The sequence below is a fragment of the Bacteroides sp. OM05-12 genome, assembly GCF_003438995.1.
Taxonomy (GTDB): Bacteria; Bacteroidota; Bacteroidia; order Bacteroidales; family Bacteroidaceae; genus Bacteroides.
This window is the reverse complement of record NZ_QSUN01000001.1, coordinates 230,686-288,356: the sequence shown is the minus strand read 5'-3', so window position 1 is coordinate 288,356 and position 57,671 is coordinate 230,686. Positions and strand designations below refer to the sequence as shown.

51 protein-coding genes and 1 tRNA gene (2 of these 52 only partly in view) are annotated in these 57,671 nt (G+C 38.2%); 22 read left to right on the top strand and 30 right to left on the bottom strand.

Translation table 11 applies throughout. The features are described from left to right. A protein-coding gene (locus DXB63_RS01050; protein ID WP_122124687.1) for an MFS transporter crosses the window boundary here: on the bottom strand, window positions 1–926 show its 5' portion. The gene continues 250 nt to the left of window position 1, outside the view; 926 of the gene's 1,176 nt are visible here — the first part of the coding sequence; the start codon lies at window positions 924–926; its stop codon lies beyond the left edge, outside the window. A gap of 216 nt (window positions 927–1,142) precedes the next feature. On the opposite strand from DXB63_RS01050, the gene kduI reads away from it, so the two are divergent. The 3 genes from kduI to DXB63_RS01035 all read left to right on the top strand — a co-directional run bounded on the left by kduI (window position 1,143) and on the right by DXB63_RS01035 (window position 4,124). Then, window positions 1,143–1,985: a 5-dehydro-4-deoxy-D-glucuronate isomerase gene (kduI, locus tag DXB63_RS01045; RefSeq protein ID WP_122124509.1), complete on the top strand. Its 843-nt coding sequence runs from the start codon at window positions 1,143–1,145 to the stop codon at window positions 1,983–1,985. A 30-nt stretch (window positions 1,986–2,015) separates the two neighbouring features. Further along, on the top strand, window positions 2,016–2,810 hold the full coding sequence (locus DXB63_RS01040) for a gluconate 5-dehydrogenase (protein ID WP_122124508.1): 795 nt from the start codon (window positions 2,016–2,018) through the stop codon (window positions 2,808–2,810). 75 nt (window positions 2,811–2,885) lie between these two features. Continuing rightward, window positions 2,886–4,124 carry a DUF4861 domain-containing protein gene (locus DXB63_RS01035; protein WP_122124507.1) on the top strand — a complete coding sequence of 413 codons (1,239 nt, stop codon included), beginning with the start codon at window positions 2,886–2,888 and terminating at the stop codon, window positions 4,122–4,124. Between the two features lie 56 nt (window positions 4,125–4,180). Here DXB63_RS01035 and queG read toward each other — a convergent pair whose 3' ends face one another. The 3 genes from queG to DXB63_RS01020 all read right to left on the bottom strand — a co-directional run bounded on the left by queG (window position 4,181) and on the right by DXB63_RS01020 (window position 9,168). After that, window positions 4,181–5,110 carry a tRNA epoxyqueuosine(34) reductase QueG gene (queG, locus tag DXB63_RS01030; RefSeq protein WP_122124506.1) on the bottom strand — a complete coding sequence of 310 codons (930 nt, stop codon included), beginning with the start codon at window positions 5,108–5,110 and terminating at the stop codon, window positions 4,181–4,183. Between the two features lie 3 nt (window positions 5,111–5,113). Further along, window positions 5,114–5,722 carry a polysaccharide deacetylase family protein gene (locus tag DXB63_RS01025; RefSeq protein ID WP_122124505.1) on the bottom strand — a complete coding sequence of 203 codons (609 nt, stop codon included), beginning with the start codon at window positions 5,720–5,722 and terminating at the stop codon, window positions 5,114–5,116. Window positions 5,723–5,847: 125 nt separating this feature from the next. Then, window positions 5,848–9,168, bottom strand: coding sequence for a DUF2723 domain-containing protein (locus tag DXB63_RS01020; RefSeq protein WP_122124504.1), 3,321 nt, complete (start codon window positions 9,166–9,168; stop codon window positions 5,848–5,850). A 224-nt stretch (window positions 9,169–9,392) separates the two neighbouring features. Here DXB63_RS01020 and DXB63_RS01015 point away from each other — a divergent pair, with 224 nt between their 5' ends. The 7 genes from DXB63_RS01015 (at window position 9,393) to DXB63_RS00985 (ending at window position 21,960) form a co-directional block, all read left to right on the top strand. Then, the gene (locus DXB63_RS01015; RefSeq protein ID WP_122124503.1) at window positions 9,393–9,836 is read left to right on the top strand and encodes a hypothetical protein; all 444 of its coding nucleotides are present in this window, start codon (window positions 9,393–9,395) and stop codon (window positions 9,834–9,836) included. Next, a complete protein-coding gene (locus DXB63_RS01010) occupies window positions 9,829–10,029 on the top strand; it encodes a helix-turn-helix transcriptional regulator (RefSeq protein WP_122124502.1) in 201 nt (66 codons plus the stop codon). Before DXB63_RS01015 ends, DXB63_RS01010 begins: the two co-directional genes overlap by 8 nt. A 422-nt stretch (window positions 10,030–10,451) precedes the next feature. After that, on the top strand, window positions 10,452–11,360 hold the full coding sequence (locus tag DXB63_RS01005) for an AraC family transcriptional regulator (protein ID WP_158563608.1): 909 nt from the start codon (window positions 10,452–10,454) through the stop codon (window positions 11,358–11,360). Window positions 11,361–11,472: 112 nt separating this feature from the next. Further along, window positions 11,473–13,104: a T9SS type A sorting domain-containing protein gene (locus DXB63_RS01000; protein WP_122124500.1), complete on the top strand. Its 1,632-nt coding sequence runs from the start codon at window positions 11,473–11,475 to the stop codon at window positions 13,102–13,104. A gap of 24 nt (window positions 13,105–13,128) precedes the next feature. Then, entirely contained in the window at window positions 13,129–17,724 is a 4,596-nt protein-coding gene (locus tag DXB63_RS00995; RefSeq protein ID WP_158563607.1) for a T9SS type A sorting domain-containing protein, read from the top strand. Window positions 17,725–18,001: 277 nt separating this feature from the next. Further along, window positions 18,002–19,828 carry a hypothetical protein gene (locus tag DXB63_RS00990; RefSeq protein ID WP_147332241.1) on the top strand — a complete coding sequence of 609 codons (1,827 nt, stop codon included), beginning with the start codon at window positions 18,002–18,004 and terminating at the stop codon, window positions 19,826–19,828. 182 nt (window positions 19,829–20,010) lie between these two features. Further along, the gene (locus DXB63_RS00985; protein ID WP_158563606.1) at window positions 20,011–21,960 is read left to right on the top strand and encodes an Omp28-related outer membrane protein; all 1,950 of its coding nucleotides are present in this window, start codon (window positions 20,011–20,013) and stop codon (window positions 21,958–21,960) included. A 641-nt stretch (window positions 21,961–22,601) separates the two neighbouring features. Here DXB63_RS00985 and DXB63_RS00980 read toward each other — a convergent pair. The 3 genes from DXB63_RS00980 to DXB63_RS00970 are packed head-to-tail and all read right to left on the bottom strand — an operon-like array spanning window position 22,602 to window position 25,003. Further along, the gene (locus tag DXB63_RS00980) at window positions 22,602–23,024 is read right to left on the bottom strand and encodes a SufE family protein (protein WP_122124496.1); all 423 of its coding nucleotides are present in this window, start codon (window positions 23,022–23,024) and stop codon (window positions 22,602–22,604) included. Window positions 23,025–23,038: 14 nt separating this feature from the next. Continuing rightward, window positions 23,039–24,031, bottom strand: coding sequence for a M28 family peptidase (locus DXB63_RS00975; RefSeq protein ID WP_233522714.1), 993 nt, complete (start codon window positions 24,029–24,031; stop codon window positions 23,039–23,041). A 48-nt stretch (window positions 24,032–24,079) separates the two neighbouring features. Next, a complete protein-coding gene (locus DXB63_RS00970; protein WP_122124495.1) occupies window positions 24,080–25,003 on the bottom strand; it encodes an LD-carboxypeptidase in 924 nt (307 codons plus the stop codon). A gap of 151 nt (window positions 25,004–25,154) precedes the next feature. Here DXB63_RS00970 and DXB63_RS00965 point away from each other — a divergent pair, with 151 nt between their 5' ends. Both DXB63_RS00965 and DXB63_RS00960 read left to right on the top strand, forming a co-directional pair. Then, the gene (locus DXB63_RS00965; protein WP_122124494.1) at window positions 25,155–26,897 is read left to right on the top strand and encodes a tetratricopeptide repeat protein; all 1,743 of its coding nucleotides are present in this window, start codon (window positions 25,155–25,157) and stop codon (window positions 26,895–26,897) included. Between the two features lie 94 nt (window positions 26,898–26,991). Next, on the top strand, window positions 26,992–30,045 hold the full coding sequence (locus tag DXB63_RS00960; RefSeq protein WP_122124493.1) for a T9SS type A sorting domain-containing protein: 3,054 nt from the start codon (window positions 26,992–26,994) through the stop codon (window positions 30,043–30,045). A 685-nt stretch (window positions 30,046–30,730) separates the two neighbouring features. Here the strand turns inward: DXB63_RS00960 and DXB63_RS00955 are convergent. Together DXB63_RS00955 and DXB63_RS00950 are read right to left on the bottom strand one after the other, a co-directional pair. Further along, window positions 30,731–32,224, bottom strand: a complete 1,494-nt coding sequence (locus DXB63_RS00955; protein WP_122124492.1) for an acetyl-CoA hydrolase/transferase family protein — start codon at window positions 32,222–32,224, stop codon at window positions 30,731–30,733. A 30-nt stretch (window positions 32,225–32,254) separates the two neighbouring features. Beyond that, window positions 32,255–32,662 carry a hypothetical protein gene (locus DXB63_RS00950; protein ID WP_122124491.1) on the bottom strand — a complete coding sequence of 136 codons (408 nt, stop codon included), beginning with the start codon at window positions 32,660–32,662 and terminating at the stop codon, window positions 32,255–32,257. 317 nt (window positions 32,663–32,979) lie between these two features. Here DXB63_RS00950 and miaB point away from each other — a divergent pair, with 317 nt between their 5' ends. From miaB to DXB63_RS00900, 10 genes are all read left to right on the top strand, one after another. Beyond that, on the top strand, window positions 32,980–34,341 hold the full coding sequence (miaB, locus tag DXB63_RS00945) for a tRNA (N6-isopentenyl adenosine(37)-C2)-methylthiotransferase MiaB (protein ID WP_122124490.1): 1,362 nt from the start codon (window positions 32,980–32,982) through the stop codon (window positions 34,339–34,341). Between the two features lie 138 nt (window positions 34,342–34,479). Next, on the top strand, window positions 34,480–35,379 hold the full coding sequence (locus DXB63_RS00940; RefSeq protein ID WP_122124489.1) for a bifunctional 2-polyprenyl-6-hydroxyphenol methylase/3-demethylubiquinol 3-O-methyltransferase UbiG: 900 nt from the start codon (window positions 34,480–34,482) through the stop codon (window positions 35,377–35,379). Continuing rightward, entirely contained in the window at window positions 35,379–36,257 is an 879-nt protein-coding gene (locus tag DXB63_RS00935; protein ID WP_122124488.1) for an ABC transporter permease, read from the top strand. Before DXB63_RS00940 ends, DXB63_RS00935 begins: the two co-directional genes overlap by 1 nt. Window positions 36,258–36,283: 26 nt before the next feature. Further along, window positions 36,284–36,535: a DUF3098 domain-containing protein gene (locus tag DXB63_RS00930; RefSeq protein WP_122124487.1), complete on the top strand. Its 252-nt coding sequence runs from the start codon at window positions 36,284–36,286 to the stop codon at window positions 36,533–36,535. After that, window positions 36,522–37,322, top strand: a complete 801-nt coding sequence (locus DXB63_RS00925) for an undecaprenyl-diphosphate phosphatase (protein ID WP_122124486.1) — start codon at window positions 36,522–36,524, stop codon at window positions 37,320–37,322. Before DXB63_RS00930 ends, DXB63_RS00925 begins: the two co-directional genes overlap by 14 nt. Before the next feature lie 6 nt (window positions 37,323–37,328). Beyond that, window positions 37,329–38,030 (top strand): tRNA pseudouridine(55) synthase TruB, encoded by a 702-nt coding sequence (gene truB / locus DXB63_RS00920; protein ID WP_122124485.1) that lies wholly within the window; start codon window positions 37,329–37,331, stop codon window positions 38,028–38,030. Window positions 38,031–38,051: 21 nt separating this feature from the next. Further along, complete coding sequence (gene queA, locus DXB63_RS00915) at window positions 38,052–39,104, top strand: tRNA preQ1(34) S-adenosylmethionine ribosyltransferase-isomerase QueA (protein ID WP_122124484.1); 1,053 nt, start codon at window positions 38,052–38,054, stop codon at window positions 39,102–39,104. Between the two features lie 14 nt (window positions 39,105–39,118). After that, window positions 39,119–39,598 (top strand): 2-amino-4-hydroxy-6-hydroxymethyldihydropteridine diphosphokinase, encoded by a 480-nt coding sequence (folK, locus tag DXB63_RS00910; protein ID WP_122124483.1) that lies wholly within the window; start codon window positions 39,119–39,121, stop codon window positions 39,596–39,598. 207 nt (window positions 39,599–39,805) lie between these two features. Then, a complete protein-coding gene (gene metK / locus DXB63_RS00905; RefSeq protein ID WP_122124482.1) occupies window positions 39,806–41,098 on the top strand; it encodes a methionine adenosyltransferase in 1,293 nt (430 codons plus the stop codon). 640 nt (window positions 41,099–41,738) lie between these two features. Next, a complete protein-coding gene (locus DXB63_RS00900; RefSeq protein ID WP_122124481.1) occupies window positions 41,739–41,933 on the top strand; it encodes a hypothetical protein in 195 nt (64 codons plus the stop codon). A 575-nt stretch (window positions 41,934–42,508) separates the two neighbouring features. Here the strand turns inward: DXB63_RS00900 and DXB63_RS00895 are convergent. From DXB63_RS00895 to DXB63_RS00800, 21 genes are all read right to left on the bottom strand, one after another. Then, window positions 42,509–42,937, bottom strand: coding sequence for an HU family DNA-binding protein (locus DXB63_RS00895; protein ID WP_122124480.1), 429 nt, complete (start codon window positions 42,935–42,937; stop codon window positions 42,509–42,511). Window positions 42,938–43,114: 177 nt separating this feature from the next. Further along, the gene (locus tag DXB63_RS17840) at window positions 43,115–43,252 is read right to left on the bottom strand and encodes a hypothetical protein (protein ID WP_158563604.1); all 138 of its coding nucleotides are present in this window, start codon (window positions 43,250–43,252) and stop codon (window positions 43,115–43,117) included. Between the two features lie 97 nt (window positions 43,253–43,349). After that, window positions 43,350–43,817 (bottom strand): N-acetylmuramoyl-L-alanine amidase, encoded by a 468-nt coding sequence (locus tag DXB63_RS00890; RefSeq protein WP_199604130.1) that lies wholly within the window; start codon window positions 43,815–43,817, stop codon window positions 43,350–43,352. 17 nt (window positions 43,818–43,834) lie between these two features. Next, window positions 43,835–44,056, bottom strand: coding sequence for a DUF4248 domain-containing protein (locus DXB63_RS00885; RefSeq protein ID WP_122124479.1), 222 nt, complete (start codon window positions 44,054–44,056; stop codon window positions 43,835–43,837). A gap of 15 nt (window positions 44,057–44,071) precedes the next feature. Continuing rightward, window positions 44,072–44,305, bottom strand: coding sequence for an HU family DNA-binding protein (locus DXB63_RS00880; RefSeq protein WP_158563603.1), 234 nt, complete (start codon window positions 44,303–44,305; stop codon window positions 44,072–44,074). Window positions 44,306–44,984: 679 nt separating this feature from the next. Further along, complete coding sequence (locus tag DXB63_RS17770; RefSeq protein WP_147332240.1) at window positions 44,985–45,221, bottom strand: hypothetical protein; 237 nt, start codon at window positions 45,219–45,221, stop codon at window positions 44,985–44,987. A gap of 348 nt (window positions 45,222–45,569) precedes the next feature. Then, window positions 45,570–45,839: a hypothetical protein gene (locus DXB63_RS00870; RefSeq protein WP_122124476.1), complete on the bottom strand. Its 270-nt coding sequence runs from the start codon at window positions 45,837–45,839 to the stop codon at window positions 45,570–45,572. A gap of 3 nt (window positions 45,840–45,842) precedes the next feature. After that, a complete protein-coding gene (locus DXB63_RS00865) occupies window positions 45,843–46,031 on the bottom strand; it encodes a hypothetical protein (RefSeq protein WP_122124475.1) in 189 nt (62 codons plus the stop codon). A gap of 17 nt (window positions 46,032–46,048) precedes the next feature. Next, window positions 46,049–46,924 carry a DUF4373 domain-containing protein gene (locus tag DXB63_RS00860; protein ID WP_122124474.1) on the bottom strand — a complete coding sequence of 292 codons (876 nt, stop codon included), beginning with the start codon at window positions 46,922–46,924 and terminating at the stop codon, window positions 46,049–46,051. 4 nt (window positions 46,925–46,928) lie between these two features. Next, on the bottom strand, window positions 46,929–47,153 hold the full coding sequence (locus DXB63_RS00855; protein WP_122124473.1) for a helix-turn-helix domain-containing protein: 225 nt from the start codon (window positions 47,151–47,153) through the stop codon (window positions 46,929–46,931). Between the two features lie 18 nt (window positions 47,154–47,171). Further along, entirely contained in the window at window positions 47,172–48,431 is a 1,260-nt protein-coding gene (locus DXB63_RS00850) for a site-specific integrase (protein WP_122124472.1), read from the bottom strand. A 174-nt stretch (window positions 48,432–48,605) separates the two neighbouring features. Further along, window positions 48,606–48,676, bottom strand: a tRNA-Gln gene (locus DXB63_RS00845). Window positions 48,677–48,756: 80 nt separating this feature from the next. Further along, a complete protein-coding gene (tyrS, locus tag DXB63_RS00840; RefSeq protein ID WP_122124471.1) occupies window positions 48,757–50,049 on the bottom strand; it encodes a tyrosine--tRNA ligase in 1,293 nt (430 codons plus the stop codon). Between the two features lie 67 nt (window positions 50,050–50,116). Beyond that, window positions 50,117–50,740, bottom strand: coding sequence for a TatD family hydrolase (locus DXB63_RS00835; protein WP_122124470.1), 624 nt, complete (start codon window positions 50,738–50,740; stop codon window positions 50,117–50,119). 3 nt (window positions 50,741–50,743) lie between these two features. Further along, window positions 50,744–50,965 (bottom strand): membrane protein insertion efficiency factor YidD, encoded by a 222-nt coding sequence (gene yidD / locus DXB63_RS00830; RefSeq protein ID WP_122124469.1) that lies wholly within the window; start codon window positions 50,963–50,965, stop codon window positions 50,744–50,746. Further along, the gene (gene rnpA, locus DXB63_RS00825) at window positions 50,962–51,363 is read right to left on the bottom strand and encodes a ribonuclease P protein component (protein WP_122124468.1); all 402 of its coding nucleotides are present in this window, start codon (window positions 51,361–51,363) and stop codon (window positions 50,962–50,964) included. The genes yidD and rnpA overlap by 4 nt, the downstream gene beginning before the upstream one ends. Window positions 51,364–51,463: 100 nt before the next feature. Next, window positions 51,464–52,213, bottom strand: coding sequence for a uroporphyrinogen-III synthase (locus tag DXB63_RS00820; protein WP_122124467.1), 750 nt, complete (start codon window positions 52,211–52,213; stop codon window positions 51,464–51,466). 4 nt (window positions 52,214–52,217) lie between these two features. Continuing rightward, entirely contained in the window at window positions 52,218–53,072 is an 855-nt protein-coding gene (locus tag DXB63_RS00815; RefSeq protein WP_122124466.1) for a DUF4271 domain-containing protein, read from the bottom strand. After that, window positions 53,069–53,656 (bottom strand): TIGR00730 family Rossman fold protein, encoded by a 588-nt coding sequence (locus DXB63_RS00810; protein WP_122124465.1) that lies wholly within the window; start codon window positions 53,654–53,656, stop codon window positions 53,069–53,071. The genes DXB63_RS00815 and DXB63_RS00810 overlap by 4 nt, the downstream gene beginning before the upstream one ends. Before the next feature lie 155 nt (window positions 53,657–53,811). Then, entirely contained in the window at window positions 53,812–57,408 is a 3,597-nt protein-coding gene (locus DXB63_RS00805) for a triacylglycerol lipase (RefSeq protein WP_122124464.1), read from the bottom strand. Window positions 57,409–57,429: 21 nt separating this feature from the next. Beyond that, window positions 57,430–57,671, bottom strand: partial view of a hypothetical protein gene (locus DXB63_RS00800; RefSeq protein ID WP_122124463.1) — the final stretch only. The gene runs 304 nt beyond the window's last position; only the last 242 of its 546 coding nucleotides appear in the window; its start codon lies beyond the right edge, outside the window — the gene reads right to left on this strand; the stop codon is at window positions 57,430–57,432.

Sequence of the window (57,671 nt, the reverse complement as noted above, 5' to 3'; positions counted from 1 at the left end):
ACAACGATGCCCCAATATGAATCTTCTGCTAAATAAAACAGTAACCATGCCATAAAGATAAGTGCACACCCTATAAAATTAAACTTTCGTATGCCTACACGTTTTACATACTTCCCAACGAAAGAAGCGGTAATAGCACCTGCTATACCGCACAATCCAAGCATACCGACAACATTGCTTCCGGCATAAAAAGGTGCTTGTTCCATTTTAAATGCCAGACAAGACCATAAAGCCAAAAACGATCCGAACGCAAATGCCGCTCTGATTGAGGATACGCGCAACATCGGATAATCCCTGACCAATTGCAACAAAGATTTCATAAGTTGGCTGTATTTCCCTTTAAATGTAGGCTGGATATCAGGTAGTACGCGAATGATCACCAAACAGGAAACCAGCATTAGTCCCGCAGCAATGAAGTACATGGAACGCCATCCCCAATATTCACCGACAACTCCGCTCACCACCCGCGAAGCAAGAATTCCGGTCAGCAATCCCGACACAACAATCCCGACATTGCGTCCTTTCATGTCGGGTGTAGAGAATTGAGCTGCAATGGGAATAAAAATTTGCGGTATTACAGAACATATCCCCGTCAGCAACGAAGCAGCCAATACAATATATATCCCGGAAGCTACGGCAATTGTCAACAGAGAAAAAACAAGTATGGTAAAGTTGATTAGAATAATCTTTTTCCGTTGATAGAGATCACCAAGAGGTATAATAAATAATAACCCGGCGGCATACCCTATTTGTGTCATCATCGGGATAAGATTCGCTTTAAATTCCGATACCTGCAAATCACGGCTTATCACATTCAGCAATGGTTGGTTATAATAAAGATTGGCAACCGATATGCCTGCTATTATGGCAAGCGTCCAAAGAACAGAAGAAGGTAAGCCTGCGTTTTCTTTTAAAATATATTTCATCATCCGATTTAAAATAGCGATTTAAACTGCAAAGATAGAGAATTTTAGATAGCAAAAAATTGTTTTATAACGTAGTTAAAAGGTAATAAATCAATAATAACACAAAATTGAACAAATTTATCATCTAATTGGAACATTTTTAGGATGCAATCTAGTTTTCTTTTACTATTTTTGCATTGTGTACGTAAACGAACAATCAATTAAATACAAAAAGGTATGAAAACAAACTATGAAATTCGCTATGCTGCGCATCCGGAAGATGCAAAAAGCTATGACACTAAAAGAATCCGTAGAGATTTTCTGATTGAAAAGGTTTTCGCTGCAAACGAAGTGAATATGGTGTATTCTATGTATGACCGTATGATTGTGGGTGGCGCAATGCCTGTTGGCGAAGTTTTGAAATTGGAAGCTATTGATCCGTTAAAAGCGCCCTATTTCCTTACTCGCCGTGAAATGGGAATCTTTAATGTAGGAGGTCCCGGTGTTGTAAAATCCGGAAATGCGGTATTCGAACTAGATTATAAAGAAGCTCTTTACCTTGGTTCAGGTGACAGAGAAATTACTTTTGAAAGTAAAGATGCCAGTAATCCTGCTAAATTCTATTTCAACTCGACAACCGCTCATCGTAACTATCCGGATAAGAAAGTTACCAAGAAAGATGCCGTTGTGGCAGAAATGGGATCATTGGAAGGATCTAACCACCGTAATATCAATAAGATGCTGGTTAGCCAAGTATTGCCTACTTGTCAACTTCAAATGGGTATGACGGAATTACAACCGGGAAGTGTATGGAACACAATGCCTGCCCACGTTCATTCCCGTCGTATGGAAGCTTACTTCTACTTTGAAGTACCGGAAGATCAGGCTGTATGTCATTTTATGGGAGAGGTAGACGAAACTCGCCACATCTGGATGAAAGGTGACCAAGCCGTATTATCACCGGAATGGTCAATTCACTCGGCTGCCGCAACTCACAACTATACTTTCATCTGGGGTATGGGTGGTGAGAATCTTGATTACGGAGACCAAGATTTCTCATTAATTACAGATTTGAAATAACCAATCTAATAACTTTATAAATTAAAAAAGATGATAGATTTTTCATTAAAAGGTAAGGTTGCTCTAATTACAGGAGCTTCTTACGGTATCGGTATGGCTATCGCTACAGCTTATTCTGAAGCTGGCGCAACAATCGTATTCAACGACATCAAACCGGAATTAGTCGACAAAGGTCTTGCTGCTTATGCAGAAAAAGGCATCAAAGCTCATGGTTATGTTTGTGATGTAACAAACGAGGAACAAGTAAATGCAATGGTTGCACAAATCGAAAAGGAAGTTGGTGTAATCGATATATTGGTAAACAATGCAGGTATCATCAAACGTATTCCTATGCATGAAATGAGTGCTGCGGAATTCCGTCAGGTTATCGATATCGACCTTAACGGTCCGTTCATTGTTTCTAAAGCCGTTATACCAAGCATGATGAAAAAAGGTCACGGTAAGATTATCAACATCTGTTCTATGATGAGCGAACTTGGCCGCGAAACAGTATCTGCTTACGCTGCTGCTAAAGGCGGATTGAAAATGTTAACTCGTAATATTGCTTCTGAATATGGTGAATACAACATCCAATGCAATGGTATTGGCCCGGGATACATCGCAACTCCTCAAACTGCTCCGTTGAGAGAACCTCAAGCTGACGGTTCTCGTCATCCGTTTGATGCATTCATCGTTGCTAAAACTCCGGCTGCACGTTGGGGTACTCCGGAAGATTTGATGGGACCTGCTGTTTTCTTAGCATCAGAGGCTTCAAACTTCGTAAACGGTCATGTACTTTATGTTGATGGCGGTATCCTTGCTTATATTGGTAAACAACCTAAATAATTAAAACTCGAAAGGTGCTTATTCTTCCTATTTTATCGGGAGGAATGCACCTTTTTCAATTTAATACGCAAGCAAATGAAAAAAGCAATTTATTTATTCTTGGCTGCACTCGCTATTGTATCTTGTACAAACGAGAGAACGGTTAATGTTACGGTATCAAACAGTACAGCTCTTGATAGAAACAATGAAATCGTAGAAGTTTCCATGGAGGAAGTTTCAGCCAAACTTCAACTGACAGATACTGCCGAAGTAATTGTTGTAGATGAGAACAATCAACAGGTACCTTATCAAACAACTTATGACGGAAAACTTATTTTCCCCGCATCTGTAAAAGCGAACGGACAAGCTACTTACTCTATCAAACCGGGTGTCCCTGAAGTAGTCAGTGTAAAGGCTTGTGGCAAAATGTATCCGGAACGTGTAGATGACGTAGCTTGGGAAAACGACCGTATTGCTTTCCGTACTTATGGTCCGGCTCTACAAGCAACGGGTGAACGTGCCTTCGGTTATGACGTATGGGTTAAATGTGTAGATGAACCGGTAGTAGAAGCACGCTATGAAAGTGAACTCAATCCGGTTACAAAAGCCCAAATCGATTCTCTGAAACAAATCGGTAAAGAAGATGAAGCCAAAGCCCTTTATCAGTCTGTTTCTTATCATGTGGATCATGGTAATGGTTTGGATTGCTATAAAGTAGGTCCTACTTTGGGCGGAGGTACTTCTGCATTTTATGTGGATAATGAAATTATCTATCCATATTGCTATAATACCCAAGAAATATTGGACAATGGTCCGCTACGTTTTACTGTAAAACTGACTTATAATCCTTTAACCGTCAAGAATGATGCCAATGTAATTGAAACCCGCGTTATTTCTTTAGACGAAGGCTCTCAGTTGAACAAGACCGTCATTACTTACACAAATACGAATGAAGTATTGCCTTTGGCTACCGGAATCGTATTACATGAACCTGATGGCGGGAAAAATGTGGCTAATGCAGAAAAAGGCTATATCGGCTATGCAGATCCGACAGATAATGTAAACAATGATAACGGTACTATTTACGTAGGTGCTGTATTCCCGGCAACAGTAAAAGAAGCCAAACCGGTTATGTTTTCTAAAGAAGAAGCTAAAGAAAGAGGTGCAGACGGTCATGTATTGGCTATCAGCGACTATGAACCGGGAGCAGAATATGTTTATTATTGGGGAGCAGGCTGGAGCAAATACGGTTTCGACAGTATGGAGGCATGGACACAATATCTTGATGAATATGCTCAAAAGGTACGCAATCCTTTGACCGTAACTATCAAGTAATCCTTTTCCTTAATTAATATAATGAGACAGAGCCGGGCAAATGAGTTCCGGCTTTGTTATTTATTATCAACCGCTTTTATATTCCTTATTAACCCATCATATTTGGCGCGTTTCACAGCAGAACCTTTAAACAGCTTTTGGTACTCCTCTACACTCAGATTTTTCCAATCTTCCGGACGCATATCCATGAATTCCTCAGAAGGCTGTAACTCCGGATTATCACAAGGTTGGGCAAAACGATTCCAGGGACAAGCTTTCTGACATTCATCACAACCATAAATACGATTTCCTAACGCTTTCCGTCTCTCGGCATTTATTTCTCCTTTATTCTCTATTGTGAGATAAGAAAGACAACGATTACAGTCGAGTACATAAGGATCGCGCAAGGCTTGTGCCGGACAAGCATTCAAACATTGTGTACAAGAACCGCAACGTGCAACTACAGGTGTATCATAAGTAAGTTCAGCATCTACCACTAATTCCCCTAAAAAGAAATATGAACCGGCTTCCGGAATAATCAGTTGCGTATGTTTTCCTATCCAACCGAGCCCAGCCTGCTGTGCCCAGTAACGTTCTAAAACAGGTGCCGTATCACAAAAGACCCGACCATTGATAGGCAATAGCTCATTATTTATATAATCATAGAGGCTCTTCAATTTGCATTTCATTACTTCATGATAATCCTTACCATACGCATAATATGCAAATTGCAATTGGTCTTTACTTAACTTTTTTGCAGGATAATAATTCAAAGCCACACAAATAATACTCTTCGCATCTTCTACTAATAAACAAGGATCACAACGTTTTTCTATATGCCCTTCCATATATTTCAATCCGGCATGATACTCTTTATCCAGCCATTGTCTCAACATACCGCTTTCCCGCTTTCCCACAGGATGTGCAGACGTAATGCCGCATACATAAAAGCCGAGGCGCAGGGCTTCGGCTTTTATAGCTTGGGATATGGATAGTTTATCGTTCATATTTTATAAAGTTCCAAAAGTATATCCTTGCTCTATCAACCATTCGATGGAACGAGGTAATGCATACTTCATATTGGCTTCGGCTTTTAAAGAATCATGAAAAGTGATGATAGAACCATTACGCACATATTTTTTCACCTTCGCCAATACTTGCTTGCCATTCAGCTTATTACTGTAATCACGTGTGACAAGATCCCACATGACAATGCGATACTTTTTCCTCAGCACATAATACTGTTTCATTCTCATGTGCCCGTGTGGCGGACGAAATAAATCGGATTTAATTAAGGTATCCGCTTTATCTGTATTTGCCAAATAATTCCGGGTATGATATTCAAAACCACGAATATGATTAAATGTATGATTGCCTACCCGATGTCCTCTATCCAGCAACATTTGAAACTCTTGAGGATGTTTCCGTACATTATCTCCTACCAGAAAGAAAGTGGCTTTAATGTTGTATTTATCCAATAAATCCAGCACCCAAGGAGTTATTTCCGGAATGGGACCATCATCAAAAGTCAAATAGACTTTCTTCTCATGCGGATTCATGCGCCAAAGAGCTCCCGGATATAGTGCCCGGACTAATTGAGGAGGTTGTTCTATAAACACGCTTTTATTTAAAGGATTAAATCGTTAGTAATAATATCATTAAATGAATAAAGAGAAGAAGAACCCGTAAAAACTTATAGATTCTTCATCTCTTTCTTCTAAATGATAAATAGTGCATTCATCTATTATTGTCCGTTAAACTGACCACCTGCACGTCCGGCAAAGATGGTATAAAGTTCTTCAAACTTATCCGAATAATCTTTAGCCTGTTTCAAACCATTCATTTCCATAATCTTAGTTATATCATACAATAAACCAAAATAGTACTGACATTCATGAACAGATAAAGCTAAACGCTTATTACTCATCGACAAATACCAAGTAATGTATTCAAGCGAATTATTAGCCATGTCATCAAGGATAGCAGCGCCTTTCTCCTTATTTCCTACTGCAAACCAAGCCTGGGCCAAATCTTTAGAACCACTTTGGTAATCACTAGGTATCGTTGTTGTAGGAATTACTTTTTCACAATATTCAAGAGCTTTTACTGCTTTATCTTTCTTTCCTTCTTTCAGTAATTGACCGATAACTTGTGCAAACATACGGCGATGAGTAAAACACATACGACGAACATTTTCATCCAAATACACATCCGGATTCTCAATGCCACCGAACTTATACTTATTCATTAGATTATCGTACATTTTCTCACTATCGATACGTGCGTCTAGCCGAGTTGTGTTAAACGGAGTAATACGGTAAGCCAAACCTTCCTGCATGAAATTATCTCCCAAATTCAAATGATTCTCACTACCAACGGTAATCGCCATATAGATAGGACGTTCCCAATTACTGTTGGCAAGCATTTCAAGCATCATCAACTCGCTCTTATACAACCCGCGTTTTCCCTTTAAGGAAATGGTCATATAATCCGGAATGGAATCACCCAACGCAGACGGAATCATCATTCCTGAACGGCGGATTGCTTCTTTATCCAAAGGAACAATAATGCTGTCCGTAGGAATAATCTGCAAATCTTTGTTTTTATTGCGTATCCAATATTTCAAAACATTCTTCAATTCGAAAGGATTGTCTCCGAATTCTCTCTTTGCCGCTTCAGGATTACTCTTATAAAGTGCAAGAACCTGTGCTTTGGCTTCAGGACGAACCGGTATATACTCATTGGTTCCCGACACATATTCCAAACGATCCCATGTAATAGGTAATGCCGGGGAATCATAAGCCGGACGTTTCATCTGGTCAATGTACCAATCCGTCTGTAAGTAACTTAAATTACATACGCGGGCATCGGTACGGAAGCCTTCTGTTTCCTGATTATACCATAAAGGGAAAGTATCGTTATCACCATTGGTGTAAATAATCGGATTTCCTTTTTCCGGTAAAGTAGACAAATAATTCTGTCCGAAATCACGGCAAACATAACGGTTTGAGCGATCATGATCGTCCCAGGTCTGACCTGCCATTTGAATAGGAACGAATATACATGCAATGGATGCTACGATAGCGGCAGGCAGTTCTTTCATCTTTCTTCGTAGCATTTCCACTATACCTGCAACTCCCATGCCAACCCAAATCGCAAACGCATAGAAAGACCCGGCATACGCATAGTCTCGTTCACGTGGTTGCATTGGTGTTTGATTCAAATAGATAACAATGGCAATACCCGTCATAAAGAATAAGAAGAATACGACCCAAAAACCTTGAACTCCCTTATTTCCTGAACAAATCTGCCAAAGCAGCCCTATTATTCCCAATAATAATGGTAAACAATAGAACACATTATGTCCTTTATTATTAGCAAGCTCGGCAGGAACGAAATCCTGATTACCGACTAACCATTCGTCGATAAATTTAATTCCGGTAATCCAGTTCCCATGCTCCAATTCACCGTTTCCTTGAATATCATTCTGGCGACCGGCAAAGTTCCACATGAAATAGCGCCAATACATAAAGTTCAGTTGATAAGAGAAAAAGAATTTAATATTTTCCCACATAGTAGGAATTTTCACCATAATCATTTCTCCGCATTGATCATAAGGCACTTCATGTCCTTTGACTTCCATCCAATTTTCATAATATTTTGCATGTTGGTCGCTATACATACGGGGGAACAACATATTTTGGGCATATTTATATTCAGCTCTGTTGCGAACTACCTCATATCTGTCTTTCTCGTCGGGAGAAGCCTTCTCTTTACGTTGATATACAGGTGCTCCCTCAACGCTAACGGGAATACAATAACCGTTTTCCACCTTCAATTCCGGTTTGGAAGTATAAGCTTGTCCATAGAATAAAGGTCGGGTTCCATATTGCTCGCGTCCCAAATATTCACCCAACGTAAAAATATCCTCCGGAGAGTTCTGATCCATTGGAGTATTGGCGGTAGAACGGATCACAATAAGCGCATAAGAAGAATATCCTACCATAATCATCATGATACAGAGTAAAGTAGTATTCAATGTACGGGCACTGATCCTGTATTTCTGACTGATTCCTTTGGAAAATAAATAAAGAGCCAAAAGACCAAGAATAATAATTCCGATAACAACACTGCTGGTACCATGTCCATAAAACGGGATACCTAGAAGGGCAATGGTAAGCAAGAAAGATACTTTCATCCGGGTATCGCTCTTCTGCACATAACTTTCATAAACACCCCAGATAATAGAAGCAGCCAATACAATAATATAAATGATAAGACCAGTATTGAAAGACATGCTCATGCCATTGACAAACAACAGTTCAAACCATCCGCCAACTTTTACAACACCCGGTACAATACCATAAAGTACGGCTGCGACCAATACCATAGAGCCTAACAAAGCCAGTAATGAACCTTTGGCATTGGCATTCGGATTCTTTTTAAAGTAGTAAACCAAAACAATAGCCGGGATACAAAGCAGGTTAAGTAAGTGTACACCGATACTAAGTCCCGTTAGATAAGCAATCAAAATCAGCCAACGGTCACTATGCGGCTCATCGGCAACATTCTCCCATTTCAGAATAAGCCAAAATACCACAGCCGTGAACATAGAAGAATAAGCATATACTTCTCCTTCTACTGCCGAGAACCAGAAAGTATCACTGAATGTATAAACCAATGCTCCGACAATTCCACTACCCATAATAGTAACCAATTGTCCCTTAGTCATTTCATTTGTGTTTGGAGCTACCAGCTTTTTTACAAGGTAGGTGATTGTCCAGAACAAAAACAAGATACAAGCACCACTAAGTAAAGCACTCATATAATTTACCATCCGTGCTACCATCGTAGGGTCGGAAGTAAATTGAGAAAACAAATTAGCTGTAAGCATAAAGAACGGTGCGCCGGGGGGATGTCCTACTTCCAGCTTATAGCCGGTGGTGATAAATTCCGGGCAATCCCAAAAACTTGCTGTTGGTTCTACCGTCATGCAATAGACTGTCGCAGCGATAATGAACACAAACCAACCTACCAGGTTGTTTACTGTCTTGTATTGTTTCATGTTAAAATGATATATATCTTGTTATAACGGGGCAAAGATAGTAAAGATTAGCGAACTACGTGCATTTTCAACACTTTATAACATGGTACAAGAAAATGGAGCACGGTCTTGATTTATATCCTCAATCTAAAAATAAATGTAAAGTATACATTACTTTTTATCTATTTTATTTGCATATATGTAAAGTATACATTACTTTTATGGCGTAACAAAAACACATTATTATGAAAACAAACTATCTTTTTCCGGTTATCTTCAGAAAGATTGGCTGGATCATGTTTATTCCTTTCTTTGTTCTGGGTATAGCCTATTTATGTAATTGCGATCTAACCTTTCCGAGCTCTAAAGTATTTTCATTAATTCCTTTTGGAATTATGAATAATGATGATTGGGGAGATGAACTCATAGTATTGGGATTAACCGTATCTCTGATTTTTATTGCATTTTCACGTGAACGGGATGAAGATGAATGCATTGCCGAAATCAGAATGCACTCTTTGGTATGGGCTATCATCGTGAACTATGCATTACTTATTGTAGCTACCTTTTTAATCTATGACATTGCTTATCTGTATTTTATCGATATTAATATTTTTACGGTATTATTCCTGTTCATTATCAAATACAACATTGCATTATATAAATTTAGGAGGATAAATAATGACTAATACAATACGAGTGGAAAGAGCTATCAAAAAGATGACGCAACAACAACTCGCTGAGGCTGTTGGAGTGAGCCGGCAAACAATCAATGCCATTGAAACCGGCAAATACGTTCCTTCCACTGTTTTAGCACTAAAAATAGCGCGTATCTTTGATAAGCAAGTGAATGATATTTTTAGTCTGGAAGAGAACGACTGATATTATAATTAATCATGCTTCGGTTTCCTAAATGAATTTGCTAAAGCCTTGGAAACCGAAGTTCTAAGAAAATTTGTATATAAATTCTCGGCATCTCTCATTTATTCTACTATTATTTATACATTTGTACAATACTCTAAATATCACAAAGCAAAATAAACATAATGAGTTTTATAGAATTCTTTTTATTGCTCTGTTTCGTACAAAGTATATTATTGGCCATTTCATTATTCAGCCTATCAGAGAACAGACTGGCAAACAGACTACTTAGCTTACAAGTCTTAGTATGGGGTTCAATGTGTTATTATCGATATACAGTATTCCAAAATGCTGATTATATCCTCCACCATCATTTTTTGCTTAAGTTTAATAATGTCATCTTTTTAATGTTCTTTGTCTTCCCTTTTCTATATGTGAAATACATGAGCCTAAAAGTCTTTAAATTCAGAAAAAAAGACATATTACATTTTATACCGGCTTTATTGGCATTCCTTGCTTTCCTACCTTTTTTCACCTTATCCGGTGAAGAAAAGATATATTTAATGACTTCTCCTCCCACTGCATACATGAAAACTGTTCATTTCATTGTAGACAATATAGCCATACTTCAGGGCGTCATTTACGTAACGCTTTCATTAAAGTATATCAATCGTTATCATAAACAAGTAAAAGAAAACTATTCCAATATAGATCATCTCACAATGTATTGGTTACGTAACCTGATTTTATTAATTTTCGCAATTTGGTTCTTTGGAACATTAGGCTCCAATCTATATACATTTAATCTGATAAAAGACTATTACTTCGATTTCCTCTTTTTTTTAGTTGGTAGTAGTATTTATGTTATTTCTTTCTATTTATTTGTTAAAAGAGAGCTATTCGTAACAGCTCGATTTTCCAAAGATTCAACTATATCTACAAACACTTTTAAAGCGGAGAAAGAACAATTGGAAGAAGAAAAGAAAGATATCCAATTAGAAGATAGCTATTGTAACGAGGTTATCCGAAAATTAATTTATGCAATGGAAGTGGATAAAATGTATCTGAACCAGAACCTCAGTTTAAATGATGTTTCACAGGCTATTTCTATTCCCCGTTATCATCTATCGCTTATCTTAAACAAGAAACTAAACAATACATTTTTTGATTATATTAATAAGTATAGAGTTGAAGAAGTCAAAAAAATGATTCAAGATCCTCATATGGATAGACTGACTCTCTTAGCGATTTCATTTGAAGCCGGATTTAACTCAAAAGCTACCTTTAACCGAAGTTTCAAAAAATACGAAAACATGACGCCTCAACAATACAAAAGTCTACACAGTAAATAGCTCTTCAAACAACATCATATTTAATAGTGAAATTAGTTTCAATTTACAAAATGAGGCGATTAATTGCTCCTTATTTCCAATATTTGTATCATAATCTTTAATAATTATCATTATGAGAAAACTGTACCATTTAGTAGTGCCTTTTATATTGGCAGTTATTTTCACTTCAAATGTAAAAGCACAGTGGAATGAAAATCTGAGTGAGAATTTATTAATCTCTGAAAGCGGTAATAGCAATCAGGAAATGGTTCAAATAGGTAAAACGTCGGATGAAAAGATTTTTATCGCGTGGATTTCCTGGGAGAATCAGAACGCCTGTATCAAATTGCAATTATTGGATAAAGACGGGAAAGAATTATTAGATAAAGGAGGCATATATGTATCCAAACAGCCAACTCCGACATGGACCAGCGGATATGGTTTTGCTGTCACACAAGATGGTTGTGCCGTCATTGTTAATAGCGAAATAAGAAACGGCCGATGGCAACCATACGCTTATAAAATTTCCCAAAGCGGAGAGCAACTATGGGGAGAAACAGGAATACCTTTGATCAAAGAAAATGAGGGGGATGGACTTAACCCTCATGTTTGCGTTACAAAAGCAAACAATATACTTATCGGCTTTCAAAATGTGATAGGTGCTCAAATTGACGTGAAAATTATCAAGTTATTAGAAAACGGTGGCACTGCATGGGGAGGCTCAATCCCATTATCCGGTGCAAATGGTATATTTGACATGATCCCTTCCGGCAATGACGGAATGATTGTTTGCTATTATGAGGCAAATAGCGGGAATTATCTCGCTATGAAATATACAGCTAATGGGGAAGAAGCATGGACGGAAAAGGTTTTGATAGACGATACGGGATCAGTAAAAACAACATCAGAGCCATCAGTCATAAGTGATGGAGCGGACGGGATTATAACTGGATGGAGATATGCTGCTTCCAGTTTTTCTGTTGCCGGCAAAGCACAACGAATTGATGTAGATGGTAACAAAGTATTTGATGAAGAAGGTGTTTTATTGGAAGACCTTCCCGTCATTTGTACTGATCAAGGTAAAAAGTCATTGTATACTGCATATTCATTGGGAAATCTGGAGGGAAAATACATTTCTCTTTGCAAATATGACGAAAAAGGGAGTTTTGTTTGGCAGAATGATGAAATATCTTCCGAATACGCCTCCGAATTCGCTATATATGGACTAATCCCTATGGATGATGGAGTTATTATTATATATAGAAATGCATCCCGATTTGATGAAGCGACCTTAGAATATAGTAAAGTTGATTCAAATGGAAATACAATAAATCATAATGTAACAATCAGCAACGCTCCCGGCAACAAAGGACGTGGAGGATTAGTATCCTTTCCCGATCAATTTATAATAGCATGGACAAGTGCTTCTGAAGCGAAAGATGGGAATATTTATGTACAAAATATTAAGGAAAAAATAGGTTCTTTCATTGAGAACAATTATGTAGATAAACAAGAATCACTCCTTGTTTATACCGACCATACGCAAAAAATATTATGGATAAACTTACATGCAAATCAAACCACTCAAGCTTCCATACACATGACTGATCTTCAGGGAAAGAGTGTTGCCAATCCGGAAACTATCGACATAGTAAAAGGCAATAATGAGTATCCTTTTTCTATAAATAGACTTCCTGCGGGAATCTACTTAGTTACTGTACAGACGAAAAATGAACGTTTTTATAGCAAACTAATTATTAAATAATTCACTATCCTAAAAAATATGTTTATGAAAAAACTATTATTTATTATTGTAGCATTAGTTGCTTGGACAACATCGTATGCACAATACTTCGGAGCAACAATTTTTAAAGAAGGATTCGACAGTGAAACATTTCCGACCACATGGCAACAAAAGAACCAAACAACATCAGAGCTATGGGAAATCGAAGAGAATGATTTCGATTCATTTTCAGAAATCGACGAAACAAGTACACAATCGGCAAAATTAGAGCTTCATTCAAAAGAAACTCAACTGACATTAACTTCCCCTGAAATAGATTTATCAGGAAAAAGCAACCTTCAGGTAGGTTTTTATGGTTATGAATTGTCTTATTGTTTTAGTGGAGGAGTAGATTTTCGTTTTCGGGTAACAAAAGATGATGGAAAAACATGGGAAAATCTATTTTCATCGCAAGAAGGAGACTCTTATAATACAGAGCTTATTAAAGAATGGAATTTATACAAATATATTCTGCCTAGTCAATTCAATGGAGCTAAGATACATTTACAATTTTATGTAGACGCCTCAACAATGAAAACGAATCCCAGAGGATTAGAGGGATATATAGACGGAATTTTTATATCTGAACTTCCGGCTATAGAACCTCAGATAACTCAGATTAATTATTCAACCGATAGCAAAAGACCAACCACCAATGCTTACGGAGATGAAGAACCGATTATTATTAGTTTTGTTAATAACGGAAGTCAGCCTATTACTACGATTCAATTATACTATCAAATAGAGGGTCAACCGGAAGTTGCAGAGACCTACGTTCCTCAACCGGCTATATTATCAGGAGAAACATCAAAATACACTTTTACCCGAAAAGCCGATTTTATAACAGCATCTACTTCTTTCAGTATTAAAGCCGGAATCAGGATGGAAGGAGATGAGAATATGGATAATAATGAATTAACGGGCTATTTAAAAAATGTAACCGCACAAATTCCTTATATTCCAAGTTTCGTAAATACAGAAGAAGGACGTGTAGAAATAGGTGATGACCAATGGACTACGATTGAGAAAAGCGATAATGCTTATTGGGACAACAATTATGATAATCCTTTTTATTGGTATATAGAGCCTGAGTATGCGGATAACAATTGTGATGCATATCTGTTATCCCGTCCCGTATGGTTGGAAGAAGGGAAAACATACAGTATAAAGTTTAATGCTTACAGTGCAAATGATGGAAGTAATCCTAACAAAATGGTCGTTTATGCAACGAATGACAAGAATCTCGAAACTCCATTAAACGAGATATGGAGAAATGAAGCAATCGGTAACGATAATACACTAAATCAATTTGCACGTTATACTGTCCCTTCAACAGGAATATATTACTTTGTATTCAATTGTATCAGCTCTCCAGAAGCTGGAGAAATGCGTGTGGACAATATCGCAATTCGTGAAGTATCGGGCACTGACGCAGGAATCATAGGCATACTCTCTCCTGTCAATAACCAATATTTATTCGGAGCTTCCGAGAGTGTAAAAGTATTAATTCAGAATTTGGGAATGTCTACCATCCCTGCCGGACAAATGAAAATTAATATGCGTATAAACAATGGTGAAACTATTTCCGAAACAATAGCAGAAACATTGGAACCCAATGCACAGCTTGTTTATACTTTCCCAAAGGCAGTAGATTTTTCGGATGTAAATACCAAACATCTTTTATCTGTATGGACTTCATTACCCGGCGACCAAAATGCCGGCAATGATGGTATTATTACAGACTATATCAGTACAGTGACAGGAATCCCGTATATTCCGGATTTCGGTACTACATCACAAAAAAGTGAAGAACTGTCTTTTTGGACTATAGTCAATAAGAACGGCGATTATTACACATTCAGTGCCGGTTCGGATAATAGTCTGAATACAAATGTATTCAGTTACGGAGGAGGAATTATCGGTCAGAGTCTTGTTACCATCCCGACATCCGACGAGCAGATTTGTTCACGCCCAATTCGTCTGGAAACAGGAATACAATACAAACTATCATTCCTTTCCAAAGTTGGTAAAACCGATGCGAGTATGCCTCTTGCTGTTAATATATATAAGGTAGAAGACGGTGTGAAAACGCTGGTAAAAAATATATGGAACAGTGAAATAAATTCACCGGACTATCAGGAAACGGTACTGAAAATAGAAATAGACAAAACCGGAATTTATGAGTTTGAATTCAGTGTCGTAGATGCGCAACCGATAGATTTTAAAATCTTTTTAGGAATGTTCCGCATCACACAAACTTATGATATAGATCTTTCATTGGAAGAAATAGTAATACCTACATCTATTTCCTGCTACAACTCCGTCCCCATTGGAGCAATCATTAAGAACGAAGGTAAAAACGTGATTAACGCTTTCTCATTAAAAGCCAATTCGCTTTCAACAGGAGAAATCATCAGAGAGTTTTCTGATATCTCCTTAGCGCCCAATGATATATACCTAGTATACTTTGACCGAGATATGACTTTCAACGGCACAGATGAAGAAACCTTCACTTTATCTGTTACTGCAAAAGGAGATGGTGACGAGGCGAATAACATACAAAGTATAAAATTGACTTATATTGATCCGGAAACCATTCCTTATATCGCAAAACCTCTTGTGGCTATTGACAATTGGACTGTAATCAACGAAAATAAGGATGCCTGTCGTTTTATTCCGGTAAAGAACGGAAGTACCATCGGTTTTCAATATACCGGTGATCAAAATGTCACGCCAAATGATTTGGTAGTAACCCCTTGTCTCACTCTAGAAAAAGATGCCATATATAAAATCGATTTTAATTTCGGGGTAACAAAAGGCGATACCACTGCATTTGAAGTATATGCCTACGATGTGGCTTCTCAAAAACAAGTAGCGATCACACATTTGGAACAAGTTACAAAAGGCTCGGAATATATCGGCTATTTCAGTGTTCCGGCAGATGGTAACTACAACATTTGCTTTAAACCTTCAGGTAATGTACCTTCGTTGTTTATCTCGGCAAACGCCAGAATTGACAAAGTAACGGACAAACCTGATATTCAACTGTCGGCAATTACAACTCCGGTAAAAGACGCTATATTCTCTGCAAAAGAGAAACTGATTGTTACATTCTTGAATAAAGGCAAACTACCATTGTCCTGTATACCATTCACTTGTAAAATCGGTAATAAAGAATATCATTCATTCTGTTCTGATTATATATCTGTGGATGATGATACATATACAATGGAATTCCCTGAAATCGATTTATATACTCCGGGCGAATATGACATTCAAGTAACCGCCGACGTTTTGGAAGATGCCACTCCTACCGACAATACACTCTCCGTCAAAATTAAGAGCTTGCCGATAGTCGATGCTGCCATAGTCAGTCTTGATTCACCTAAGTCGGGCTTATTGAGTAATGAAGAATCCGTAACCATAACTATTGGAAATGCAGGGAAAGGTATATTGACGAATATTCCTGTACAGTGTGTCGTTACAGCCGGAAGCTCTTACTCAAAGACTCTTACAGGAACCATAGCAGGACCTATCGCTGACGGAGAATCTATTCAATATACATTTGATGAAAAAATCAATCTTTACGAAGAAATGACATATCACTTTGTAGTTACAGCAAACATGGAAGGCGATATAAACGAAGAAAACAGTCGTTTGGAAACTTCTGTCAACTCTACGCATAAAGATTTCGATGCAGGTGTCACGGCAGTTTTAAACCCCGTAAATGCTATCCTTACATTAACAGAGACAGTAAGGATAACAGCAAAGAACTACAGCGAAGTCGATCTATTCGATGTTCTGGTTACGGCAGAAATCACTTATCCAAGTGATGCTGCTACAACACCTCAGATATTAACGGGTATTGTACCGGAAATTAAATCCGGAGAATCGGCAGAATATACTTTTACCCAAACAGCAAACATGAAGAAAGTCGGTGAATATCGCATCAAAGCCTATACCAGTGTAAATAATGATGTTAATCCGGATAATGACGCTTGCACGGTAACTGTAAAATGTCAAAAACAGGATGTAGGAGTAATTGCCATCATATCTCCGGAGAGTGGTGAAGAACTCGGCTCGCAAGAAGTGACGATCAAAGTAAAAAACTTTGGAGAAGCAGCTATCAGCCAAATTCCGGTAAGATATAAAATAGGCACGATGCCTCAATTGGGCACAATTACCGAAACAATCCAACCCGGTGAAACAACGGATTACACTTTCCCGGCAAAGTATGAGTTCATCGCCTATAAAAAATACGCGATAACAGCCTCTACGGAATTAGAAGAAGACGTAGATAATAGCAATGACACTTTCACGAAAGAAATAGAAAATATTAATCCGAGTAGCATCAATTCCATCACAACGAATAGTGTGGCACTTTATCCGAATCCATCGGCAGGAGAAATTTCTATTTCCACAGCAGGTACTGACATCCAAACAATTTGGATTTGCAATATGCAAGGTTCTATACTGGAACAATATAACGGAATCAATGCCCCAGTCCATCAGATGCGCCTTGGTTTACCGGAAGGGAGTTATATTGTCCGCATTATGACATCGACAGGAATATCAAATCTGAAGTTAATGATAAAAAGATAATCTTTTAGTAGAAGATTCTAAAGACGATTGATATTTATATGCATTTCACCCTTCACCGTACTCTTAAAACATTCATGAAAAGAGTCACGGTGAAGGTTCTTTTATTTTGAGAGGTACAATTTATATTAAGGCTGTTTTTCTTCTAATCCATAAATCGTTCCGCAAATAATACGAAAAAGATAGTATTCAAACCTTTTTCTCTAAATAATGCTTGTTCATCCGAAAAAAAGGAATAGTTTTGTAAACGAAGAATGCTTATAATTACGAAAACAGCGGAATGAAAGTATCATCACAACTTTATTACACGACATTATTCATAATGTGTATCTTCTTGTTATTTGCTTGTCAAAAGAACAAACAGATATGTGCAACACTTATCTCCATTGATTCATTGGCAAATATAAATGCAGATAGTGCAGCAAATGTACTCCTACAAATATCTCCTGTTCAAAGCAATTTTACGCATGAAGAAGAAGCTTTCTACAATTTGCTGCAAACTAAAATCAATATTACATTAAAGAAAGACATTGCTTCCGACTCGGTTATCAATTCTGCAATTAACTATTATGAGAAGACAGGGAACACTTCTCAGCTGGCTTATGCCTATTTCTATAAGGCGAAGATAAACCTTTCATCCGGTTCGGATTCTATCGCCATTTTATATACCTTAAAAGCCATTGATAAAGCCAATATGGTTCATGACTTGCCACTTATCACAGAGACTTACAACCATTTAGGAACGATTTATCTGTTTCAGAATCTACCTCAAAACGCTCTTAGAGTTTTCCAAACCGCCTATAATCACACAGACAGCATCCCACGTGGTTCATATTATAAACCACTTCTACTGAGAAATATGGCAAGAGCTTATCATTTGAAAAGCATACTCTTCAAAGAAAATAGTAAACAGCAGGTGGATACGGCAATTATTTATTACAATAAAGCTATCGGGTTATTAGCCGATGGTACTGCGAATGAGTTACTATCCTCCGTTTATCGTGAACTAAGTACAGTATATACTTTTAGAAATGACTTTCCAAAGGCCCTGAAATATATGGAAGTCGGTAAAGACTCATCAGATTTAACGCTTTACTACAGCAAGAAAGCAAACTTATTTATGACAATGGGAGAACTGGATTCTTCTTATCTCTATTTACACAAATGTATAAATGATCCGAGGTTGTATACGAAACTTTCTGTTTATGATAAACTTTATCGCATAGAACGAATCAAACAAAATGCACACAAAGCCCTAGAATATGTGGATACGCTGCTTGCCTTGAATGATAGCGTGATAGCGCATACCATCCCTGACAAGGTGATCGATATTCAGAAGAAATATAACGAAGAAAAGCTTCGCTCCGAGAAAGCTATCTTACAAGTAAACTATGAAAAACAGAAATCACGTACACTGCAAACCTCTTTTATTATCGTGGTTTTGCTATTCTTGGGTACATATATTTATATCTACAGTTATTTTAAAAAGAAAAAACTACAACAGAGAATGTTACAGCAGAAAAACGAACTGCTACTTCTAAATCAGAAAATACAACAGTGGAACCAACAAGTAAAGCTCAATCAGAAGAAAATTCATCAATTAGAACAGGAGAAAAAGCAAATTGAAGCTGACTTACGTATTGTATCGAAGGAGAAAGAGCTTATATCGCATGAAAAGGATGAAGAACTGACACTTTACCGGAAACAAGAAAATGAAATATCCATCCAGAAAAGTAAATATGAGGAACTTTGTTTTGTCGAATTCAAGCGGTTATTTTTAGCAACTGCCATATCCAGAAAGATCCCGGCTTTCGGAGTAGACCGGGTGGTTACAGACATTCTGAGTCCCCGCTCACAAGAACAACTAATGAACGTTATGGACGAGATAGCCTGCAACTTCGCTTCGCGACTGTACATCCTGTTGCAGGAATCTACCGAAAAAACCTGCTTGTGCTGCCTCATTCGGTTACAGGTGAAGCCAAGGTATATTATGGTATTGTGCAATCTGAGTAAGGAAGCTTATTACAAACAATGCCAGAGAATGGCAGAAACCCTTATAGGAAAAGGAAGTGCCTCCGGATTGAAAGATTATCTCAATACTTTCTGAAAGAATTGATACATAATTCCAAAATGTCCACCTGTTTTTTTACCTTTAGAATATAATGGTCTAATTATAAGTAGTTTAAGCGTTATATTTTTTATTCCAATGTCCACTTTGTATGCTATAAAGTAAGTTAATTTTGCCATTAGACATTTTGGAATTATTAATCTCATTAACTTACAATGCTTATGAAAACCAGATTATTACTCTCTTTGTGTTTGATGCTCATATTGTCCTGCCAAGTTTATGGACAGTTTACAGTAAAGAAATCGGCAGCTCCCACCGGGACATCTACTCCGACAACTCGCGCCGGTGATAACAAAATAGTGTATGCCCTTTGCGGAAACGAAGTTAAAGGCTGTGCTAGAGTAGATATAGACGTCGAGGTAAAAGCTTACATCCGCATACCGGCCAAACAATGGAAAGGGTGCAAAATTACTAATGTAGAAATAGGTTTAGGCTATGAAGCCGGAAAGGACAGTTATGTATTTATTAGCAAAGACTTGGAAGCAGAACCTATCGTAAAACAGGATTTTCAATGCGATACCATTCCTGTTTCCGACGGCCTGATTGGCTGGAAAAATGTTCCATTATCCACTCCTTATACTATTGATTCGGACGATGACTTATATATAGGATTATACGGAATTCAAATAGATTGGGGTATAATAGGTACAGATTGGGAAAATCCTGTAGATGGTGGAAACAAAGTTTGTTACCGCAGACCCGGGCAGACGGATTGGAAATATCAAAACCTACCCCACAATGTATCACTAAAAGTAACGATTGAAGGAGAAAATTTACCGCAAACTCATTTACGCCCATCTTCGTATTCAGTAGATAAGCTATATTACAAAACCGGAGAAAACATTAACCTGTCCGGTGTCATCACCAATGAAGGTATTCTTCCTGTTAATTCATTTGACCTCACTTATCAGCTAAATGACAATGAAGCTGTAACCGAACACATTACCGTTGATGAAATGCAACCAATGGAAACTTATAGCTTCAACTATGAGCTGCCCATCAATCAAGAAGGCAAGGGAAGCATTACGCTAACAGTTTCAAACCCTAATGGAAAACTTGATGATTTTCCGGAAAGTGCTTCAATTACGTTCAGCACATTCGGTTGCTTGGCTAAAGGTCTTCAGAAGAATGTATTAGTCGATGAATTAATAGGTACCGACGATGAAGGAGCACCGGCTGCTACCCAAATCATTAAGGACGCTATTGATAATTGTGATCGAAAAGAAAATGTTATTTGGATACAAAACCATGCATTGGCAGATGACGAATATGCGATCAGGGGATATAAAAATTACAGCAAGCTTTTTGCCGGTCCGATTTTCACTCCTGTCGTAAATATCGACCACAAAGCAAGTATTCCGGGAACACTAATGCTAGACGAGGATAGTGAAAAAGTTCCTGCAGAGACAGAAATGTTCATTATAAATAATGACTTCGGTACACATCTGAATACTTGTCTGGATCGGGATGATCTTTACTTCTCGTTAGGGTTGGAATGTGAAGTTGTTGATGACGATATATTAAAAATAAAAATGAGTGCGAAACCCGCTCTTGAAGGTTTATTCCCATCTATGGTAAAACCAGGAATTGCCTTACTCATTGTAGAAGATAGTATAGTGGGCAAACAAGCAGGAGTTGAAGGAGATTATATCCATAACGGAGTGCCCAGAGCTTTCATTAATGATGGAGATCCTGATTTTGCTTTTGTAGGAGATGAAGTTCCGTTCCCAAGCGATGGCTTTACTTTAGAAACCAAATATATTATTCCGGATCCATCATGGAAGATAGATAACCTGAAGCTAATCTTCTATGTGATGGATGGCAATCTATATATTCAAAACGCAGTCACTTGTCCTGTCAAAACAGCAACACCTCCGGATGGCATTAAAAATCCAAAAGGTATAGAATCCGAATTTGCAGTACACTGCAATAACGGTATGCTCCATATCGAAGGGGAATTTGACAAAGCAAGAATCTATACGATGGATGGTCAACAGATAATTGTAACCAATGAAAAAGATACGAATGTTTCGAAATTGGTAAAAGGCATTTATTGTGTATTGATACAGAAAGAGAATCGTTTCGTCTCCAAGAAGTTCATAATAGAATAATAAACGCTTTTTGAAGAAAAAAAACATGCGTTATGATCCTTCACTTTTTTGTATAAACCATTGTGAAACAGGTAGTAAAAGTGAAGGCAGTTCAATTAAAGTTGAAAATTGAGAGTAGAAAGCCGATGGTTCACGGATAACGCTGATTAAGCGGATGAATACGGATTTTAAGATTATTAATCTGTTATAATCAGCCTAATCAGCGTTATCCGTGAACCATTGACTTTCTCTACTCTCAACCAAGAAAAAAGTGCCTTCACCGCAACAGGCTACTATTCAATGATTAAGGAGTGAATCGTGATAAGGTGAAGGCAAGTCCAAGTAAAAGTTGAAACTGCTGAATTAGCAGAATAAATGAGTTAAAAACGCCTAAGGGAGCGATGCCTTACGCCCCAGTAGATGTAAGCTATCGCTCCCTTGAGCGTCGGGAAACACCCCCTTGTGTGTTAGGTAACGCTCCCTTAAGCGATTTTAATAACCTCGATGTTTATTTCAAACACCTTGATGTTTTTTAAAAACATCAGGTCGTTTGTAGACAAAGATACGGTCGATTGTTCACGAACTCCTATCGTTTGCAAACAATCGACCGTATGCTAAAACAACAATGTCGAATAACAAAAAGATTAGACTGAAAATCTCCTTTAAGCAGTTTTTGCCTTAAATGCCAAAGCATACATACGCATTTGCTTTACCATTGCCAACAAACCATTGCTACGAGTGGGAGAGAGGTGCTCTTTTAATCCGATCTTCTCAATAAAATAAAGGTCACTATTCAGAATCTCATCGGGAGTATGTCCGGAGACCACTTTAATTAATAAAGCTATGATGCCTTTTACGATCAATGCATCACTCTCTGCTTGAAAGACGACTTTGCCGTCTATTTCATCGGCTTGTAACCATACTCTACTCTGGCAACCTTCAATCAGATTTTGTTCCGTTTTGTATTTCTCGTCAAGTGGCTGCTGTTCATTGCCTAAATCTATTAACAACTGGTATTTATCCATCCAATCATCAAAATCACTGAATTCTTCAATCACTTGATCTTGTGCTTCGTTTATCGTCATATCTTTATTCTTTTCTATTTTTCATTGTAAATTACTTCCATTACTGTCTGTCCGACAGCCTTTAACGTGGACTTATCAATTACATCCATCGTATCACCCGTTGTATGCCAGTGAGGGAAAAAACTATAATCTTCGTCCATTGGAACTATGTCTATTGTCGGGATACGGGCTATTTGATTGACGAAAACATGATCGTCTGTCACTCCGCCACCGTTTTCATTAATAAAATAAGTTTCATAACCTATCTCTTTAGCTTTCTTCCACACCTTATTAACTATGGACTTGGCATATTTCATGGAAGCCGCTTCACGATAAAAAGTCGCACCTTTACCACCTACCATATCCAATAAAATGCCAAAACGTGCATTGTAACCCTGCACATGTGGTATCCGTGACCAGTATTGAGAACCGAGACACCAAGAAGTTTCTTCATGTCTACCTTCATAAAAATCGGGCGTACCGCCATCTTCCGCATCAAAAAAGATTATGTCTATACCGATAGTCGGTTCCTGGAGGTTAATTTGACGAGCGATTTCAAGGAGGACTCCAACTCCGCTGGCGCCGTCGTTCGCACCCAGTATCGGTGTATGATGGTTAGCTTCATCCTTATCTTTATCAGCCCATGGGCGTGTATCCCAATGTGCAAACAGTGCCACACGCTTCTTTAAGTCAGGTTTATATGCACCGATAATATTACGTGCTTTTAATATTTTACCATCATAGGCTGTAAGATCTGCATATTGATTTGTCACTTTTGCACCATATTCTTCCAACTTCTTCGCTAAATAATTTCCGCATGCCACATGTTCCGCCGTATTGGGAACCCTAGGCCCGAAGTCTACTTGTGCTTTTACATATTGATAAGCACTGTCTGCGTTAAAATCAGGAGCTTTTATCACCGTCTTCTCTTCCGTTTGTCCGGTAGTTGCACCTTTGCCGTTACCGGTATTACATGAAAAACATACAAACATAGCTGCAGCGGAAACTGCCATCCAATAATTCTTCATTGATATTCTTTATTGTTTCATCCGTCAAAAATACAAATCTTTCAACAATTATAATTCAATTGGCGGTAATGTTTTTAATTCTGTAACTTTCTTTGTCACATTAAGTTCTACCGGGCTACCGCAGATAAGCGGATAGTTTAAGGAAACATGCCCTACCGGGAAATTGAAACACACCGGATATTCATATTCTTTCACTGCATCGAAAATCAGTTGATAGACTTCTCTTCCCAATGATATATCTTCCTCGTATTCTGTAAACTGACCTACAATAAGTCCCGACAGCTTTTCCAAAACCCCACCCAGTTTTAGGTTGTTCATCATACGGTCCACGTGATAAGGACGTTCACCTATATCTTCTATAAAGAGAATTGTCTCTTCTGCAGGAAAATCATACTTCGTCCCTCTAAGTCCATAAAGAACGGAAAGATTCCCTCCACGAAGGATTCCCTTTGCTGTTCCCTTTCTATTTAGCTTATGTCCTTCACATTTATAATCGGGCAGAACTCCGAAAAGAATATTTTTAAATGCTTGTGTACAGACATCTTCATCCGGCTCTACAGATAAATGGCGTGCCATAGGTGAGTGCACTGAAGCAAAACCATTATATTGAAATAATTCGTGCAGCAAGGTGATGTCACTATAACCGAACAACCACTTAGGATGCTCCTTAAAATGAGTAAAATCTAATTTATCGATTAGATGAATTGCTCCATAACCTCCTCTACTACAAATGATAGCCCGGATGCTCTCGTCATCCATGGCCCTCTGAAAATCAGTAATACGCTGCTTTATTGTTCCCGCAAAACGACCATGCTCACCGTCTGCATGTTTTCCTATGACTACTTTAAGCCCCCATGATTCCAAACGTTGGCGTGCTCCTGCCAGAAAGTTGCTGTCAATCTTTCCGGAAGGAGATAAAATCAAGACTTTATCTCCCTTTTTCAAATACGGAGGAAACTTTAATGTATTCATGCTGATTACTTTTTTGCAAATGTACACTATTATTTAATTCAGGCAATTGTTTTAGGACTTTTACGAGTATTAAAGAAACACAGAAGAAACGCTCTTTGTTGCAAATTTGGTTTGATTTGATTATATTTGTAAAATTATCAACTTGTTTCCTATGAAAAAGAGACTTATACTATTCATATTTCTGCTATCTTCTATTACCTATTATTTGTATGCCCGCGATATGTTGGATTATGACGAGCTTGTTAAACTGCCTGCATCCGAGCTGATTCGCAACGGAGACGAATATTTGAAACTGAATCATACAGACACTGCTATGGGATATTATATTATCCTTGCCGGAAAATACAATACGGATATGAATAAATCCGATAAATACTTGTGTGCGATGGCATGTATCTCTGCCGGAGAAATTTATTACGAGAAAGAAAACTACTCAAAAGCTTTTGAATTATATTTTAAAGGGATACGGATTTGTGAGGAGAATGATTTTGGAGAACTCTTGGCTCAACTTTATAAAGACATAGGTAACATATACAGTGTTTTCGAAGATTATCAGCAGGCTATCGATACTTATAAAAAGGCCCTTGAATATGCCAAAAGCTATGGTAATACCACAATGGAGATAAAACTATTGATGAATCTTGCCGGTATATGCTGTTATGGAAATCTGACCGAAGATGCCAAAATGTATTATGATGAAATGATGAAGTTTGTCGGTAAAGACTCGCTTATCGAATATTTTGGTTATCTGAATAAAGCACTCATATTAACCAATGAAGAAAAAAACGATTCTGCTATTATTTGTTTCGAGAAATCCGCAGAGTATGCAAACCGTGTACATTTGAATCCTCAATACATCGCTTCTTCATACGGAGAACTTGCTAATTTGTATGAACAGATAGGCCAGAATGATTCTGCTTTATATTATTTTCATGCCAATGCGGAGTTTACCGAAAAGAATAACTTAATGTATATGCTGATAGTGAATCTGAAAGCATTGTCCCGACTTTATGAGGAAAAAGGGGACTATAAGAAATCTTTGCATTATAAGAATCGTTATCTTATAGTTTCCGATTCCTTATTAAACATGAATGAGTTTAATAAAATGAAGAACACCCAGTTCGTTTATGAAATGGATAAGAACTATCAGAAAATAGCATCTCTTACAGCTGATCAACAGCATAAAGAGATCCAGATAAAGACTCAAAAAAGAATTCTTATAATAGTATCTGTCAGCCTGTTCATTTTTATCATTTTATTGATTGTTGTTTATATTCAGAAAGGAAAACTGCACCATGCTTACAAAGATTTATTTAGTCGAAACAGTGAAATACTCCAATCTGAACAACAAAACAAAAGACTGCGGATAAAGTATGAAACGAGACTGGCAGAAGAGCGGGCAAGGCGTCTTCAATTAGAACAAAATATTTTGGAACCAAGTACCAAGGGAACGGAAGACCTAAAGAAAGAAGAGGCAGAGGAAGCAGAAGAGACAAAATTATATTCTGCCAATAAATTAACGAACGAGCAAAAAGAGAATCTTCTTCGTGACATAACAAGAATAATGGAGGAGACGGAAGAATTCTGTGATTATGAATTCAGTTTAGAACGTTTAGCCTCTTTAATCGGTTCGAATTCACGCTATGTCTCTCAGATTATTAACGAAACATACAATAAGAACTTCCGTACCTTTGTCAATGAATACCGTATTAAAGAAGCTCGTATCCGACTAATGAATACTGCCGAATATGGGAACTATACAATTAAAGCAATTGCGGAAAGTGTGGGTTACAAGTCGCATACGAACTTTATAGATATCTTTAAAAAGATAACAGGAATCACCCCGTCTATTTACCAAAAGATAGCAAAAGAGGGTAAACGAGTGTACGATTAATATCTAATTCGAGAATCAGCAATTATTCGGTTTGCATTTCTCATACATATCAAATAATTTTGCTCACGAGTAAAAAACTAAAATAGTAGATTGTATGAGAAAAACCTTACTTTATTTAGCAATTGGTATTTTAGGCTGTATGGTAAATGTACAAGCCGAACAAAAAATTACCGTAACCGGAAATTATACTTTAGGTACAGGTATGTCACCTAACGGGAAATATGTGGTAGGATATAATCCGATGTACTATGTATATGGCATTTATGCGGTGAGTTATTTTTATAATATTGAAACTGGAGACTTAAAATGGCTAACAGAATTCGACGAAGATGACTATGGCAAAAGCGGTCAGTTCTATGATGTATCAGATGACGGAATAATAGCCGGAACGGCTAAAGACCTTGATTATCTGGTTAATTCATATGGAGAAATAGCTCCCCTTTGTATGGCCGCTGTCTGGAAAGATGGACAAGTGACAAGTTTGGGACTAGGTGAGTTCAGTTTATCTGATTTTCAACAACCTGAAGACGGTAGTTTTGCCAATGCAATCTCGGGTGATGGAAAAACAGTAGTAGGATATGTAGGGCTCGGATATTCCACTTATGCATTTCCTTATAGCTGGAAACAGGGGGATACGGGCGAATGGACATATAGCAAGTTACTTCTCCCTCAAGACGCTACAGGAGGAAAAGCAACTGATGTATCAGCAGATGGGAACATAATTTCCGGAGTTATCTGGTATTCAAATCGTGAAGTTGCCGCTTATTGGAAAAATGGAGAATGCCATTTGATAGAAGGAACAGGTGGAGACACTCAATACAACGGAGAGTACACCTATAGCAGAGCTTCTTCCGTTAGTCCTAACGGGAAATATGTAGCATTTATCTTCAGCAATCAGGAACCTGGAGTTTACGATGTAGACCAGAAAACTTATCAGAGAATTACTCCGTTCGAATCTGGTCGCTCACTTGATAACCTCGCTGTCGATAACAACGGGAATGCCGTTGGTTCTTTTGCATACGGTAATCCTATAATGGGAGGAATGCGTAAACGTCCATTCTGGTATTCCTATGAAGAAAATCACATCATCAGTTTTGATCATTTTATAAGTCTTTCCGCTCCGAATATAGAGCCCCCCTTCACTTTCGCATACGAAGAAGAAACGCAAGTAGTACCTTGCGCTATCTCAGCAGATGGAGTATTTATCATGGGAACCAACGATACGAAATCTCCGATGATGGGAGGAATTGCCGAATGCTGGATATTACAGACTGATAATGGTTCTATTATACTTCCGGACACTCCTGATGAAGTGCGGGCTAAATCATTGAATTTAAGAGAAGTCACCTTGATGTGGGAAAAAGACGAAAAAGTTTATAACGAATTGACATTAGACTCTTATAACATTTATTGCAACGGAGAAAAGGTTGATAATATTTCAGTAACTGATGCTAAAGAAGTTAGTTACGTACATAAAAACGCCCAACCCGGATATCCTGTATATTCAGTTGCAGGTATATTCAAAACTACAGATGGCTTGACAGTAGAATCTCCTAAATCAAATCCGGTGGCAATAGCAGTGCCCGATACGTACGCGTTACCTTTATTCGATAATTTCGATTCTCAATCATTAGAAACGAATTATTGGACGAAACAATCGTATTATGGATATCAGTTTGACACGACGTGGGGAACTCTTCCTTATTTTGGAATCTATGACTGTTCCTTGTATTCATCTATATCGGACAATACACCTTATTCCAGCGGACTTATTTCACGTCCAATGGACGCTACACAGGAAAACTATGTTTCGCTGTCTTTTGTTATCAACTATGGATTACTGAATGTCAGCGGGCAACAATTAGATAAAGACTCATTAAGTATTGATGTATCAGTGGATAAGGAAGCTACTTGGACAGAGGTAAAAGGAATGTCTTTTAAAGATATTTCTTCGTATTGGAGTATGCAGACAGTAGATTTATCACAGTGGGTGGCAAGAAAAATATTCCAAGTAAGATTACGTAAGCACGGACAAGGTGTAGCACAATACTACTATAATATCGACTTGTTCAAGGTTGGAGCTACTCCGGAAGAAGCTGCGCCGAAAGGATTGACAGGGAAAGTTACGGGTGCGAAACAAGTTAATCTTATGTGGAAGAATCCATTTAATGCTTACCAACTGAATTATATTGGTGAATTCTATTTACCGGGATTGGCAGTAGGTGATGATGGAAATGAATTTATTGCTGCAAATTCTTTTGACGCAAAAGATCTCAGTATGTATAAAGGTAAATATATAACATCAGTTAGTGCCAACATCAATCACTCGGATATTGAAGATTCTGAAGACACTCATGCTTCTGTCGTTATATTTGAAGATGGAACACTGATTCGTGAGCAAGAAATGAAAAATATCGTCTACAATGAGTTCAACACCGTTGTTTTGGATGAGCCGGTATTGTTAGACGGAACAAAAGAAATAAAAGTAGGTCTAAAGATATTCGATTACGATGAACGCCAGATTCCGATAAGTTACCAGAACACACTTAATTTCGTTCCAGGAAAGAGCGACTTGTATTCACAAGACGGAGGAAAGACTTGGAAGAAGCTGTCTGACTATTACGCAGGTGTTAGCGGACAAGAAACAGACGGGTATTGCAATTGGAACATCACAGCAAATGTTACGGATGAAGCAACTGTAAATCCGGCTGATGTCATTTACGATGACAACCTGATGGCTTATAATATATTCAGAAATGGTGAAAAGATTAATAGTAGACTGATAGACAGCCGTCAAGCTAGATTTACCGATACGGAAGCATCAGATAATTGCTATTATGAAGTGGTTGCTTATTACTACGATGGTTCTGTTTCGGATATTTCAGATCGTTATACGCTTGGGACACTTACTTCAATTCAGGATACAGATGCCAACAATGGCTTGCAAGTTTATCCGAACCCGGCAGTTGATTATATCAATATAACCGGAGATTTTGACAAGGTAACTTTATTGAATGTAAGCGGACAAGCAATCTTCAGCACAAGCCAGAGCACTCTGACTCTTGCCGGAATTCCTTCAGGAGTTTACTTCTTAAGGATAGAAAGCGGTGATAAGATTGAAACTAGAAAGGTATTGATAAGGAAATAACAACTATTCTAAACTAAGCTAAGAAGCGGGTTCACATAATTAACCTTTAAATGTGGACCCGCTATTTTTATGTTTGAAGCTGAACCGGCAAATAACCGTAACCTTTATTGGCTTACCTGATAATTGTTAGTGATAAGCATACATATATCTTTCTTTGTGCACTCTCAGAGCTATTATCTTCTATAAGTTTCATCCTTCAGCTTGCCGATTTTATATTGATAATTAATGAGTTATCCTGAAAGATGGAATCGTTCAGTGAGATTTCAGGTGCAGTTTATCGGCTGAATCTTTTCCCGAAGAAAGGTTCAGGACAACAAACTGATAATCAATCGCAAATTAGTAAACTGAAGGATTGAAGGTTATTTGAGGGTAATTTGTTTTTTTATACTGTTTTTTACCTATAAACACCTTGATGTTTTTAAAAAACATCGGGTTGATTGAAAAAAACATCGGGACGTTTGAAAGCAAACATACGGTCGATTGAAAACAAAGGTACGGTCCTTTGTTTACAAACTCCTATCGTTTGCGGACAATCGACCGTATGCTGAATAACAGGTGTCACCTACCAATAAGAAGAGATTATTATAGGCTACGTGGATGACTATAAATAAAAGATACGGTTGAGTGGTAACGAATGTTCGTGACCGCTCAACCGTATCGTTGTAAAATTGAGATAAAAAAGTTCTTATTTGTAGTCAGACCAGTTTACAAGTCTCATATCTCCTTTTTTATTCAGTGTATCATGCATCGCAAGTGCAGCAGACATACAATGTGGAGTATGTCCTTTTGATGACATGTGCACATAATCCCAAAGAATATTCTTATAATCAGGATGAGCACAGTTTTCTATGATGGCTTTAGCACGTTCTACCGGGCTCTTTCCGCGAAGATCTGCAATACCTTGTTCAGTTATAAGAATATTAACGGAATGTTCACTATGATCCATATGAGAAACCATCGGAACAATTGCACTGATCTTGCCTTCTTTAGCTACAGATGGGCAAGTAAAGATTGAAATGTAGGCGTTACGTGTAAAATCACCGGAACCACCGATACCATTCATCATCTTCGTTCCACTGATATGGGTAGAGTTGATATTACCATAAATATCAGCTTCAATAGCCGTGTTCATGGAGATTACTCCTAAACGACGAACAATTTCCGGGCTATTAGATATCTCGGACGGACGGATGATAAATTTATCACGGAAGAAATCCATATCATCATAAATGCTCTTTAAACAATCATTGGTAACTGTCAGTGAACAAGTGCTACCGAATTTTACACGTCCCTGACGCATTAAGCCGATAACTGCGTCCTGAATAACTTCTGTGTACATTTCAAAGGCAGGAATCGTTTTATCACGCCCCAATGCGCCAAGTACAGCATTGGCAATGTTTCCAACCCCGGATTGTAAGGGTAAAAAAGTAGAAGGGATAATCCCGCGTTTCATATCAGCAGCAAGGAAATCAGCTACATTCTGACCGATCAGGTCGGTAACAGGATCCGGAGCTGTAAATGAACGGGCTTCATCCGGCATATTTGTTTCTATTACACCGACAATCTTTGCCGGATCAATCTGTATATAAGGTTGTCCGATACGATCATTTGCTTTAAAAATAGGAATTTCACGTCTGTAAGGAGGATCAAGCGGTTCGTATACATCATGCATACCCATCATATTCTTGCTGTGGGCAGCATTCAGTTCCACTACAACCTTATCAGCCAAACGAGCAACTGTAGGAGCGATACCCCCTGCTGCTGTTAAATAAATTTTTCCATCCGGAGTCACCTCACACGCCTCGATAATAGCCAGCTTTACTTTTCCCATGAAACCGTAACGCACTTCTTGTGCCATCTGTGACAAATGGATATCATTATAAGCGATTTCACCATTATTAACTGCCTTACGGAAGTCAGCGTTAGTCGTGTAAGGTGCACGATAACGAATCGCTTTTGCCCTTGATAAAACTCCGTCACAAGATTCTCCGGTAGAAGCACCGGTGAAAATTCCAATTTGGAAAGGGTTACCTTTCAGGTGCTCTTCCTCTGCTTTTTTGGCTAATGCAGCCGTTACGGCTTTTGCTGTTCCTGCGGGAGTAAATCCGCTGATACCGATATTGTCGCCATGATTAACTAAGCCGGCGGCTTCTTCTGCTGTAATAAACTTTAAGGACATAATTTCAATAGTATTTCAAAGTTAGTTATTTTAATATTTTCTTTTTATAATTTCCGAATAGATAATAGCCCGACGAACCTCTTCTTTTGAATGGAGTTTCACTTTAGGGTCACTCAAATGTCTACAAGATTCTTTGTTTATTTGTTTGTCGGATTGATTTTCCTGAGGAATTCTTACATAAGGATCTTTCTTGAGTATAGGCGTAACAGGAATGTTTTCGGTTTCAGACTCTTCCATGACATCGTCTTGTTCGAACCACTTTTCCCATTCATTGGAATCTCCCATTTCTGCCAATTGTTTTTCTTTTTGAGGTAATATTACAGGCTTTTTATCCTTTTCAAGCTTTTTCCTGGCTTCTTTTATCACATTGAAAATTGTGATAATAACAATTATGGCAATAAATATATACGCTTGTAAGTTTTCCATGTTTTCATTCATAAATGTTTGCCAAAGGTATTACTTAATCTGAAAGATACCAAAAAAAACGACACGAAAAAAGGGCAGCTTCACAGCTCCCCTTTGTTTTTTTAACCTAAACCTTAACTATGAAAAAATCTAATGTTTCTTTCATGTGGCAAATTTGTAAAATTAATCTAAACCATGCAAATATATTAGCAATAAATGTTCGTTCCTTTAACATTAATTATATATTAAAACTTTTAATCTGTAACATTAATTGCTTTTTTCCTATCATTTTACAAGTATTTAGCGGATTAGAGTTATCTTTGCGTCGCAATATTTAAAGAAATAACAAAATGACAAATTTAACGGAAGCGGACTTTAAATCCGCAACTGCAGATAACAGAAAATTGTTTATTGAAACGTATGGTTGCCAAATGAACGTAGCCGACAGTGAAGTAATCGCCTCCATCATGCAGATGGCAGGATATTCTGTATGCGACACAATTGAAGAGGCGGATGCCGTGTTCATGAATACATGTTCCATACGCGACAATGCAGAACAAAAAATCTTAAATCGGTTGGAATTCTTCTATTCCCTGAAGAAGAAAAGAAAGCATCTGATTGTAGGCGTGTTGGGCTGTATGGCAGAACGAGTAAAGAATGATTTAATAGAGAACCATCATGTGGATCTTGTAGTAGGACCTGACTCTTATTTAACCCTACCTGACTTGATTGCAACCGTAGAGACAGGCGAAAAAGCAATCAATGTTGAACTCTCTACGACAGAAACCTATAAAGATGTGATACCCTCACGCATCTGTGGAAATCATATATCCGGTTTTGTCTCAATCATGCGTGGATGCAATAATTTTTGTACCTATTGTATTGTTCCTTATACTCGTGGAAGAGAAAGAAGCCGTGATGTCGATAGTATCTTGAATGAAGTAGGGGACTTAATAGCCAAAGGTTACAAAGAAATCACCTTATTGGGGCAGAATGTCAATTCTTACCGGTTTGAAAAAGAAGGGGAGATCATTACTTTCCCTATGTTGCTCCGAATTGTGGCAAAAGCAGCTCCGGGTGTAAGAATCCGGTTCACAACTTCCCACCCGAAAGATATGAGTGACGAAACACTGCAAGTTATTGCCGAGATGCCTAATGTTTGTAAACATATTCACCTTCCCGTTCAAAGCGGAAGCTCGCGGATATTAAAACTAATGAATCGCAAGTATACCCGTGAATGGTACTTGGATAGAGTTGCTGCCATCCGTAAAATTATTCCTGATTGCGGATTGAGCACAGATATTTTTTCAGGTTTCCATTCTGAGACAGAAGAGGATCATCAGCTCTCATTATCATTGATGCGAGAGTGTGCTTATGATTCCGCTTTTATGTTTAAATATTCCGAACGTCCCGGCACTTATGCCTCCAAACATCTGGAAGATAATATTTCAGAAGAAATAAAAATCCAACGTTTAAACGAAATTATAGAACTTCAAAATCAACTTTCTGCTGAAAGTAACCAGCGTTGTATCGGTAAAGAGTTTGAGGTACTTGTAGAAGGTGTATCAAAACGTTCTCGAGAACAATTGTTCGGTCGTACCGAACAAAACAAAGTCGTCGTATTCGACCGTGGGAATCATAGAATAGGAGATTTTGTACAGGTTAAAATAACAGATGCCAGCTCAGCGACATTAAAAGGAGAATTGGTTTAAGCCAATTCTCTTCCACCTTATTATATTAAAAGACCTTAAAGAAATAGATTTACGTCACATTTTATTTGTTAATTTGCACCAAATTAGGGTGTAGTCTATCTTATTGGTATCGGGGAATTAAAAGATTGTGACTGAATAATGAGCAAACTCAACATACATGCCTGTCCACTCTGTGGAGGCAACCATTTGAAATACACAATGACATGTGTAGATCATTATGCTTCCGGCGAACATTTCGATTTGCTCCGTTGCGAAGATTGTGGATTTCAATTTACCCAAGACTTTCCTTTAGAAACAGAAATCGGCCGTTACTATGAAACTCCCGATTATATATCTCATAGTGATACAAAAAAAGGAGTGATAAACAGCCTATACCATTTGGTTCGCAAACGAATGTTGAATCGTAAAGCCCGGTTAATCTTACATTTGCTAGGGAAAAAGACCGGAAGTTTACTAGACATTGGTACGGGAACAGGTTATTTCTCCCATACCATGAAAGAAAAAGGTTGGGACGTCACTGCTATTGAAAAAAGCCCACAAGCCAGGACTTTCGCAAAAGAACATTTCAATTTGAATGTCTATGACGAATCCAAACTAAAGGATTTGCCTGATAAATCATTCGATACAATAACATTATGGCATGTCATGGAGCATTTGGAGCACTTGAATGAAACATGGGAATTATTGTATAAATTGTTGGATGATAACGGGATATTGGTCGTTGCTGTTCCTAACTGCACTTCTTATGATGCTGAAAAGTATCAGGAATATTGGGCAGCCTACGATGTTCCAAGGCATCTTTGGCATTTTACACCCAGCACTATACAGACATTCGGAGCAAAGCATAACTTTATTTTAGCAGCTCAACATCCGATGCCTTTTGATGCTTTCTATGTTTCAATGTTAAGCGAAAAATATAAAAAGAGTGCACTGCCTTTTATCAAAGGTATGTATGTGGGTACAATTGCTTGGTTTCATGCTTTGGCAAAAAAAGAAAGAAGCAGTTCTATGATTTATGTATTTAGAAAGAAAAAATAATGGGGAAAGAAAAGAAACATTCAAGTTCATTTATTGATATGCAGTTTGTTACTTCAACAATCAGCACTATGCTTGTCTTGTTACTTCTGGGATTAGTGGTGTTTTTTGTTCTTTCTGCCAACAATCTGTCTATTTACGTAAAGGAGAACATCAGCTTTTCACTTCTTATAAGCGATGATATGCATGAATCAGCCATTCTTCAATATCAAAAGAAGCTCAATGACGAGCCTTTTGTGAAAGCAACTACTTATATATCTAAAAAACAGGCATTGAAAGAACAAACGGAAGCAATGGGCACAGATCCGAAAGAATTCCTAGGCTATAACCCGTTCACTGCATCAATTGAGATAAAACTTAATTCAGACTACGCTAATTCAGACAGCATTGCCAAGATAGAAAAGAAGCTGAAAAAGAATTCCAATATACTTGAAGTAAAATACCCTCAAGAGTTAATGGATGCTGTAAATGACAATATAAAGAAGATAAGTATCGTATTGCTCTCCCTTGCGGGATTACTTACGCTTATTTCTTTTGCGTTGATAAACAATACGATAAGATTGGCCATTTACTCCAAACGCTTCCTCATCCATACGATGAAACTTGTAGGAGCAAACTGGGGTTTTATTCGCCGTCCATTCTTAAGAAGAAACATTTGGAGTGGTATCATTGCCGGACTTATGGCTGACGGAATATTAATGGGAACAGCCTATACGCTTGTGACTTACGAACCGGAACTGATACGTATAATTACCCCGGAAGTAATGCTCATTGTTTCAGCATCTGTGCTTTTATTCGGTATAATAATAACGTTCCTTTGTGCTTATGCTTCCATCAACAAATATTTGAGAATGAAAGCCAGCACATTATATTATATATAAATACGCTAATAATTTAATAATCAGATATGGATAAAAAGAAATTTGCTTTCGACAAGACTAACTTCATTCTGCTTGCAGTAGGAATGTGTATCGTCATTTTGGGTTTCATATTAATGACCGGGCCGGGCAGTACGGAAACCACTTTCGAACCTGATATTTTTAGTGTTCGTAGGATTAAAGTTGCTCCGGTTGTTTGTTTCTTCGGTTTTATCTTCATGATTTATGCAATTTTAAGGAAACCTAAATTGAAAGGAGAAGAGAAGGATGAGTTGGTTTGAAGCATTAATACTCGGATTGATACAGGGACTGACCGAATACCTGCCCGTCAGTAGTAGTGGTCATTTAGCTATCGGTTCGGCTTTATTCGGCATAGAGGGAGAAGAGAATCTTGCTTTCACGATAGTTGTTCATGTTGCAACCGTATTCAGTACATTGGTAATCTTATGGAAAGAAATAGACTGGATATTCAAAGGGTTATTCAAGTTTAAGATGAACAGTGAAACTCGTTATGTGATCAATATCTTGATTTCTATGATCCCAATCGGTATTGTCGGTGTATTTTTTAAAGATAAAGTAGAAGAAATATTTGGTTCCGGGTTATTAATTGTGGGCTGTATGTTGTTGCTGACAGCTTTATTACTGACATTCTCCTATTATGTCAAACCGCGTCAAAAAGAGAATATATCCATGAAAGACGCTTTCATTATCGGTTTGGCACAAGCTTGTGCCGTATTACCGGGACTTTCGCGTTCAGGGAGCACTATTGCAACCGGGTTATTGTTAGGAGATAATAAGGCAAAACTGGCTCAATTCTCTTTCCTTATGGTTATACCTCCGATATTGGGTGAGGCTTTATTGGATGGGATGAAAATGATAAAAGGAGAAGATGTGGCAGGAGACATCCCTACTCTTTCACTGATAGTAGGTTTTCTCGCGGCTTTCATATCCGGCTGTCTTGCTTGCAAATGGATGATAAATATCGTGAAGAAAGGAAAGTTGATCTATTTCGCTATTTATTGCGCGATAGTAGGAGCTGTTACGATTGTATGTACACTAATGAACTAATATAATATGAACTTTAAAGAAGGCGAAGTATTATATTTTAATAAACCCTTGAAATGGACTTCCTTTGCATTGGTAGCGAAAGTACGTTATCATATTTCAAGGAAGATCAAAGTAAAGAAAATAAAAGTCGGACATGCCGGGACGCTTGATCCGCTGGCTACCGGAGTTATGATTATTTGCACCGGTAAAGCAACTAAAAGGATTGAAGAATTTCAATATCATACAAAGGAGTATATTGCGACGATACGTTTGGGAGCTACAACACCTTCTTATGATTTGGAAAAAGAAATAGATGCAACTTATCCCACGGAGCATATTACCCGTGAAATGGTAGAAAAAACATTGCAAGATTTTATCGGAAGTATCGAACAGATACCACCTGTTTTTTCGGCTTGTAAGATAGATGGGAAAAGGGCATATGATTTGGCGCGGGCAGGACAGGATGTTGAACTGAAACCGAAAACTTTGGTTATAGATGAGATTGAACTGTTGTCATGCGAGCTGCCTATAATAAAGATACGAGTAGTATGTAGCAAAGGAACCTATATACGGGCTTTAGCGCGCGATATCGGTGAAGCTTTGAATAGTGGGGCACATTTAATAGGATTGGTTCGGACTAGGGTCGGAAATGTAACACTGGACAAATGCATGGATGTGGAGAACTTTGAGGCATGGCTGGAACAACAAGAGATTGAAATAGAAAATTAACGAATAAAAGATATAGAGATTATGAAGCTATCGCAATTTAAATTTAAATTACCGGAAGAGAAGATTGCTTTGCACCCGACAAAGTACAGAGATGAATCGCGCATGATGGTGCTTCACAGAAAGACCGGACAAATAGAGCATAAAGTATTTAAGGATATTTTGAATTATTTCGATGATAAAGATGTGTTTATTTTCAATGATACGAAAGTATTTCCTGCACGTCTTTATGGAAACAAGGAAAAAACCGGTGCACGCATTGAGGTATTTCTTCTACGTGAGCTAAACGAAGATCTTCGTTTATGGGATGTACTTGTCGATCCTGCCCGTAAAATAAGAATAGGGAATAAACTCTATTTTGGTGAAGATGATTCTATGGTAGCAGAAGTTATTGATAATACCACCTCACGCGGTCGTACGCTTCGTTTTCTTTATGACGGTCCCCATGATGAATTCAAAAAAGCTCTTTATGCATTAGGAGAAGCTCCTCTACCTAGTTTTATCAATCGTGCAGTTGAGCCTGATGATACAGAGCGGTTTCAAACCATTTTTGCAAAGAATGAAGGTGCTGTCACTGCACCGACTGCCGGATTACACTTCAGTCGCGAATTGATGAAAAGAATGGAAATCAAAGGTATTGATTTTGCATTTATTACGATGCATGCCGGACTTGGTAACTTCCGCGAAATAGATGTTGAAGACTTGACGAAACATAAAATGGACTCGGAACAAATGTTTGTCAATACACAGGCAGTCAATACGGTGAACCGTGCCAAGGATTTAAATAAGAGTGTATGTGCTGTAGGTACAACTGTTATGCGTGCCATTGAAACGGCGGTAAGCACTGACGGACACCTGAAAGAGTTTGAAGGATGGACTAACAAATTCATTTTTCCTCCTTATGATTTTACTGTGGCAAACAGTATGGTTACAAATTTCCATCTGCCTTTGTCTACTTTATTAATGCTTGTTGCTGCTTTCGGTGGCTATGAACAAGTTATGGAAGCATATCACGTAGCATTGAAGGAAGATTATCGCTTCGGAACCTACGGAGATGCCATGTTGATTTTAGATTAATAAAAATAACTGTTATGGCAAAAGTTTACTTGGGTTTGGGAACGAATCTTGGCAACAAAGAAGAAAACTTGCGCCTAACCGCAGAAAAATTGGAAGAGCGGATAGGGGAAATCATTTCCCTTTCCGCTTTTTATATTACAGAGCCATGGGGGTTTGATTCCGTAAATTCATTTTTCAATGCAGTATGTTGTATAGAAACGAATCTGTTCCCGTTTCAAATATTGGAAGAAACCCAACTGATCGAAAAAAAAATCGGCCGCAATCAAAAATCGGTCAATGGAGTCTATGCCGATCGTTTAATCGATATTGACTTACTTCTATATGATAATTTGAAAATCGAATCCGAAAGATTAACACTGCCTCATCCTTTAATGACAGAAAGACGCTTTGTTATGGAACCTTTAGCGGAAATAGCACCGCAACTCAAACATCCCACGCTAGGGAGAACGATGAAAGAACTGTTTGATGAGCTCGTGGCCAACGAACATCCATAACTGCTTCTATATGTTAAAGTCCGATAAACGCAACCATCATTTCCGAATAATAGCTACCTTTGCAATACGAAAAAGTGTGGAAAGATTTGGGTAGCTTGCAACCACAATAAAAAATGCTAAAATGACAACTTCTTATTGTGCATTTCAGCTTACACCTATGTTTCCCCATTTGGTTTTAATTTATTAATTTTTTAATTCTCAATTAAAATGGGATACTTATTCACATCCGAATCGGTGTCAGAAGGACACCCCGACAAAGTGGCCGATCAAATATCGGACGCTGTGCTTGACAAACTGTTGGCATTCGACCCCAGTTCTAAAGTAGCTTGCGAAACCTTAGTTACTACCGGACAAGTAGTACTTGCGGGTGAAGTAAAAACAAAAGCGTATGTTGATCTTCAACTTATCGCACGCGAGGTAATCAATAAAATAGGTTACAACAAGAGCGATTATATGTTCGAAGGTAACTCGTGCGGTGTATTCTCTGCTATCCATGAGCAGAGTGCGGACATCAATCGTGGCGTAGAACGTGAAAACCCGATGGATCAGGGTGCAGGAGATCAAGGTATGATGTTTGGCTACGCTACTAACGAAACTGAAAATTATATGCCGCTATCACTCGATCTGGCACATAAAATACTATTAGTACTTGCTGAAATCCGTCGTGAGGGTAGAGTCATGACTTATCTCCGCCCGGATGCAAAAAGTCAGGTAACGATTGAATATGACGACAATAACAAACCGGTACGTATCGATACTATCGTTGTTTCCACACAGCATGACGAGTTTATCCAACCCTCAAATAATTCCGAAGCAGCACAACGGAAGGCTGATGAAGAAATGTTGGCACAGATACGAAAAGATGTGATTGAGATATTAATGCCGCGTGTTATTGCAGAAATTCATAACCAGGATGTATTGGCATTATTCAATGATAAAATTATCTATCATGTGAACCCAACCGGAAAATTCGTTATTGGTGGTCCTCACGGAGATACCGGATTGACAGGGCGCAAAATCATCGTAGACACCTACGGCGGTAAGGGTGCGCATGGTGGTGGCGCTTTTTCTGGAAAAGATCCTAGTAAGGTAGACCGTAGTGCAGCTTATGCAGCGCGTCATATTGCTAAAAATATGGTAGCAGCGGGTGTAGCTGATGAGATGCTGGTACAGGTTTCTTATGCTATTGGTGTTGCACGTCCTATTAATATCTATGTTAATACTTACGGACGTAGTCATGTAAATATGAGTGACGGTGAAATAGCCAAAGTAATAGAGAAGCTATTTGACCTTCGTCCAAAAGCTATTGAAGAACGTCTGAAGCTACGTAATCCGATATATCTTGAAACAGCAGCCTACGGACACATGGGACGTATTCCGCAGACAGTGACCAAAACTTATACTTCCCGTTATCAGGAATCAAAAACTGTGGAAGTAGAGCTTTTTACTTGGGAAAAGTTAGATTACGTTGACCTGATTAAAAAAGAATTCGGTTTATAATTCTAATGATTGGAAACAGGTTGTTTGAAAAAGCCTTCTGTTTTTTAATTGGACTCGGAATATTAATTACGCGGATTAAACTAGAAAATCTGTGTAATTAGTGTTCCGAGTCTGAATTATATCATGGAGTAATGTTATTCACTTTTGGTACTGTGCGGCATTCGATGGTACTGGTAGAGTGTTGCAAGACCAATCTTAGCAAAGCTCTGCGCATTGTAAGTGCCACAATGCCATATATAATCATGGAATAAATGAGTTTAATAAGAATATTATAATAGTATAACAAGGGATTGTAGAGAAGCATTAAACTGGATTCTCTGAAAACAAGAAAACCCTAAGATATTGTTTCTTAGGGCTTTTCTAAATTGGTTGTTGTCCTACCAAGAACAACTATTTTTCTATCTAATAGACGATAAACACAGAGTTTACGCTAAATGTCAATTGCTCAATCCACCTCTATTTCCACCTTTATAGAAATTTCTTCTCTAAAGATAATTCCATAGATACGCTTTGTTTTCGCGGTCAAAGGTAGACTTTATTTTTAATAATACAGACAAATACGGATAAATATTGTACTTTTGTATGCAAATTCTTTTTTGAGGGTTTGTGAAGAATCCATAAACCTTTTAAAAACGAACAAATGCAAAAGTTACTTTTTCTACTCCCTTTCATTGCCATAGCATGCACAAATGAAATTCCTACTCCTGATGAGAAAACAGAACTTCCTGTCGTAAACGACACAACAAATACATCAAATGATGGCTTCGACTTTGTATATCCTGATGGTTGGGATAATGGAACAAATGTGGATGGCGACCTTAATGAAAATGAATAATGTATTGAATTTGCTATCTTTCTTCCCATTGGATCCGTAGCTCGAGTTCGTGATATCTACTTTTTCTGATAGCATTTCCTTTCCAGGAAGATCTTGCCGGCAACGATTTCTGATAGCAACATAATATTTTTTTTCCTTTTTTCTTATACTCCACTTATGGCGGACACGGGCAGCTGAAAAGGAATTTATTAGAAAAATACCGCACGAGCGAAGCGAGCACAGGATGATTTTTTTAATAAATAGCGTAGCAGTCCTTTTCTGATGAACGGGGCTGACATATCTTTGTAGAAGAAAAGAGGAAAAACCTTCAGGCGAATGTGATATTAAATTTTCAATCGATACATATGTATGGTTGGATACGCTTTTTATAATTTCTCTCCGGTGTGTATCTTACTGATATGGCTTCAATTTATCCGTAATTAGGTGCATTTAGGTATAGTTCACCCTGTTTTTTCATCTGCCAAAAAGATGTGCGGTCACGGTTTCCGACTTTTATAGACACAAAAAAAAGACGTCCGCACAGATTTTAAATCTATACGGACGCCTTTTAGGTGTTTCTAAGGAGGTTTTAGGACTTATCCTTTTACTTCTTCCTTTTTTTCTTTCTTTGGAAGTGAGGAAACTTTCTGATAAGTGAACGTCTTTGTGTGGCGTTTCAAATCCATTTCCGGTCTGAAAATGATTTTCGCACCGTCGATATTCACATTTGAAAGGAAATCTTCCGCTTTGTCAGTCGGGCGACCTGTTTTCAAGGTCATGCGGAAACTTCCCAGGTCGTTGAAGCGGACAATCTGACCATTGCCAAGGGCTTCCTTCATGATTGTTACAAGAGCATCGAGAGTTGCCTTTGCATCGGATGCTGTTACGGTACAACGATCTGCGATACGTGCACATATTTCTTTGAAAGTGATTTCTCCGCTAGCTTGTGCGGTTGCGTAATAACGTGGAGATTCATCCGGTTTCAACGGATTTTTTCTAGCTGATACTGAAAAAGGTACTGCCATTGTTTGAGGTGTTAGGGTTATATATTGATCTTAATTATAGTAACAAATGTACGCATACGTGCGAGAGCGGTTCGGGATTGGTCGGGATTGATACGGATGTGCGTTATTATGTGCGGTTATGGTAGTTTATTTGCATGAAAAAAGCCTCCTCACTGCTAGGTGGGAGGCTCTGAATCGTTATTTTCCTGTGGTAGTACCTTTCCATAGATGGGCAATGTCCTCGCCTAGTTCTTTCAGGTTTTTGTTGTTCAGGATGAACGCTACAACTTTCCACACGATTTTAAAGATTTTCCAGATTACTTTCAGCGTTTTCATGGTGATATGCTTTTATTGATTCGTGGGCGAAGATATTGCTTTCCTGCCGAGCTGTGAGCGATAAACGGGAAACGGTACAGGTGTGGCGGGTTATGTATTATTGTTCACGGATAAGCAATTTGTATTCCTCTGCAGCATTGAAGCAGGGACACATTTTTATATACTCGGACGGTTCTATGATGCCGTTCCCGTTCAAATCCGGACTGAGGTCTCGATGTCCGCAAATGCGGGTACCGGGAAAGGTCCGCACCAATGCTTGCAGCAGCATCCGGAGTGAAAGTATTTGCATCGGGGTACGGGTGTCGGCGGGTTTGCCGTTGGCATCCAGGCCACCTTCGTAGGCGACGCCAATGGAATTGGTATTGTAGCCTTTGGCGTGTGCGCCTACTGCCGAGATGGGGCGCATGGGATGTATGCGTCCGTCACGGGTAATGTAGTAATGATAGCCACAACCGCTCCATCCATTAGCGAGATGCATTCTTTCAAGTTGTTGAGGCGTAAGCGTGGAAGTGCAGCGCGAAGCGGTGCAATGTATCACGATGAGATTGATTTTTCGTGTGAGCATGATTCTCTGTTTTTGGGTTAAGGTTGTCCGAATTCCGTGCAAATGATTTCCACCTGTCTAGGCGTCAGAATGCGGGAACTTAGTCGGTAATTGGTTTCAGCCAATGCCGTGAGCAGGGCGGGAGTGGTACGAATCCATCTTTTCAGCCGGATAGAGGCGGAAGCCGGAGCGATGTTCGGGAAATAAATAGAAGCTAGTTCTTTAACTCCATAACTGCGAGGTGTAAGGGTTTGATGCATAATAATAGATATGGTTTAGATAAGTTTTGTTTTAATGCGTTGTCCTGGTGTGTAGGTCAGGACAATTTCTTTTCGTTTACTTGTGGCAAAGCGTCCGAGAGGTTGCAGATTGATAATATTACCTTCTTGTGCTTCTGTGGCGATGGCGTCAGTCAGGGCGTAGAGTACTCCGATTACATCGGCAGGTGAAAAGGCAGTGCGGTGAGCGATTCTTTCGGCGATATCTTCCGTATTGAGATGCTGTGGCATACGATTTGCCATATTAGGGGCTTGGTATTGGTTATTGTTATACAAATGTACGTCTAATCAGGGAGATACAGGCATATTTACGGATGTTGGTATAGTTATGTGTGTTTGTTCGCGAAGCGGAGGAGAAAACGAGGGAGCGGAGCGACCGAAGTATGTCCGGCGCAGGGGCGAAGCCCCGTAGGCGGGACGGTGGGCGCAGCCCATCCGGTAAAGAGAGCGAAGCGAACGTAAAAGGGATAGCACAAGGAATACACACCGTTAGGGAAAGCATGGGGCGAAACTATTGTCGTATTCAGTGGGGATTCATCCGGCAGGGAAAGGCACAGCCCTCAGAAAAGCGCAGGGGCTTGACCCCTGCAAGACCGCCCGCGGGGAGGCGGGGGGAGAAATGCGCGGGGCGCACCCCCGCCCACGGGCGGAAAAGCAATAAAGGGAGGGAGCGGGCGCAACCGCTGCCCCGCGCAAAAAACAATGTGCGCCCGCTACCGGAAGCGAGCGCGGAGCACAGGGCTAGGGGAGCTAAAAGTAACAAAGCCCACAACTGTATGAGCCAAACCCTGCTAAAGATTGACCGCCTTACTAAGGACGCTGCACGAGCACCGTAAGACGAGCACCTTGCTAACCGTGATGGGTAACCGTAGCATAATGAGGAGAGGTGAACGAATGCCTTTGCTCCTTACTAACGCAATACCATGCAGAATGCTTGATGGTAAGCGATACTTTCCACACTTCGGGATGAACGGATGCCTCTTTGCTTCTGCCGGAATGCTGACGGGTTGCCGCATATTTGCCCTATCAGGGCGCGGCTTCCCGCCTGCATGGTGCGTAACCGCACAATGAATGAAGAAACCCCACTAACGGTATAACTGCTGATATGATACCCCGCTAATGCAGTGTGGGCTGGCGGTTGCCGCACATTTGCCCCATAGGGGCGCGGCTTCCGACTGCCGACACGGAATAAACACCACTGTCGTAGCGAGCAAAGCGAGCGGGCATTCCTTTTGTTTGGTTGCTATCATAAGCAGCTCCGGATCTTCACCTCATCGGCTTCCTGATGGAACATTTTGCTATCATCTTTCACTTGGCCAATTCAGCCGGGAACAATGGTTTGCTATCTCGTTTCTTCCGGAGCTTCAAACCAAGGTAAAAGATTTGCTATCATCCATTACCTGATCGATCGTGCCTGGTTCAACATTCCGCTATCATTTCTCTTGCCGGCAGCCGCATCTTCCGGAAGAACTCGCTATCATCTTTAAACTTCCCGTCATTGTTTCAGGCTTTCCGCCTGCAGATCATCCAATGCGGAGAAATAGCGGTCCACTTTGTGACATAGCCGATCGTATTTTTGTTCGACATCCCTGTGTTTATCGGCTTGCTGCTTGTAATTGCTTACGAATCGGGGATATTCCTTCACGATGTATTTTATTGCTTCGCTCCCGGTTCGCTTTCCGGTGATCCGCTTCAACTGCTCAAGGGCTTCCGCTTCCTCTGCAGTGAGGCGTAGGGTTAATGTGCTGGCTTTTTCTGTACTCATGGTTTATTTGTTTTTCTGATTTACATCCTGTTGTCGGTTCATTTTTTCGGCTTCGGCAAATGCTTTCTGATAGCTTGTATGCTTCGTTCCGAATACTTCCACATTGATTCCCATCACGTTGATAGTGTGGGCTATGCACCATCCTATCCGCATTTTTCGCGGATAGTAGGTAATTTGCTTGTTTTCCTGCATGGTTTTGAGCTTGTTGGTTAGCAGGCTTTTAGTTTGGCAAGTAGAAAACGTCCCGGCATTGTAATTTTGCCTTTGCTGTTGTCTACCTGTTGCAATAACTCCCAAATGGGATGCCCTATCTCGCCTCCTCTCGAGATTGTTAGCAGTTCCTCCGCTTCTCTGCCGGATATATTCAACCGTTGGAAACGATACATCAAGCCGTCTGTGTTTCGTTTCGGCACATTAGCAGGGTTAGATGTAGCTGATAAAGCTTGTTTCCCTATATTTTTTAAACGAAGTGAAACTTCCTCCTCCAATGTCCCCATTGGGGGGATAGAGGGGGGATTTTCTTTTTTTTCTTTTTCTTTGTGTCGATTTTCTGCGAAATTCTGCGGAACTCTGCGGGTTTCTGCGGGATTTCCCGTTTGTTCCAGCTTTGGCGTACTGTAAACGGCTTTTCCTGTTTTCGTAGTTACTTCTTCCGTATTATCGAAAAGCGGGAGCGGCGAAGCTGCTACCGCATGGGCTTCCTGTTCGCTGATTAAGCTGATATCTTCGGGTATTAACGTTCGCTTCTTTGCACGTCGGCATATTTCGGCATACTTCTGTTGAATCGATTCGGATGTAAGTACCTGTTTAGTTTTCCAAATGATCCGATCGAATAATTCGATTTCTGTACAGTAGTTAATAATTTCGAGTACACGCTCTTCATCGATACCCCAATATTCGGCAACATCGAATGCCTGGTCATCGGTGAAGCGGATATAACAACCTTCTACACGGAAGATTTCATTCTGTACGTATTGGAATACGGCGTAACCTTCACAGCCGTATTGTTTCTTGAGACGCTTCAAGCGAATATCCTGAAAACGGTCGGTTTCACTTGAATAATATGATAGTCCTGTTTTTGCCATGATCTTATAGTTTTTGCATTACGGCTTCTATTTCCAAACGCTTGTATAGGTATGTTTTGCCAAGTTTGTAGCATGGAATGATTCCTTCGGTACGATAGTTCTTGAGTGTGCTGTTGCTGATTTTGAAAAGCCGACACACATCTTCGGAGCGTAGAAATTCGTCATTTTCGTGGATTTGTATTAATTCCTGTGCTTTAGCGATATTAGTTTCGATTGATAACTTTCTCATATTCTTTGTTTTTTTGGTTTATTGATTACTTGCTTTTTTGTCGATATTATCGGAATATTTATTGGAGAATAGCTCTTTGAGTGCTGCCATGTCGTCCATAATTTTGGTATCAATCACTTCGGCATATATTTGCGTGGTCGATAGTTTGGCATGTCCTAGCATCTTGCTTACTGTTTCGATCGGTATTCGATTACATAGCGTGATGGTAGTAGCGAAGGTATGCCTTGCCATGTGGAAGGTTATCTTTTTATTGACTTTGGCAATAGTAGCAATCTGTTTTAACGAACGATTGATTACTTGATTACATGGTACTTGGAAAATTGGTAGATGCTGATGTGTATCTTTATGCGTAGCGTATTGCATCAGGATGCGTGCAGCTGGCTGGAGTAATGGTAGCGATACTCGTTGATTGGTCTTTTTTCGGTAGTATTGCAGCCATTGATTTCCATCGATTCCTCTTGTAATGTTGTCGTTAGTCAGTTCTTGAATGTCGCAATAGCACATTCCGGTATAGACGGCAAACAGGAAGATGTCGCGCGTAACGGCTAAATGGCTTGGTAGCATTGTATGTGTGATAACTTGCAGTTCTTCTTCGGAGAGGAATCCTTTGTTTACTTTGGTTTGATGGATTCCTTCGAGGATTACAGGGTTGCGGTTTATCCATTCGTTGCGTTCGGCAAGGTTCATGACTTTGTGAAACCTTTGAATATGCTTTAGTGCAGCATTGGTTCGGCACTTGATTTTTCCCTCTTTGCGATATCCTTTCAGATAGGCGTAGAATTCCATTGTGAAAGTTTTGTCGATGGATGTAATATTGTAATCTGCTACGTGGTATTTAATCCGGATGAAGTTGAGCAGGTGTCGTAGTGTCACTCTGTAACCTTTGTATGTACTCTCTCGGAGAGTGTCTCCTTCTATATTGTTGTGGTATTCGAACAGTAACTTGATGGTATTGTATTGGCAAGTTGGCGCAGTGTGTATCAGACGGAAGTTGGCGGTATTCAGTTCGTAATTCTTCTCTGTAATTTTTGCGGTAACTTCTTCAATAGCAATTCGTGCGTTGTCGATAGCACGATTGGCTTCACGGTCTTGTTCTGTTTTCCCGATTGATTTTTGTATACTCGCATTCCACGACGTAGAGCGTATTGATACATTGAGTGGAAAATCGTATCTTTGTCCGTTGATGGTGATACGACAATAAAGCGGTGCGTTTGCTCCGTTTTGTGCTCTGCTCTTTCGTAACCAGAACAGAACGTTCATTTTCTTTTTTTGACTCATAATTTTGAACTTGTTTATGAGCCTATGAAAAAGATCTAAAAATGGATTGAAATGTCACCGAATTTGGCACCGAAATTAAGTAAACTTTTTTCAGCTACCATTTTCAAAGAACGAAAAAACCCTCTAAAATTAGCCGTTTTAGAGGGTTTTTATCTTTTAATGACTGAATGATCGTTGTCCTACCAAGATTCGAACTTAGACAAACAGAACCAAAAACTGTTGTGCTACCATTACACCATAGGACAAACTATTTTGTGCTTTCTGTTAAAAAGCGATGCAAAGATAGTGGTCTTCGTCCAAATCTCCAAATATTTAATGATATTTTTTATTTAGCGATTACCAGATAATAATTTTTCTTTCCTCTCTGTACTAATAAATACTTATTATCCAACAGGTCGTTGTTTGTAATTACTTGATCAAAGCTTTCGAGTTTTTCTTTATTTAAAGATACGCCGCCACCTTGAACCAGTTTACGCATCTCACCTTTTGAAGCAAAAATTGCGGCATTATCGACAAACAGGTCTACAGCTTTTATTCCTGCTGATAAGGCATCTCTGTCTATTTCAAATTGTGGAACGCCTTCAAATACGGCAAGTAATGTATCCTCGTCCAGCTTCTTCAGTGCATCAGAAGTTGCATTTCCAAATAAGATGTTGGATGCATCGACTGCTGCATTATAGTCTTCTTCGGAATGTACCATAATGGTTACTTCTTTTGCAAGGCGTTTCTGGAGCACACGTAAATGTGGTGCCTCCGTGTGTTCTTTTGTCAAAGCATCTATTTCGTCCTTTGCCAAGGAAGTGAATATCTTAATATAGCGTGCGGCATCGTCATCACTTACATTTAACCAGAATTGATAGAATTTGTAAGGAGAAGTATATCTTGGATCTAACCAAACGTTACCGGATTCTGTTTTCCCAAACTTGCCACCGTCTGCTTTTGTAATCAATGGGCATGTCAGGGCAAATGCTTCTCCGCCATTTGTACGGCGAATCAATTCTGTTCCCGTAGTAATATTACCCCACTGGTCAGAACCTCCCATTTGTAATTTGCATCCTTTGGTTTCGTATAAGTGCAGAAAGTCATATCCTTGAAGTAACTGGTAAGTAAATTCCGTGAATGATAAACCGTCACGAGCTTCTCCGTTTAGTCTTTTCTTAACGGATTCTTTTGCCATCATGTAGTTTACAGTGATATGTTTACCTATATCGCGGACAAAATCAAGGAAACTAAAGTTTTTCATCCAGTCATAGTTATTCACCAATTCGGCAGCATTAGAAGCGTCAGAATCAAAATCCAGAAACTTAGATAATTGTTTCTTAATACATTCCTGATTATGGCGTAACGTCTCTTCATTCAAAAGGTTTCTTTCAGCCGATTTGCCGGAAGGATCGCCAATCATACCGGTAGCACCACCTACCAAAGCCAATGGCTTATGACCGCAACGTTGAAAATGTCGTAACATCATTACACCACATAAGTGTCCAATGTGCAACGAATCGGCGGTTGGGTCAATGCCTAAATAAGCGGTAACCTGTTCCTTTGCCAATAATTCTTCTGTGCCGGGCATCATGTCATGCACCATTCCACGCCATCTTAGTTCTTCTACAAAATTCATCGAATGATTTAATTATTTTAAGTTTATAAATACAAAAGTACGACTCTTTCTTTGAACGAGCAAACTCTTATCGGTTAAAAAAGACTTCTTTTGTGTTTTGCTGTATTTGCTTCATAAACTGATTTTCAGGCAAGGACAAGTTATATGCTACTTGATTGTAAAGGGTATGGATATCTATTCCGCTTTCATCTGTTTCGATAAACATGCGGTTAAGTGGAGTTTCAGTTAGTGCTTCTGCTTGATATTTTTCTCCGAAAGAGAGATAAAAGTCATATTCTAATAATTGTGTAGCAATATTCTTATTCCCTCTGAAGCCATGAATAATCCATGGCATAGCTGGCTTGAATCGTTTTTTCAATAAGATAAGTTCATTCGATGTTCGTACGGCATGGATGATAAGGGGTTTATTCAGTTGTTCTGATAAGTTTATTTGTAATTCGAACAATTTCTGCTGTAGTTTGATATCCGTATTAATTAGTTTATCTAATCCGGCTTCTCCAATGGCAATTACTTGTGGGTTTACAGTTATTTCTTGTAATAAGTTCCATTCTTTTTGATAATCTTTTGATACATCCCATGGATGAATTCCGACAGAATAGAAATACCCGTTAGTTGGATGAAATGTGTTGGGAGTGCAATTTATAATCGCTTCCGCCTTATTGTGGTGCGTATGTATATCAAGTATATTCATAGCTTAAGGTACAGGGTCATATCCGGAACCTCCCCATGGATGACAACGGAGTATTCGTCGAATAGCAAGATATAATCCTTTTAAAGGACCGTGTTTTTTAATGGCTTCAATGGCGTATTGCGAACAAGTGGGAGTGAAGCGGCAAGAAGCTGGAGTAATAGGAGATATGCAGGTCCTATAGAAATAAATCGGAAGCAGTAATATATATGATAATATTTTTTTCATTCCGTTCTCTTTATCCGTTCCCTGATTCTGTCTAATAATTCTTTGAGTTTATTCTCAATCTCTGAAGAAGGATGTAGTTCGCTGTCCATGAAGATAAATGCCATGAGCAGACCATTTTGTTGTCCTTGTAACAGTTGGAGCAAGCAGTGTTTGTTTTTTCGGTAGGCCTCACGAATCTGCCTCTTTATGCGATTGCGTTTTACTGCACGTTTAAATCGTTTTTTAGGTACGCTTATCAAAATAGCTGCCGGGATATTTTGGGCTGCATTTACAGGCATAAATACAACACGCAAGGGAAATGCTGAGAATGATTTTGCATTGCCCGAGAACAGCATTTCAATAGATTTCTTACTGTTCAACCGTTCTTCCTTGCATAATGTATTCTTTTCTGTAATCATGGTTTCGTTTCTTTTGTCTTTGAAAAGAAAAGGACGAAGATCTGTTGTGAAAAGCAGATTCTTCGTCCTTTCAATCTTTATAGAGACAAATAAGTATCTGTTATTTCTTGTTCCTTTCTTTAATAAACATGTCCAAGGCAGCTGTCATGGAAGGTGCATCTACAGTTGGAGCTTCCAAATCCAGACGAAGACCTGCATCGCGAACTGCTTTTGCCGTTGTTGGTCCGAAACAACCTATTGCGATATCCTTTTGCTTAAAATCTGGGAAATTCTTGATTAGAGAAGAAATTCCTGAAGGGCTGAAGAATACCAGCATATCATAATCAAATTCTTCATCCGGAGTGAAGTCATTACTTACCGTGCGGTACATGACAGCTTCCGTATGGTTTATTTTATGTTTACTCAACAGGTTCTTTATTTCGTCATTGTGCACATCAGACATCGGAACAAAATATTTTTCCGTATTATGCTTTACGATAGCCGGAATAAGGTCATCAAATTTACCGGTATTTCCGAAAAAGATTTTGCGTTTACGGTATTGCACGTATTTTTGGATGTATAGTGCGACAGTTTCCGTAATGCAGAAATACTTCATTGTTTCAGGAATCGTAACGCGCAGTTCGCTACACAGATGGAAGAAGTGGTCTATTGCATGACGTGACGTGAAGATTACGGCACTATGATCCAGAATAGATACTTTCTGCTGTCTGAACTCTTTTGGAGTCAAGCTTTCTACCTTAATAAAGGGACGAAAATCTATTTTTACTCCATATTTCTCTGCTATGTCGTAATAAGGCGACTTCTCTGAAGCAGGCTTTGGCTGCGACACAAGTACTTTCTTAATTTTCAATGTCCTAAAGTTTTATTAGCAATAAATTGTTGACTTGAATTAATGCTTGAAACAATATGAAACAAGGCATTATTTCGAGGGCACAAAAGTACACAATTAAACAGAAAAGACCATATAAATTGTTGAAAAAAAGCTTTATCCACTTATAAAACATCATTATTTTAGCAAAAATTATAAAGAAAAGCTCTAAAGGAAGCAGAATTGAGGCTGATAAGTCGAAATAGACCATTAGTAAAACTAGCGGGAAAAGGGTGAAGCCGAAGTAGTATAATATGGTAGAATAAGCCTCTAACCATATAGTAGTGCGTGCTTTGTCAAAGAATATCCACCCGGAAAAAGAATAAATCAACCATTTTAGTAAATAATATAGAACGCAAATCAATATATTGGTGCCAAGTACAATATAAGACGGAACCCTTATTAATAACTCGGGGATACTATCATGAAAATAATCAAAAAAGCAGATACCCAGGAGTACAGACGTCTGAAATAAGAGAATTACTCTATATTTGAAATCCGTAGCGGTAGAATTATTAAAAAGATTACCACGTTCTTTTACATTCTGAAAATCTTTTAATTGCTGAAGGAGGAATCTTTTTCCGTTAGTCAATACGTATGCGGAAAGAAAAAAGCAGAGAAACAATAAAGCAGTGCCTCCATTATCTGCATTTAGTCTATAAGGAATCTGAGTTCCTTGTAGTCCGGGATGTATCTCTCCTTTTCCTGTGGTCAGATTTGTGGAATCAGAAGCTGCATAGTGTTCAGTATAATACAGTTTTAGAGTATCTACTTGCTTGATTACCTGTTGGGTATCGAGTAGTATATTTAGAGTGTCCGTTGTTAAACCATTATTTGTCATATAGCAGCGAACTTACGAACTTCTTTGTCCCATAGAGGGGTGGTATAGAGCAAATCTATGGCCTCTTCCGGAGTGTTGGCTACTTTCCAGATGTCGGTATGTTGCGATCGCATAAAGTTTTCTTCAACGGCTTTAGACAACATCTCCAATAATGGATTAAAGAAGTTATTTATGTTTAAGATAACGATAGGTTTCAAGTAAAGCCCTAATTGTTTCCAAGTGATAATTTCCAATAACTCTTCCAATGTACCGCAGCCCCCAGGGAGTGCGATAATACCATCCGATAATTGAGCCATTAGTTGTTTTCGTTCATGCATAGACTCTACTTCAACGAGCTTCGTCATTCCTTTATGGTGCCAGTCTTGTTCTATCATAAAATGCGGAATAACTCCTGTCGCCTCTCCTCCGTTCTGTAATACGGCATCAATAATGGTACACATCAATCCCAAACTTCCTGCGCCGTTTATAAGACGGATATGTCTGTCAGCAAGTAATTTTCCTAATCCCTCGGCAGCTTTAAAATAGCAAGAATCGATTTTAGTGCTTGAAGCACTGTATACGCATACGGATGTTATCTTATTCATTATTGTAAAAGAGATGATTTACTGTTGGCAAAGTTAGTTATTTCTTTTAAAAGCGGGATAGAATACCATAAATATCCAGGCATATTTTGAGTTTAAACTCATTTGCACATTATAATAAAAGGTAGATTTTACTCTACCTTTTACTTAATAGGAAATTAATTATGTTTGATGAAAATAATTTGTTGTTCAATAATTTCTTCTCCTTGAAGTATATTTAAATAGTAATTCCCATCTGGGATATCTGTTGTATTAATTTGTATTTCAGGATTCGGAATAACATCATCAAATTTGCATACAATACCATAATTATTGTAAAGAACTACAGAAATAGGCAAAATGGCCGCTCTACTATACATACTTACTCCTAGTTCTCTATTCGGTTTAATAGTGATAAATCCGTCAGCGGGATTCGGGGCTATTTGGAAGTCTTTCGGAGGAAAAGGAGATGGTATGACAATGTCAGAAGAAAGAGCACCGCAATCAGTTTTCAATGTGCATTTTATTTTTGCATCTCCATATCCTTTAAATATGCTTTTAAAAGTGACAACTACATCATTATGTCCTATTGTAGAGCCATAATACCAGGGTTTTACAATTGGATAATTCGGATCTGTAGCAGGACTGTTATTTGCTTTGGGAGTGGTGGAACCCGGTACTTTATGGGAAAAGGTAACAGCTCCGCTCGGAAGTAGACTTGCTGTGCTCCATTGAAACGTTTCGTTTTCTTCTCCCTGGCAGGGATCATGGTCTGCATGAATTAAATAACTAATTTCAAATGCTGTTTTATAAATATAAAAATCCTGTTTTAAATCTAGTTTCTTTAGGCAATTTACCTCCTCTGAAACCGGTAATGTAATGTTTGCTTTCAGCGTTTTGCATGATAATTGTAATTCGCAGGATATGTCTGTTTTAGCACTTTCTTTATCAAAGACAATGAATATTTCATTATGTTTTAGTTTATAATCATGTAAATACCATGCAGCATATTCCCATTCTCCCGGAGGAATAATCGGAGTGTCTATTGAACGAAAACCAAAATGTGGAAGATTATCAATATCTAGCATACTATCACGTCGATTTATAAAAACACTATCTCTGTATATATGTAAATCATTCATAGACCGATATATTTTGGCAGCCTTGCCTGTTGATGATAAACTTGTGGTTTTCCATTTATAAGTTTCATCGGATTCTTTGCATGGATTATGTTTTATGCGTAATAGATACCAATCCTCTCCTAATTCTGTTCTATGCCATACCATTTTATCCACTTCTATCTGAATAGATTCTGGTAACTGTTCATTTTTAAGATCTATCCGCTTAGTTGTTTTTATTCCACCGGCATTAATTGTTGCTTCTAGCCATGGGTTTGAAATTTGACATCCGGTTATTTTTATGGATTTTCCATTTTGTGATTTAACACTTATTCCCGGAGCATAATTCCATGTTACAGTTGAGCCTAAAGGCAATAAATTTACCTCATAAGTATTTCCTTCACCGGATATAAATCCGTCTCCAATGATTTTGAGTGTTCCGGAAGTAATAGATATGCTCGTTAATGGTATACTTTTCCCATTTAATAGAAAATGGGCTGTTAATTGTGCGGACTCATTGAGTCGTGTAGGATAGATCGTTACATTTGTTCCATTTTTTGAAGTGATTTTGAAATTTTCATTAGAGAGTTCCCATTCAACTCCTATATATCCGGGAATTGGAGTAATATCAGGAACATTATAGATAGTAAAAGTTGTTTCTCCAATGATATTGGTATTTTCACCCTTTATTTGAGGTGCAAGTTCTAGGCTTAAAAAATCAGAACATGTTTCTAACATCGTGTAATCGTTATTATTTGAAGTAGCATAAAGTCTGTCAAAACCAGAATCTTTTGAATTTAGATATAAGCCAGATAATAATTTGTCTTCCCAGTTATTAATAGCCAAAGCGCTGACAGTTGGAATAAAACAGAAATTAGATAATTTAAAAGCTTTTTCTAGATCTTTTCCCATATCGGATATAACATTATTTAAGGAGACTATACTTCCTGGTGCACTATCTAAAGCAAGCATCTCATTAGTACTATTCAATTCTTTTTTTCTCCAATTAATACCTAATGCTTTTATTGCTGCAGAATAAAATTGGATCTTTTCCTTTTGTTTAATAAAATAGATTTCACTTTTAAATCCAAAAATACGAGATGGATAGTTACTCAGTTTAAACAAAAGACTTCCTGCTGTTACCAGATTAATTCCCATATAATTTCCATTAGATATAGCTATATTTTCGCACTGTATAGGTATTCCCATTGCTTCATATTTTTGCATGAATACAGCATGATCATTTAAATAATTATAATTTTTATTGATACTATATACTAACATCTGTTTAATTGCTTTTTCTCCTAATAGATCACTTATAACATTAACTTTTTTAACGATGTCTTTTATAAAAGTTTTGGCAATTTTGAGATTCTGAATGTATCGTACTAATGCTTGTAATCCAATAGGTATATTAGCTCCCTTATGAGGAGTATTAATTGAAATGTATTTGCATACATCATGAACTTTTCCTTGTTGTTCCATATTCTTGAGTGCATAACGGGCGACTAGTCCACCCATACCTATTCCAATAACATAGTTTTTATCATGGATACTATTTCTCATCCCATTTATTCGTTCCATGGCTTCTTCAAAAAGTTGAGCATTATGGAATATGTCATCAAAACTATCATTATTATCAATGTAAACAATATCGTAGAGTTTATTTATCGATTCCATTATATTGTGAGTAGATGCATCTTTTAATAAAAATTCCAAATCCATTTTTTTATCAAAAAAGAATTTTAAAATATCCGATTCGTCAGCGATAATTAATGGTCTGAATAGTTTTTTCTTCTCGCTATTAAATGCCGCATATTTTATTTGTATTCTTCCCCCTTTATGTTCATTGGTTGAATATATTGGAATTGTTTCGTCTATTTGATTCTCTCCATCTGTATATTTAGGTAGTTCTGGTGTAACTTGAATTAATGCATGACTTTCTAATATTTTTCCATTATTATATTTCGCTCGGATACAGATTACTTTTTCACCATAAGTAGTAAAAGTATGACTAATGGGCTGCTCCCAAGTAATATTTTGATAATCGGATTCAGGAGTAAACCGAATAAATAGCTGTGTAGGAATATCTTGTAGATTACTTATATAGTTCTTTTTCTGAAATGTAAAAGAAACTTGTGAGTTATATTGTACATTTGGTAATCCTACAGCGAATAAATCTTTTTTTAAATACAGTGAGCTAGAGTGTTCTGTTTCTCGTAACTGTCCATTTTCCAATATTAGCTGTCCGTTATCCAAAGCCTTTTCATTTAGTTGATTATATTGTAGAAAAAGTAGGGCAGGAGAATTCTGATTTAGTTTGTCAAGTACCTGTTGGGGTTCTATTAAAGCCGCTTTTTCATTAATTTTAGTCGTATACATACAAAGATATAATATTTTCCAAATTTCCATAGATACATAATTCGTGTCAGAAAGAATACCGTTGTAGCTATAGGGATTCACTAACAAACATCCATAATCTGAAAGTAGCCCGGTTTCAATTTTACTTTTATCAATATGTTCAAAAATCATATCCATTTTTTCTTTTACAATAATATCCAAGTCCATCTCTTCATCTTGTACTTCTTGGGATTGTAACAGATTTAAATTAAGGGATAATAATAATATAATCCCTATCAGTCGTGTTAATTGTTTCATGATCTATTGTTTTTAAGGTTATTAAAAGTCTTTCTCATATTTAACATCAAATTGTCCATTCGTAATATAAGCTATAGAAATAGAATCTATAAATTCTATTGGAATTGTAATATCATTAAAGCGTCCAGATATGATATGTTCTATAGTATCAAATTTTGTTATATCAACCAAAGCTTTAATGTTGCCTGATCCTCCAGGCAATCCCGAAGTATTATATTCTATATGAAAAAAGCAATCATTGATGCCTAAACGTATAGTATCGT

What these genes read in the sequence shown, in the direction of transcription:
- tyrS (WP_122124471.1), bottom strand. Translation starts at nt 50,049, where the DNA reads ATGAATTTTGTAGAAGAACTAAGATGGCGTGGAATGGTGCATGACATG.
- DXB63_RS01015 (WP_122124503.1), top strand. Translation starts at nt 9,393, where the DNA reads ATGAAAACAAACTATCTTTTTCCGGTTATCTTCAGAAAGATTGGCTGG.
- DXB63_RS01010 (WP_122124502.1), top strand. Translation starts at nt 9,829, where the DNA reads ATGACTAATACAATACGAGTGGAAAGAGCTATCAAAAAGATGACGCAA.
- DXB63_RS00880 (WP_158563603.1), bottom strand. Translation starts at nt 44,305, where the DNA reads ATGCCACAGCATCTCAATACGGAAGATATCGCCGAAAGAATCGCTCAC.
- DXB63_RS01005 (WP_158563608.1), top strand. Translation starts at nt 10,452, where the DNA reads ATGAGCCTAAAAGTCTTTAAATTCAGAAAAAAAGACATATTACATTTT.
- DXB63_RS00955 (WP_122124492.1), bottom strand. Translation starts at nt 32,224, where the DNA reads ATGTCCTTAAAGTTTATTACAGCAGAAGAAGCCGCCGGCTTAGTTAAT.
- DXB63_RS00965 (WP_122124494.1), top strand. Translation starts at nt 25,155, where the DNA reads ATGAAAAAGAGACTTATACTATTCATATTTCTGCTATCTTCTATTACC.
- DXB63_RS17840 (WP_158563604.1), bottom strand. Translation starts at nt 43,252, where the DNA reads ATGAAAACGCTGAAAGTAATCTGGAAAATCTTTAAAATCGTGTGGAAA.
- DXB63_RS00890 (WP_199604130.1), bottom strand. Translation starts at nt 43,817, where the DNA reads ATGCTCACACGAAAAATCAATCTCATCGTGATACATTGCACCGCTTCG.
- DXB63_RS00860 (WP_122124474.1), bottom strand. Translation starts at nt 46,924, where the DNA reads ATGGCAAAAACAGGACTATCATATTATTCAAGTGAAACCGACCGTTTT.
- DXB63_RS01020 (WP_122124504.1), bottom strand. Translation starts at nt 9,168, where the DNA reads ATGAAACAATACAAGACAGTAAACAACCTGGTAGGTTGGTTTGTGTTC.
- DXB63_RS00900 (WP_122124481.1), top strand. Translation starts at nt 41,739, where the DNA reads ATGCAAAAGTTACTTTTTCTACTCCCTTTCATTGCCATAGCATGCACA.
- DXB63_RS00885 (WP_122124479.1), bottom strand. Translation starts at nt 44,056, where the DNA reads ATGCATCAAACCCTTACACCTCGCAGTTATGGAGTTAAAGAACTAGCT.
- metK (WP_122124482.1), top strand. Translation starts at nt 39,806, where the DNA reads ATGGGATACTTATTCACATCCGAATCGGTGTCAGAAGGACACCCCGAC.
- DXB63_RS00990 (WP_147332241.1), top strand. Translation starts at nt 18,002, where the DNA reads ATGAAAGTATCATCACAACTTTATTACACGACATTATTCATAATGTGT.
- kduI (WP_122124509.1), top strand. Translation starts at nt 1,143, where the DNA reads ATGAAAACAAACTATGAAATTCGCTATGCTGCGCATCCGGAAGATGCA.
- DXB63_RS00835 (WP_122124470.1), bottom strand. Translation starts at nt 50,740, where the DNA reads ATGAATATACTTGATATACATACGCACCACAATAAGGCGGAAGCGATT.
- DXB63_RS00980 (WP_122124496.1), bottom strand. Translation starts at nt 23,024, where the DNA reads ATGACGATAAACGAAGCACAAGATCAAGTGATTGAAGAATTCAGTGAT.
- DXB63_RS01035 (WP_122124507.1), top strand. Translation starts at nt 2,886, where the DNA reads ATGAAAAAAGCAATTTATTTATTCTTGGCTGCACTCGCTATTGTATCT.
- DXB63_RS00960 (WP_122124493.1), top strand. Translation starts at nt 26,992, where the DNA reads ATGAGAAAAACCTTACTTTATTTAGCAATTGGTATTTTAGGCTGTATG.
- DXB63_RS00870 (WP_122124476.1), bottom strand. Translation starts at nt 45,839, where the DNA reads ATGAGTACAGAAAAAGCCAGCACATTAACCCTACGCCTCACTGCAGAG.
- DXB63_RS00895 (WP_122124480.1), bottom strand. Translation starts at nt 42,937, where the DNA reads ATGGCAGTACCTTTTTCAGTATCAGCTAGAAAAAATCCGTTGAAACCG.
- DXB63_RS00985 (WP_158563606.1), top strand. Translation starts at nt 20,011, where the DNA reads ATGAAAACCAGATTATTACTCTCTTTGTGTTTGATGCTCATATTGTCC.
- DXB63_RS00970 (WP_122124495.1), bottom strand. Translation starts at nt 25,003, where the DNA reads ATGAATACATTAAAGTTTCCTCCGTATTTGAAAAAGGGAGATAAAGTC.
- rnpA (WP_122124468.1), bottom strand. Translation starts at nt 51,363, where the DNA reads ATGATTACAGAAAAGAATACATTATGCAAGGAAGAACGGTTGAACAGT.
- DXB63_RS00930 (WP_122124487.1), top strand. Translation starts at nt 36,284, where the DNA reads ATGGATAAAAAGAAATTTGCTTTCGACAAGACTAACTTCATTCTGCTT.
- DXB63_RS00925 (WP_122124486.1), top strand. Translation starts at nt 36,522, where the DNA reads ATGAGTTGGTTTGAAGCATTAATACTCGGATTGATACAGGGACTGACC.
- DXB63_RS00865 (WP_122124475.1), bottom strand. Translation starts at nt 46,031, where the DNA reads ATGCAGGAAAACAAGCAAATTACCTACTATCCGCGAAAAATGCGGATA.
- DXB63_RS00950 (WP_122124491.1), bottom strand. Translation starts at nt 32,662, where the DNA reads ATGAATGAAAACATGGAAAACTTACAAGCGTATATATTTATTGCCATA.
- DXB63_RS01040 (WP_122124508.1), top strand. Translation starts at nt 2,016, where the DNA reads ATGATAGATTTTTCATTAAAAGGTAAGGTTGCTCTAATTACAGGAGCT.
- truB (WP_122124485.1), top strand. Translation starts at nt 37,329, where the DNA reads ATGAACTTTAAAGAAGGCGAAGTATTATATTTTAATAAACCCTTGAAA.
- DXB63_RS00855 (WP_122124473.1), bottom strand. Translation starts at nt 47,153, where the DNA reads ATGAGAAAGTTATCAATCGAAACTAATATCGCTAAAGCACAGGAATTA.
- folK (WP_122124483.1), top strand. Translation starts at nt 39,119, where the DNA reads ATGGCAAAAGTTTACTTGGGTTTGGGAACGAATCTTGGCAACAAAGAA.
- DXB63_RS00850 (WP_122124472.1), bottom strand. Translation starts at nt 48,431, where the DNA reads ATGAGTCAAAAAAAGAAAATGAACGTTCTGTTCTGGTTACGAAAGAGC.
- DXB63_RS00935 (WP_122124488.1), top strand. Translation starts at nt 35,379, where the DNA reads ATGGGGAAAGAAAAGAAACATTCAAGTTCATTTATTGATATGCAGTTT.
- queG (WP_122124506.1), bottom strand. Translation starts at nt 5,110, where the DNA reads ATGAACGATAAACTATCCATATCCCAAGCTATAAAAGCCGAAGCCCTG.
- miaB (WP_122124490.1), top strand. Translation starts at nt 32,980, where the DNA reads ATGACAAATTTAACGGAAGCGGACTTTAAATCCGCAACTGCAGATAAC.
- queA (WP_122124484.1), top strand. Translation starts at nt 38,052, where the DNA reads ATGAAGCTATCGCAATTTAAATTTAAATTACCGGAAGAGAAGATTGCT.
- DXB63_RS00810 (WP_122124465.1), bottom strand. Translation starts at nt 53,656, where the DNA reads ATGAATAAGATAACATCCGTATGCGTATACAGTGCTTCAAGCACTAAA.
- DXB63_RS00815 (WP_122124466.1), bottom strand. Translation starts at nt 53,072, where the DNA reads ATGACAAATAATGGTTTAACAACGGACACTCTAAATATACTACTCGAT.
- DXB63_RS01000 (WP_122124500.1), top strand. Translation starts at nt 11,473, where the DNA reads ATGAGAAAACTGTACCATTTAGTAGTGCCTTTTATATTGGCAGTTATT.
- DXB63_RS00975 (WP_233522714.1), bottom strand. Translation starts at nt 24,031, where the DNA reads ATGAAGAATTATTGGATGGCAGTTTCCGCTGCAGCTATGTTTGTATGT.
- DXB63_RS00805 (WP_122124464.1), bottom strand. Translation starts at nt 57,408, where the DNA reads ATGAAACAATTAACACGACTGATAGGGATTATATTATTATTATCCCTT.
- yidD (WP_122124469.1), bottom strand. Translation starts at nt 50,965, where the DNA reads ATGAAAAAAATATTATCATATATATTACTGCTTCCGATTTATTTCTAT.
- DXB63_RS00940 (WP_122124489.1), top strand. Translation starts at nt 34,480, where the DNA reads ATGAGCAAACTCAACATACATGCCTGTCCACTCTGTGGAGGCAACCAT.
- DXB63_RS00995 (WP_158563607.1), top strand. Translation starts at nt 13,129, where the DNA reads ATGAAAAAACTATTATTTATTATTGTAGCATTAGTTGCTTGGACAACA.